This is a genomic window from Micromonospora sp. CNZ286 (assembly GCF_014207755.1).
The window spans coordinates 5,825,936-5,881,680 of record NZ_JACHIZ010000001.1; the positions used below are offsets into that span (position 1 = coordinate 5,825,936).

Below are 55,745 nucleotides of genomic sequence, written 5' to 3' on the forward strand. Positions count from 1 at the left end.
GTGCAGGTTCATCAGCTGGCCGCCGAGCCGCTCGTACCAGCGCTGCGCCTCGGCGCGGGCGTCGGCCAGCTCGTTCGCCCGGCGCGATCTGCTCCCCCTCCGCCAGAACACGAACGCACCTCCGAGCAGCAGGATCAGGACCAGCCACAACGCGAACTCCATGACTCGAACGTACCCACCGGGCGCTCGTCGTACCCGTTTGGCAAGCTCTTGGCCATGAGCTTTGCGACGCTGGCCGTGGTGGTGCTCTGCCTCGCCGCGGGCGGCGCGGTGGGCTGGCTGGCCGCGCGGGCGCGCGCGGCGGCCGACATCGCCCGCCTGGAGGCGACACTCGCCGCCACCCGGGCCGGCGAGGGCCGGCTGGAGCAGTCCATGCGGGCGCTCAGCTACGAGGCGACGGCGCAGTCCCAGGAGGCGGTGGCCCGCGCGGTCGCGCCGCTGCACGACACGCTGCGCCGCTACGAGCAGCGGGTGGCGGAGCTGGAGCGGGACCGCGTCGACGCGTACGCCGAACTGCGCGAGCAGGTGCGGTCCATGAGCGCCGTCTCCGGCGAGCTGCGCACCGAGACCAAGCAGCTGGTCGCCGCGCTGCGCGCGCCGCAGGTGCGGGGCCGCTGGGGCGAGCACCAGCTCCGCCGGATCGTCGAGGCCGCAGGCATGCTCGAACACTGCGACTTCAGCGAGCAGGTCACCGCCGCGACCGACCACCAGGGGGTACGCCCCGACCTGGTGGTGCGGCTGCACGGCGGCCGGACGGTGGTGGTGGACGCGAAGGCGCCGTTCGACGCGTACCTGACCGCGATGGAGGCGCGCGACGAGCGGGGGCGCGACACCCACCTGGACGCGCACGCCCGGCACCTGCGCGCGCACGTGGACGGCCTGGCGGCCAAGTCCTACTGGTCGGCGTTCGACCAGACGCCCGAGTTCGTGGTGCTGTTCGTGCCGGCGGACCCGTTCCTCGACGTGGCACTGCAACGCGACCCGTCCCTGCTGGAGCACGCGTTCGCCCGCAACGTGGTGCTCGCCACGCCGGCCACGCTGGTGGCGCTGCTGCGCACCGTGGCCTACTCGTGGCGGCAGGAGGCGCTGGCGCGTAACGCCGCCACCGTCCACTCGCTGGCCCGCGAGCTGTACGGGCGGCTGTCCACACTGGGCGACCACGTGGGCAAGCTCGGCAGTTCGCTGAGCGGTGCGGTGACGGCGTACAACCGGGCGGTGGGGTCGCTGGAGGCGCGGGTGCTCGTCAGCGCCCGCAAGCTGGCCGAGCTGGGCGTCTCCGACGACGAGCTGGCCGCGCCGGCGCAGGTCGAGCTGGCGCCGAGGCAGCCGCAGGCACCCGAGTTGCTGGGCACGCCGTCCACATCGGCCGAAAGGTCGACGGACGTCGACGCCTAACACGGCACGCGCGGTGACGTAGACCGATCCGTGTCACGGACTGATCACAAACCGAGGCCGGGTAGTGACACATGTCGTCGTGACACGCAGGATCACCGTCACACGTGCCCTGCCCCACGAGGGCCCTGTTCTCTGGAGGAAGAGAACGTTGAGTAAACCCCGCACGCGCAGCCGGCGACCGTCCGCCGCGCTTCTGGCCTCGGTCCTCGCGGCCGGCGCCCTGACCGTGGGAGGTGGCGCCGGTACCGCGAGCGCCGCCCCCGCCGCCGACCCCTCGCTGCCGGCCGCCGCGAAGGCACTGGGCGCACACGACGCCAAGCTGCTCGACGAGGCCGAGGCGAAGAACGCGCCGACCGTCACGATGATCATCGCGGCGAAGAAGGGCTCGGCCGAGAAGGTCGTCGACGGCCTGACCGGCCTCGGCGCCACCGTCAGCCAGCGGTACGACCAGATCGGCTACGTGCTGGCGAAGGTCCCCACCGCGAAGGCGCTCAAGGCCGCCACGCTGCCCGGTGTCGCCGCCGTCGACCTGGACGAGACCATCAAGCTCCCCGACCCGGCGCCCGAGGCGGCACCGAAGGGCGCCAAGTCCGCCACCCAGGCTCAGGCGCTGGCCGGGCCGGGCGGTGACACCGGTGCGGTGAACCCGTACATGCCGACCAACGAGACCGGCGCGGAGGCCTTCAAGGCCGCGAACCCGCAGTGGGACGGCCGCGGTGTCACCATCGGCATCATGGACTCCGGTGTGGACCTCGACCAGCCGGCGCTCCAGACGACCACCACCGGCGAGCGCAAGATCGTCGACTGGGTCACCGCCACCGACCCGCTGGAGGACGCATCCTGGCGGCCGATGCTGACCGAGGTCAGCGGCCCGGAGTTCACCACCTCGCTGGGCACCTGGACGGCACCGGCCGGCAACTACCGGTTCAACGTCTTCCGCGAGAACATCACCGCGAACAGCGACGCGCGGGGTGACCTCAACCGCGACGGCGACACCACCGATTTCTGGGGCGTGCTCTACAACCCCACCACCGGTGACGTGCGCGTCGACGCGAACCAGAACAACGACTTCACCGACGACGAGGTGATGCGGCCGTACAAGGAGAAGTTCCAGGTCGGTCACTTCGGCACGGACAACCCGGCCACCGCGGTACGCGAGCAGATCCCGTTCGTGGTCGAGTACCGGCGCAACGTGAACACCGCCCCGGTCGGCGGCCCCGGCCTGGTCGACTACGTCAACATCGGCATCATCGAGAGCACCCACGGCACCCACGTCGCCGGCATCACCGCCGCCAACGACATGCTGGGTAACAGCGCCTTCGACGGCGCCGCCCCGGGTGCCAAGCTGGTCTCCGCCCGCGCCTGCTCGTGGGGCGGCGGCTGCACCGCGGCGGCGCTCACCACCGGCATGGCCGACCTGGTGATCAACCGCAAGGTCGACGTGGTGAACATGTCGATCGGCGGTCTGCCCGCGCTCAACGACGGCTCGAACGCCCGCGCGGTCCTCTACAACGACCTGATCAACACCTACGGTGTGCAGCTGTTCATCTCGGCCGGCAACTCCGGTCCGGGCGTGAACACGGTCGGTGACCCGTCGGTCGCCACCGACGTGGTGAGCGTCGCGGCGAGCGTCAGCAAGGACACCTGGCTGGCCAACTACGGTTCGGTGGTCCGCAAGGACAACGCGCTGTTCAACTTCTCCTCGCGCGGCCCGCGTGAGGACGGCGGCTTCAAGCCGAACATCACCGCCCCCGGCTCGGCCATCTCCACCGCGCCGACCTGGCAGGCGGGCAGCCCGGTGCCGGAGGCGGGCTACCCGCTGCCCCCGGGCTACCAGATGCTCAACGGCACCTCGATGGCCGCTCCGCAGGCCACCGGCGCCGCCGCGCTGCTGCTGTCGGCCGCCAAGGCGACCGGCAAGGGCGTCACCCCGGCCGCGCTGCGCCGGGCCGTCTACACCTCGGGCCAGCCGATCACCGGCGTCCCGACGTACGCGCAGGGCTACGGCATGTTCAACGTGCCGGGCGCGTGGAGCCTGCTCGCCAAGGGCGTGCAGACCCGCACCTACACCTCCGAGGCGCCGGTCTGCACCGAGCTGTCGCCGAACCTGACCCGCTACGACCGGGCCTCCGGCACGTTCGTGCCGAACCCGAACGTCGGCACCGGCCTCTACAACCGCTGCGCCGCCGACCGTGGTGGCCAGAAGGTCAAGGAGAGCCGCCACTACGAGGTGAAGCTGACCCGTACCAGCGGCCCGAACAAGGGCGTCAAGCACGAGGTCGCCTTCCGCGGCAACGACGGCACCTACAGCGCCCCCAAGGTGGTCTGGCTGCCGCTGAACAAGACCGTCACGGTCAAGGTGAAGGCCAAGCCGATGACGGCCGGCGCGCACGGCGCCATCATGACCGTCGACGACCCGGCCACCTCCGTCGTCGACTTCGAGGTCGCCACCGTCGTGATCGCCTCGAACCCGGTCGCCGCTCCGGCGTTCTCGTTCTCGGCCGACGGCTCGGTCGAGCGCAACGGCTTCCGGTCGTACTTCGTGACCGTCCCGCCGGGTGCGGGCGCGCTCCAGGTCAACCTGTCCGGCATCGCGACCGGCTCGCAGACCCGGTTCATCGCCATCAACCCGTACGGCGTGCCGGTCGAGAGCACCGCCAGCACCGCCTGCTACACCAACTTCTCCGACGCCGCGGTCTGCAAGCCGCAGGAGCGGGACTACCAGAACCCGCTGCCGGGCGTGTGGGAGATCGAGGTGGAGGCGCGTCGCACCTCGCCGGCGCTGGACAACCCGTTCCGGCTCCAGGCCCGCGTGCAGGGCGTCAAGGTGGAGCCGGCCGTCGTCCAGCTCCCGTCGGTCACCGCCGGCACCCCGTCCCCGGTGAGCTGGAGCCTGACCAACACCTTCGGCCCGGTCCAGGTGACCGGCGTCGGCGGCCCGCTGGCCAGCGTCCGGACCGAGCGGCCGAGCATCACCGAGGGCGCCAGCCAGGAGTACGTGGTGGAGGTGCCCGCGGGCGCCACCTCGTTCACCGCCCGGATCGGCAACCCGTCCGACCTGAGCGCCGACCTGGACCTGACGGTGTTCCGCGGCACCACCCAGGTGGGGCAGGCAGCCGACGGTGACTCGGAGGAGGCCGTCACGCTGACCAACCCGGCGCCCGGCACCTACCGGGTCGTGGTCGACGGTTACTCGATGAGCGACCCGAGCACCGCGTACGACTACCGGGACTCGTTCGCGTCCCCGGCGCTGGGCACGCTCTCCGCCCCGTCCACGCCGCTGTCCCTGGCCAACGGCGCCACCGCCACCCTCACCGGTGCGGTGACCGCCCTGTCCACCCCGGCCGCCGGCCGGGAGCTGTACGGCGACATGGCCGTCACCACCACCGAGGGCGCGGTCGTCGGCCGCGGTTCGGTGGAGGTCGTCTCGGTCGACTGATCCGCTGACACGAAGGAGCCCCGTCCCCTCTCGTAGGGGGCGGGGCTCCTTCGTGTCGTCAGGCGGGGCGGGCGGACTCGACCACGAACGGGGTGCCCTGCTGGCAGGTGGTCATCATGCCCGGCTCGGGGCGGCCGGTGACCTCGACCTTGGCGCCGGCCTTGAGCACGTCGCGCGGGCCACCGACGAGCAGGTGGCCGTCGAGCAGCAGACAGTTCGGCTCGACGCCGGCCTGCACCGTGCCGCTGATGACGGTGCCGCCGACACCCGGCGGGGTCGACGGCCCGCCCTTCCAGGAGGGGTCCGGACGGCTCGGGCTGGTGCCGGGGTCGGGCTGGCTGGTCACCGGGGCGGCTCCCGTCGTACTCGGGCTCGGGTTGGAATCGGCGGACCCGTCGCCGGGTGCGGCGCAGGCGGTCAGCGCGAGACCGGCGAGCAGTGCGACGAGCACCGTACGAGGAGTCTTCATGGTTTGTTGGACGCGGCCGACGGCCGATCCGTTCCCGGTCAGCCGCGGGCCGCGGCGGCGGCCTTCATGTCGCGCTTGAGCTCCTGCGGCAGCGAGAACGTCAGCCGCTCGTCGGCGGTGGTGATCTCCTCGACGTCGCCGAAGCCGCGCTCGGCGAGGTGCGCGAGCACCTGCTGGACCAGTTCGTCCGGCACGCTCGCGCCGGAGGTCACACCCACGGTCCGGGCGCCGGTCAGCCAGGCGTCCTCGATCTCGTGCGCGAAGTCGACCAGGTAGCCGGCGCGGGCCCCGGCGTCGAGCGCCACCTCGACCAGCCGGACCGAGTTCGAGGAGTTGCGCGAACCGACCACGATCACCACGTCGCACTCGGGGGCGATCTCCTTGACCACGTGCTGGCGGTTGGAGGTCGCGTAGCAGATGTCGTCGCTGGGCGGCGACTGGAGCAGCGGCAGCCGCTTCTTGAGCCGGGCCACGGTCTCCAGCGTCTCGTCCACCGACAGCGTGGTCTGGGAGAGCCAGACCACCTTCTCCGGGTCGCGCACGGTGACCTTGTCGACCCCGTCCGGGCCGTCGACGAGCTGGATGTGGGCGGGGGCCTCACCGGCGGTGCCGATGACCTCCTCGTGCCCCTCGTGGCCGATGAGCAGGATGTCGTAGTCCTGCGCGGCGAACCGGCGGGCCTCGTGGTGGACCTTCGTGACCAGCGGGCAGGTGGCGTCGATCGCCCGCAGCGAGCGCTGCTTGGCCTGCTCGTAGACCTCGGGGGCCACGCCGTGGGCGGAGAAGATGACTGTGGCGCCCTCCGGCACCTCCTCGTTCTCCTCCACGAAGATCGCGCCCTGGGCCTCCAGCGTGCGCACCACGTGCTTGTTGTGCACGATCTGCTTGCGCACGTAGATCGGCGCGCCGTAGAGCTTCAGCGCCTCCTCGACGGTCTGCACCGCCCGGTCCACGCCCGCGCAGTAGCCGCGGGGGTTGGCCAGGAGCACGCGCTTGCCGGTCCGGGGAGTCGTCTCAGCGTCAGTCACCCGCCCATCGTACGTGCCGCCCTCCCGCGCGGCAGCGGCCGCGAGGCGCACGCGGGTGCGGTCGGTCCCGGGCCGTAGGGTGGGCGGGTGAGCGCGGGCGAGGAGGGGCGGAGCACGTCTGACGGGCAGAGCAGGTCGGACGGGCAGAGCAGGTCGGACGGGCGCAGCACGGCCGAGGAGCCGTGGCCGGTCCGGGTGGTCAGCCAGAAGGTGGGCGCCTGGATCGCCCGCCTGGGCTGGGTCTGGGTCGACGGCCAGGTGGCGCAGATCAGCCGCCGCCCCGGCGCGAGCACCGTCTTCCTCACGCTGCGCGACCCGTCGGCCGATCTCAGCCTGACCGTCACCACCAACCGCGACGTGCTGGACGCGGGCGCGCCGGAGCTGCGCGAGGGCGCCCGGGTGGTGCTGCACGCCAAACCCGAGTTCTACGCCGCGCGGGGCACGCTCAGCCTGCGGGCCGACGAGATCCGCCAGGTCGGCCTCGGTGAGCTGCTGGCCCGGCTGGAGAAGCTCAAGAAGCTGCTCGCCGCCGAGGGCCTGTTCGACCGGTCCCGCAAGCGGCGGCTGCCGTTCCTGCCCGGCCGGGTGGGCCTGATCACCGGCCGAGCCTCGGCGGCCGAGCGGGACGTGCTGACCAACGCCCGCCGCCGCTGGCCCGCCGTCGACTTCCGCACGATCAACGTGGCGGTGCAGGGGCCGAGCGCGGTGCCGGACATCGTCGGGGCGCTCAAGGTGCTCGACGCCGACCCGGCCGTCGACGTGATCGTCATCGCCCGGGGCGGCGGGGGCATCGAGGATCTGCTTCCCTTCTCCGACGAGGCGCTGTGCCGGGCGGTCTTCGCCTGCCGCACGCCGGTGGTCAGCGCGATCGGCCACGAGACGGACGCGCCGCTGCTCGACTACGTGGCCGACGTCCGCGCCTCCACCCCGACCGACGCGGCGAAGCGCATCGTGCCGGACCTGACCGAGGAGACCCGGCTGATCGGCCAGGCCCGGTCCCGGCTCGAACGGGCCGTTCGTCACCTGGTCGACCGGGAGCAGCACCGGATCGACCTGCTGCGCTCCCGCCCGGTGCTGGCCCGGCCGCAGGTGATGGTCGAGCAGCGGGCGGTGGACGTGTCCGCGCTGCGCGACCGCGCCGGCCGGTCCCTGGAGCATCGGCTGCGGGGCGCCACCGACGACCTGCGGCACACGCTGGCCCGGCTGCGCGCGCTGTCCCCGGCGGCCACGCTGGAGCGCGGCTACGCGATCGTGCAGCGCGCCGACGGCCACGTCGTCCGCGCGGCCTCCGAGGTGGCCAAGGGCGATCCACTGCGGGTACGCCTCGCCGAGGGCGAGCTGACCGCCACCGTCGACGGCTGAGGGAAGAGAGACGATGACCGGGACGAAGCAGGACGAACAGCTCAGCTACGAGCAGGCCCGCGCCGAGCTGGCCTCGGTGGTGGAGAAGCTGGAGGCGGGCGGCACCTCGCTGGAGGAGTCGCTGGCCCTCTGGGAGCGCGGCGAGCAGCTCGCCGGGGTGTGCCAGCGCTGGCTGGACGGCGCCCGCGCCCGCATCGACGCCGCTCGCCAGCGCGCCGAGGAGTGACGGTGGGATTCGGCGCGATCGCCGAACCCCACCGCAGACCTCAGTTGAACAGGTTGTACAGCTCGGCGGGGGCCTCGACGACCTGGTCGGCCGAGGGCTTCTGGGCCGGCGACGCGTTGCCGTAGTCGGTGTAGGTGATCTTCAGGTCCTGCGCGGCGCTCTGCCCGGCGGCCGGGATCTTGAGCACCATCTCGCTGAGCCGGCCCTGGGTGTCGACCTTGGCGGTGAACGGCACCGACTGGGCCTGCGCCCCGAGCGCGGTGATCACGGCCGGGTCGAGCGAGCCCGCCTCGGCGGCCTTCGACACGTCGACGGTGCCCTCGTACGCGCCCTCGCCGGTCTGCCGTACCTCGGTGATGCCCTGGGTGAGCACGGCGCTGCCGGCCGGGTCGAGCTTCTCGAAGTCGAAGCCCAGCGCCCGGTTGCCCTTGACCCGGTTCTGGTCGAGGTGGTGGTACTTGCCGGTGTTGAGGTTCTTCACGCCGGGGATCTGCGCCGCAGCGGTGCCGCCGAGTTCCAGCTTGACCCAGCTGTCCGGCTTGGCGTGGATCAGGTCCAGCTTCATCATCAGGTCCGACGACGGGTCGCCGATGGTCATCCGCATGTCGGCGCTCTGGCTCGGCTCGTGCACCTGCCCTTCGGCGGTGGAGCCCGCGCCGGTCATGGAGAACTTGAAGTTCCCCTCACGGATCGCGTTCGTGGAGTCGAGCAGAGCCTGCTTGGCCGCGCTGCTGGACGCCGTGGCGCTCGGTGCGACGCTGCCGGAGGCGCTCGGGGTCGCGGAGGCGTCGGACGTCGTCCCGTTGCCGTTGCAGGCCGCCAGGCCGGGAATGAGCAGCGCCGCGGCGAACGCGGTGGCGCTGAAGCGTCGAATCTTCACGTCAACCTCTCCAGGTGGGTCGTCCGGGCTCGATGTCCCTTCTGTTCCCGGAAGCGGGGTTCCGCAATCCCGCGTCACCCGGAGGGAGGACGTCAGCGCAGCGACGTGGCGAGCTTGCGCAGCTCCGTCTCCCCCGCGTCACCGACAACGATCACCGTACGGTTCGGCTCCAGCAGGACGAGCGCCTGCTCGTTGCCGCGTGCCGTGTAGCGCTGCCAGCTCAGCCCGCCGGGCAGGTCGGCCGCGCCCTGCGGCTGCCCCTCGGTCAGCTCGGCCGGCAGCAGCCTCTCCGCCGGGACGTTGCTCTCCACGAGCTGCGCGCCCCGGCCCTCCGGGGTCACGTACCCGATCCGCAGCGTCGAGCCGTCCGCCTCGGTCCGGAAGCGGGCGTTGACCGTACGCCAGTCGTCGCCCAGCCCGGTCGGCTCGCTGACCGGGAAGGCGTTCGCGGAGCGGGCCTGCTCCAGCGCGGGCGCCGGGTCGACTGTGACCGGCGAGTCGCCGCCGAGGAAGCCCCGGTAGAAGGCGAGCAGCAGCGCGATCGGGACCAGCAGGATCAGCAGGGACAGCGCCATGTCCTTCGGCGACCGCTCGGAGCGGGCTTTCTCCTTGCCCGCCGGCGGCGCGGGGGTGTCCACCGCGGGGGCCGGCTCGCCCCGCTCCGCGACGAGCGCGGGCTGACCCTCGGACGGGGCCGGGGCGCCGTCCGGTCGGACCGGCGGCTGGCCCTCCGGCGGTGTGGCGTCGGTCGGTGTGCGGTCGGCAGGCTGTGCGGCTTCCACCCGGCCATTGTCGCAGCCCACCGGGTGACGTGATCCTGGCCTCCTCCGCCCCGCCGGGACGGCGAACCTGAGATCGTGTGAGGATCAGCGACAAAACCGGCGGCGGTGGCCGCCGGTCCCACCCCGCAACGTCGCGAGGAGGCCGCCATGACAACCACCAGGACGCGGACGCCCCAGGATCTCGACCGCAACCTCGCCCTCGATCTGGTCCGGGTCACCGAGGCCGCGGCGATGGCCGCCGGCCGCTGGGTCGGCCGGGGCGACAAGGAAGGCGGCGACGGCGCAGCAGTCGACGCCATGCGAAAGCTGATCAACTCGATCCCGATGCGCGGCGTCGTGGTGATCGGCGAGGGCGAGAAGGACAACGCCCCCATGCTGTTCAACGGCGAGGAGGTCGGCGACGGGACCGGCCCCGAGGTGGACGTGGCGGTCGACCCGATCGACGGCACCACGCTGATGAGCAAGGGCATGCCGAACGCGCTGGCGGTGCTCGCGGTCGCCGAGCGCGGCGCGATGTTCGACCCGAGCGCCGTCTTCTACATGGAGAAGCTGGCGGTCGGCCCGATGTACGCCGACGTGGTGGACATCAACGCCGGGGTGGCCGAGAACATCAACCGGATCGCCAAGGTCAAGGGCACTGACGCCGCCGAGGTGACCGTGTGCGTGCTGGACCGGTCGCGCCACGACGACCTGATCAAGCAGATCCGGCGTACCGGTGCCGGGATCCGGCTCATCTCCGACGGGGACATCGCGGGCGCCATCGCGGCGGCCCGCGGCGAGTCGGACGTGGACGTGCTGATGGGCATCGGCGGCACCCCGGAGGGCATCACCGCCGCGTGCGCGCTCAAGTGCATGGGCGGCATGATGCAGGCCAAGCTCTGGCCGAAGGACTCCGACGAGCGTCGCAAGGCGCTGGACGCCGGGCACGACCTGGACCGGGTGCTGTTCACCGACGACCTGGTCACCGGCGACAACTGCTTCTTCGTGGCCACCGGTGTCACCTCCGGCGACCTGCTGCGCGGTGTGCGCTACCGCTCCGGCGGCGCGTACACCCAGTCGATCGTGATGCGCTCCAAGAGCGGCACCATCCGGGTGATCGACTCGTACCACCGCCTGGAGAAGCTCGCCCTCTACTCGGCTGTCGACTTCGACGGACGCCCGCTGGCCGAGCAGGAGTGAGCCGGGCCGGGACGGCGGCACCACCGGCACCGCAGACGCTGTCGACCGGGCGACGTGTCGCCGGTGTCGGGTTGGCCACCGCCTCGGGCGTGATGGTCGCCGTGCAGTCCCGGATCAACGGTGAGCTGGGCGTACGCCTGGCCGACGGGATCGCCGCCGCGGTGGTCTCGTTCGGTGTGGGCCTGCTGATCCTGCTGGTGCTGGTCCCCGCCACCCCCGGTGGCCGGCGGGGACTGGCCGCCCTGCGCGGCGCGCTGCGCTCCGGCGCGCTGCGGCCCTGGCAGTGCCTGGGCGGCGTCTGCGGCGCGTTCCTGGTGGCGACGCAGGGGCTGACCATCGGCGCGCTCGGCGTCGCGGTCTTCACCGTCGCGGTGGTGGCCGGGCAGTCCGGCAGCAGCCTGCTCGTCGACCGGGCCGGCATCGGCCCGGCCGGCCGGCAGCCGGTCACCCCGAACCGGCTGATCGGCGCGGTGCTCACAGTGCTCGCCGTCCTGCTGGCGGTGGGCGACCGGCTCGGCGACCCGCACGCGCTGGCGCTGGCGCTGCTGCCGCTGGCGGCGGGGGTGGGCATCGCCTGGCAGCAGGCGGTCAACGGTCGGGTCCGGGCGGCGGCGGGCAGTGCCATGACCGCCACGCTCGTGAACTTCACAGTCGGTACGGCGGCGCTGCTCGTCACCTTCGCGGTGGACCTGGCGGTACGCGGACGGCCGGCGGGCGCGTTCCCGGACGAGCCGTGGCTCTATCTCGGCGGCCCGCTCGGGATCGTGTTCATCGCGCTGGCCGCCGCCCTCGTCCGGTTCACCGGTGTCCTGCTGCTCGGCCTGGCCACGATCGCCGGGCAGATCGTCGGCGCGGTGCTGCTGGATCTGGTCCTGCCGACCGCCGCCTCGCACCCCGGGCTGGACACGCTGCTCGGCGCGGCGCTGACCATGGTCGCCGTGCTCGTCGCCGCCTTCGGCCCGACCCGCCGCCCTTAGCGGGCGGCGGCGGGCGCGGCGGCGCGCAGGCCGGTCACCATCTCGTCGACGACCCGGTCCAGCGGCGTCCCCTCGATCCCGAACGTCTCGCTGGCCGCGGTGGAGTCCATCACGAACGGCCCGGCGAACTGGTGCGCGGTCTCCCGCATCTCCCGGGCGAACGGGTCAGCCAGACCACCGAGCCAGAGCACCGGGTAGGGCATCCGGGTCAGCCGGGGCGCCGGCACCCCGGCCCGCTTCGCCGCCCGGTCGGCGAGCGCCCGCATGGACATCGGGGGCGCGCTGGGCACGTGCCAGGCCCGTCCCCAGGCGCGCGGGTCGGTGGCGGCGGCGACGAGGGTACGGGCCACGTCCCCCACGTACGTCCAGGTGTGCGGCGCGTCCCAGGCGACCGGCAGGAACACCCGCTGCCCGGCGAGCACCTTGGGCAGCACCATCATGGGCAGCGAGGTGCCGCCGAGGCCGATGTAGTCGGAGCCGCGTACCTCGGTGACCCGGGCCCGGCCGGCGCGGTGGGCGGCCAGCGCGTCGGCCCACATCCGGTTGCGGACGCGGCCCTTGACGCCGGTGGCGGCGAGCGGGGTCGCCTCGGTCATCGGGGCGTCGACCGGGCCGTACCCGTAGAGGTTGCCGACTGTGGCGAGCACGGCGCCGCTGCGCTCGGCGGCGGTGAGCAGGGCGGCGGCCAGCGGCGGCCAGTCCGTCGGCCACGTGTGGTACTGCGGGTTGGCGCAGTTGTAGAGCGCGTCCGCGCCCTCGGTCAGCGCGGCGAGCCGGTCCGCGTCGGCGGCGTCGGCGGCCACCCGCTCGATCGCCGGGTGCTCGGGGCCGGTGCCGCGCCGGGTGACCACCCGCACCCGCTCGCCGCGCTCGGCGAGGAGGCGGGCGGTGGCGGTGCCGACGGGGCCGGCGCCGACGATCACGTGCAGTGCCATGACAGGTCCACCTTCACTGAAGCAGTAATTCGAATCGAGAGCACCGCTCTCGGAACAGAGCATGACTCACGGAAGCGGCGCAAGTCAAGAGCAGTGCTCTCTCTTTTGATTGCTGCTCTCGTCGTGGCAGAGTGGGGACATGGTCGCTCCCTCGCTCCGCGCCCGGGTCCGCGCCGGGATGATCGAAGAGATCAAGACGGTCGCCCGCCGCCACCTGGACACCGACGGCGCGAACCTCTCCCTGCGCGCGGTCGCCCGCGACCTCGGCATGGTCTCCTCGGCGATCTACCGCTACTTCCCCAGCCGCGACGACCTGCTCACCGCGCTGATCCTGGAGGCGTACGACGCGCTCGGCGACGCGGTGGAGGCGGCCGACGCCGCCGCCGACCAGGCCGACCTGCGCGGACGCTGGCTCGCCGCCTGCCGGGCCGCCCGCGCGTGGGCGCTCGACCACCCCGCCGAGTACGCGCTGCTCTACGGCAGCCCGGTGCCCGGGTACGCGGCCCCGGACGACACCGTCGTGCCGGCCCAGCGCCCTCCGGTGACCCTGGTCGGCATCCTGCGCGACGGCCTGGCCTCCGGCCGGCTCGCCCCGCCCGACGAGGATCTGCCCGAGCCGCTGCGCGGCGACGTGGCCGAACTGGTCGAGCTGATCGGGATGGACGTGCCGCCCGCGCTGCTGGCCCGCGGCATGGCCGGCTGGACCCAGTTGTTCGGGCTGATCAGCTTCGAGCTGTTCGGCCGGATCAACCGGGCGCTGCCGCACCGCGACGAGTACTTCGACCACCAGATCGGCCTGATGGCCGACCTGGTCGGCCTGCCCTGACGCCGGTCGGCGTCAGGTGCCGTCGGAGGAGTGACCCGGGAACAGGTGCGCGGTCGGGTCGATGACGACAGCCGCGTTGTTGACGGCGGTGGCGGCCTCACCGAAGCCGGTGGCGATCAGGCGGACCTTGCCCGGGTACTCGGTGATGTCCCCGGCCGCGAACACCCGGGGCAGGTTGGTGGCCATCGCGCTGTCCACCACGATGTGCCGACGGTCGAGGTTCAGCCCCCACTCGGCGAGCGGGCCGAGGTCGGCGGTGAAGCCGAGCGCGGCCACCACGGTGTCCACCGGCAGCGTCTCCACCTCGCCGCCGCGTACGGTCAGCTCGGCGCCGGTGACGGTCTCCTCGCCGTAGAGCCGGCTCACCTCGGCGTTCACCACGATCCGCACCGGCAGCGCGCGGACACGCTCGATGGTGGCCGCGTGCGCCCGGAAGCGGTCCCGCCGGTGCACAAGCGTCACCGACCGGGCCAGCGGCGCGAGCGTGGCCGCCCAGTCGAACGCCGAGTCGCCGCCGCCGACGATGAGCACGTGCCGGTCGGTCAACTCGGTGGGCTGCGGCACGAAGTAGACGATCCCACCGCCGGTGAAGCTCTCCGCGACCGGCAGCGGCCGGGGCGTGAAGCTGCCGAGCCCACCGGTGACCAGCACCGCGCCGCAGCTGAGCTGCTCGCCGCCGGCCAGGCCGAGCACCGGCCGGCCGTCCAGGTAGGACAGCTTCTCCGCGCGTACGCCGAGCCGGTAGTCGGGACGGAACGGCGCGGCCTGGGCGACCAGGTTCGTGACCAGCTCGCGGCCCTTGATCGCGGGGAAGCCGGCGACGTCGAGGATCAGCTTCTCCGGGTACATCGCGGTGACCTGACCGCCCGGCTCGGGCAGCGCGTCGATCACCGACACGGAGAGTCCACGGAAACCGGCGTAGTAGGCGGCGAAGAGCCCGGCGGGACCGGCCCCGATCACGGCGACATCGACCTCGCGCATGGCGTACCGTCACTTTCCGCTTCGGGATCACCCCGTGCTGATGCGGAAACGGTAGGCGGGCAGGTGGCCGCGGGCAAGGACGTCCCGCGGTTCGATCAACGCGCCGTCAGGGCAGCGTCATCCTCGGTGAGCCGAGGCGGTCGGACTCGCCGGTGTCGTTGCGGCGGCGGAACAGGATCGCCGCGACCACGCCGCCGAGCAGCCCGAACAGGTGGCCCTGCCAGGAGATGCGCTCGTCGGTCGGCAGGATGCCGAGCAGTTGCCAGCCGTAGAGCAACCCGACCAGCAGGCCGACGGCGAAGTTCCACCAGCTCCGCTCCACCACGCCCCGGGTGAGCAGGATGCCGAGGTAGCCGAAGATCACGCCGCTGGCACCGACCACCACCGAGTTGGGTGAGCCGGTGAACCAGACGCCCAGACCGCTGACCAGGATGATGACGGCGGTGGACCAGAGGAACCGGCGGGTGCCGGCGGCGAGCACGAACGTGCCGAGCAGGATCAGCGGGATGCTGTTGCTGTAGAGGTGGTTCCAGCCGGCGTGCAGGAACGGCGAGAAGAAGACACCGTCCAGGCCCTGGAGCCGCTGCGGGATGATGCCGGCGGTGTAGTCCAGGCCGAGTCGCAGGCCGACGTCGAGCGCCTCGATGAGGAACAGCACCGGGACGACCGCGCACATGGCGACGAAGGCCCGGCCGAGCGCCGCATAGAACGCGTCGGTGCCGAACCGGTAGGGGTCGCCACTGGGGCCGCCGTGCCAGGTCACCTACCAAGAGCTATCAGCAAATGCGGCAGGCCGCCAGTCGGACGGCGGTACGACGACGGCGGGACACCCGGGTCTGTCCGCGTGTCCCGCCGTCGTGGTGATGTCAGTACCAGCCCGAACTCTGCGACTTCTGCCAGGCGCCGCAGGGAGTGTCGTACCGGCCCTTGATGTAGCCGAGACCCCAGGTGATCTGGGTCGCCGGGTTGGTCTTCCAGTCGTCGGCGACCGAGGCCATCTTGCTGCCCGGCACCGCCTGCGGGATCCCGTACGCCCCGGAGGAGCTGTTGGAGGCCTTCGGGTTCCAGCCGCTCTCCTTGGTCCAGAGCTTGTCCAGACAGGGGAACTGGTCGATGCCGAAGCCCTTGTCGAGCATGATGGCGCAACCGATCTTCCGGTTGCCGCTGTACTCAGCGCACGAGGACGGGATCGGGCCGTCGTACGGCTTGGCCTTCGCCTCCGCCTCCTCCTCGGCCGCGGCCCGCTCCTTCTTGCGGGTGGCGGCGGCCGCCTCGGCCTTCCTGGCCCGCTCGGCGGCCTCCTTCGCCGCCGCGGCGGCACGCAGCTTCGCCTGGTACTCGGCGGCACGCTGCCGGGACGAGTCCACGCGGTGGTCGGACAGCCGGTCGCGCTGGTACGCGTACTCCGTCTGGTCGACCTTCAGGCCGACCTGCGCGGTCAGGCCCTGCTGCTGGGTCTGTCGATCCTCGCCCAGATAGAAGCCGCCGGCGACGCCCACGGAGAGCAGCGCGACAGCGGCCGTACGGGCGCCGAACCGGCTCCACAGCCGACTCACGAAGTTTCCCTTCGTCGGGGGCAGGGACACGGCACGCGCATGGCCGGGTCGGGTCACGCCGGGTGCCGTGAGCGCACCGGTATCGGTGTGACTCCGGGGCCGTGTCCGGCTCCCGAGTGGTAGGTGACGCTCGATGGACACCATTGCGCACAGTGAGGCCAGTGGGAAATGGCCGGGCTCAAAAGTGATCTGCGTCACCCCAAAAATGCTGGCAAAGTAGGGCAAAAGCGGCGCTCAGCCAGGGATGTCCTCCAGCAGGTCGGTGACCATGGCGGCGATCGGAGAACGCTCCGATCGGCTGAGCGTGACGTGCGCGAAGAGGGGATGCCCCTTCAGCGCCTCGATCACCGCCGTCACCCCGTCGTGCCGGCCGACCCGCAGATTGTCCCGCTGGGCCACGTCGTGGGTGAGCACCACCCGCGACCCCTGGCCGATGCGCGACAGCACGGTGAGCAGTACGCCCCGCTCCAGCGACTGCGCCTCGTCCACGATGACGAACGCGTCGTGCAGGCTCCGGCCGCGGATGTGGGTCAGCGGCAGCACCTCCAGCAGCCCGCGCGAGGTGACCTCCTCCAGCACGTTCTCGTGCACCACCGAGCCGAGCGTGTCGAAGACCGCCTGCGCCCAGGGCGACATCTTCTCCGACTCCGACCCGGGCAGGTAACCGAGTTCCTGGCCGCCGACCGCGTACAGGGGGCGGAACACGATCACCTTCTTGTGCCGGCGCCGCTCCATCACCGCCTCCAGGCCGGCGCAGAGCGCCAGCGCGGACTTGCCGGTGCCGGCCCGCCCACCGAGCGACACGATGCCGATGGACTCGTCCAGCAGCAGGTCGAGTGCGACCCGCTGCTCCGCCGAGCGCCCGTGCACACCGAACGCCTCCCGGTCGCCCCGGACCAGCCGGATCGTCTTGTCGGGCAGCACCCGGCCCAGCGCCGAGCCCCGCCCGGAGTGCAGCACCAGGCCGGTGTGGCAGGGCAGGCCCGCCGCGGCGTCGACGTCGAGCGTCTCGCCCGCGTACAGCCGGCCGATCTCCTCCTCGGCCAGGTCCAGCTCGGCCATCCCGGTCCAGGTCGGGTCGCTGGCCTGACCGTGCCGGTACTCGTCGGCGCGCAGGCCCACCGAGGCCGCCTTCACCCGCAGCGGCATGTCCTTGCTGACGAGCGTGACCTCACGCCCCTCGGCGGCCAGGTTGAGCGCCACGGACAGGATGCGCGCGTCGTTCGACTCGTTGCGGAAGCCGGGCGGCAGCACCCCGTCGTCGGTGTGGTTCAGCTCCACCCGCAGCGTGCCGCCCTGGTCGTTGGCGGGCACCGGGCGGTCCAGCCGGCCGTGCCGCACCCGCAGCTCGTCCAGCATGCGCAGCGACTGGCGGGCGAACCAGCCCAGCTCGGGGTGGTGTCGCTTGCCCTCCAGCTCGGAGATCACCACCAGCGGCAGCACCACCTCGTGCTCGGCGAAGCGGTGGAAGGCCGCCGGGTCGGACAGCAGGACCGAGGTGTCCAGGACGAAGGCCGGGCCGGCTGGTCGGGGCTCCTCGGCCTCCGCGGCGGCGGCGCCGCGGCGGCTGCGGGTGGTCCGGCGGGTCGGGGCGGTCGAGGCCGGGGTCTGCTCGGCTCCGGCGGGGGTACGGCGAGTGGTCACAGGCCTGCTCCGCGGATGGGCACCCGGCCACCCGAGTTCCGCCTCTTCCGGTGCCCGGAGGACACGGGGTCGGATGCGGGCCCCGTGCGCGAGGACGCAGGTCCGGGCTGTCCGGCTGGCCCGGGAAAACCCCGTGCCATGCCTAGACGCTAATCGCACCGGGGCCGCGGGGCTAGAGGTGCGCGTGGATCATCGTTCGGTCTTCGCCGGACGTACACCCGTTCGAGTGACCGGCGGACCGGAACCGGCCGGGATGCATGCCCCCTGCGCGCACCCCGGCCGGTCGTCCACTGCGGCGCCGCGACGCGGCGCGGGCCTCAGCCCTGGCGGCGCACCAGCGTGCCGGCCCGCGGTCCGGCGCCGGCCGCGCCGAACGACGATCCGGTGTACGTGGTGCCCACCCGGCCGACGGCGCCGAGCTGGGCCGTGGCGGTGACGCGGACGGCCGGGGCCGAGCCGGGCCGGGCGGCGACCGCTGCGGGTACGGAGGTGCCGGCGAACGGCACGGCCGAGCGCCCGGCCGAGGTCACCACGGTCGGGCCGGGACCGGACAGCGCCGAGGCGATCGCCGCCTGGGCATCTCGCCGACGGCGGTTCCAGGCGCCCCGGTCACCGTCGAAGTAGCCCTGGCGGTAACCGAACCGGTAGCCGATGCGGTAGCTGAGCTGACCGTGCAGGCGCCCGGCCGCGTAGCAGGTGGAGCCGAGCAGGAGAACGAGCACCACGGCGAGAAAGGGGGTCATCGCTCGTCCGCCCCGGGCAGCGGGTCGACCACCAGCAGGCGCTCCAGATCGTCGGTGCTGACCTCCTCGACCAGCTCCACGCTGATCCGGCAGCCGTCGAGGATCACCTCGGCCACCGACGCCCGGCGGATCTCCCCGCCGGAGTCGTAGACCCGCACGCTCAGCTCCGGGCAGCCGAGGTGGGTCCGCCAGGCGTCCCACTCCCCCCGGTCGCCGACGCTGAGTGAGAGATACCGGCACCCGCGGGCGAGATAGAGACGCCAGGGGGCGCTCAGCCCGGCGGACACTCCGTCCGCGATCAGCCCGAAAGCCTGGGCACGTGTCGCGAGCTCGGTCACGAAACCCCCTCGGCACCCGCGGAGTGACGCATGTGAGCACTCGTCGTCTCAAGCACGTGACACACCGTAAGTTGTCTCATGAGCGTGACAGTATCAGCTTTTCAGGCCTTTGCCGCCGTACTCGTGTCCATCTATTCTGCCCGGGTGACACCCCTCAGGAGCAGCACTGAATCGTTTACCGGGAATCCCGGATCATCGTCACGTCGGCGTGACAGCAGCGCGCCGAGCCGTCCTCTAGGGACCGACTGGCCGTACCGTCACGGGGTGACCGAGACGACCAACGCACGGAAGATCGCGTTCGCCACCTTCGTCCGGCGCGCGCTCGACGACGCCCGCGCACTGCGGGCCTGGAGCGGCACCGAGGTCTCCCGGCGCACCGGCGTCTCCCGGCAGACCATCAACCGATGGGTACGCGGCGACTGGGCCAGCGACCCGGAGGCGGAACGGGTCGTCGCCTTCTGCGAAGGGCTGGGGCTCGACCCCGCCGCCGCGTTCACCGCGCTCGGCTGGGACCGCGCCGCCGGACCGCGTACCGCGCCGACCCCGCCCCCGATGGACCCGGACGTGGAGGCGCTGCTGCGCCGGCTGGTCGATCCGAACGTCTCCGACGCGGAGAAGTTCCACATTCGAGAAACCATTCGTTACCTCGCATATCGCCCGACTCTGCCGGGCGGTGTCCGAAATAGGGGTAAACAAGCCGGGTAGTTCCTCAGATGGCGAAAGAACGGAAGGTCGGACCCGATCGTTTCGCCTCGGGGACGGATCGGACCCGCTAGCGTCCACGTTTGTACTGCTAGGGGCTCGTCATCGGCGGGGGGACGGGACACAGCCGAACCCAGCCCTGCGGGACAGAAGGAGGGGTCTGTCCATGACCCTGAAATGGTTGGCAGTCGTGGTCGCGGTGGTGTCGCTGACATCGTGCGTGACCGGCAACGTGGTGGTCGGCGTACTGGACGGCGGGCAGCTTCCCCTGGTCGTCAACCTCTTCGCGCTCACCACGGCCGGCACCGCGGTGATCCTCGCCGTCGTCGCCGAGCTGCACGATCGGCTCAACGACCGGGTCAGCGCGCTCACCGAGTTCCTGGTGGCGCGGCTCAACGAGATCGAGGCACACACCGGCGACCGCAACACCGGCTTCGTGGAGGGCTACCTGCTCAGCCACGGGCAGGAGGCGGCCGTGGTGCCGTTCGGTCGCCGGGGACGAGGAGCCGCCGAACGCTGATCCCCACGTCGTTCCGACGTCACATCTCGGCCACGAATACGCCGCCCGGCGCGGGGTACGCTGACGCGCGTGCCGCCGTTGAATCTGGGCAACCAGCAGCCGAAGACCCCGTTGAACGCGGAGCACGCCTGGCGTGCGACCGCTGACCGCGCGGGTGACGTCGTCCTCTTCTTCGACTTCGACGGCACACTGGCGCCCGTCGACGACGACCCCACGGCCGTACGGCCCGCGCCCAACGTGCTCACCGCGCTGGAGGCGCTCGCCCCGCACGTCCGCCGGATCGCCATCGTCTCCGCCCGCCCGGTGGACTTCCTGCGTGACCACCTCGGCGGCCTCGCCGGCATCGACCTGTACGGGCTATACGGCCTGGAGCACAGCCACTCCGGCGGCGAGACGGTCACCGAGCCGGCCGCCCTGCCGTGGGTGCCGACCATGTCGGAGCTGGCCGAGCAGGCCCGCGCCGAACTGCCGCCCGGCGCGCTCGTCGAGTTCAAGCGGCTCTCCGTGGCGCTGCACTGGCGTACCGCCCCGCAGCTCGGCGACCTGGTGCAGGAGTGGGGCCGGGCCCAGGCCGAGCGGCTGGGCCTGCGCGCCCAGCCGGGCCGGATGGTGCTGGAACTGAAGCCCCCTGTCGACCGGGACAAGGGCATGGTGATCGGCGAGACGGTCCGGGACGCCGGTGGCGCCTGGTACTTCGGCGACGACGTCTCCGACATCAAGGCGTTCGCCGCGCTGCGCGCCCGCGCCGCCGCCGATCCCGACTTCCTCGGTGTCTGCGTCGCCGTCGCCAACCCGGAGACCGGTCACGAGGTGGCCGATGCCGCCGACCTGACCCTGGACTCCCCGGCCGCCCTGGCCGACTTCCTCACCGCCGCCCTGCCCCACCTCCGCTGACGCCCCCGCCCCCGCCCCCGCGGTTTCTCCCCCGCGATCTTGCACTTGCCGCCCCGGCAAAGCAGGGCAAAAGCCCCGCCCTCGGGGCCGAAAGTGCAAGATCGCCGGGGCGAGGGCGGGGCGGGGCGAGAGGGCGGCGGGTGGGGGCGCCCGGGGGTCAGGTGCCGAAGCGGCGCTGGCGGGTGGCGTAGGAGCGCAGGGCCCGCAGGAAGTCGACCTTGCGGAAGTCGGGCCAGTTCAGCTCGCAGAAGTAGAACTCCGAGTGCGCGCTCTGCCAGAGCATGAAGCCGGAGAGCCGCTGCTCGCCACTGGTCCGGATGATCAGATCCGGGTCCGGCAGCCCCTTCGTGTAGAGGTGCTCGGAGATGTGGTCGACGTTGATCGAGGTGGCCAGCTCCTCGATCGTGCCGCCGTTCGCCGCGTGCTCCACCAGCAGCGAGCGGACCGCGTCGGCGATCTCGCGCCGCCCGCCGTACCCGACTGCGATGTTGACCTGAGCCCCGCCGTCGCGGTCGCGGGTGCGTTCCTCGGCGGCCTTGAGCGCGGCGGCGTGCTGCGCCGGCAGCACGTCGAGCGCGCCGACCATCCGCAGCCGCCAGGGGTTGCCCTCCTCCGCCAGCTCGGTGGTGAGGTCCTCGATGATCTGGAGCAGCGGGTCCAGCTCGGCGGCCGGGCGGGACAGGTTGTCGGTGGAGAGCAGCCAGAGTGTGACGTGCCCGACGCCTGCCGCGTCGCACCAGCGGAGCAGCTCCTTGATCCGCTCGGCGCCCATCCGGTGGCCGTCGTTCGGGTCGACGAAGCCCATCTCCCGGGCCCATCTGCGGTTGCCGTCGCACATCACGCCGACGTGTGCGGGTACGGGCTTGCCCGCGAGCTTCGCCGTCAGCCGGCGCTCGTACACGGAGTAGAGGAGTTTCCGCAGAGTCATCACCTTGCAGGGTAGCGACCCGCGGGAGAGATCAGTGTCTCGGTGGCATATCACCTGACTGTGCGCCGGTCCGGCGTGGTCGCGGCAGGTCCGCCCCGATCGCCATCAGGGTGCGCGCGTCCAGCCGGCCGTCGCCGAGTCCCAGCTCCACCACGGTGCGGTAGACGCGTTCGTCCCGCCGGGCCGCGCCGACCACCGCGTCGACCACCCGGCGCCGCCGGGCCAGCCACGCCGCCACCGAGCTGTGCCGCAGGTGGGTGCCGAGCCGGGCGCGCAGCGCGGCGGCGTACGCCCGGGCGGCCTCGGCCGGGGAGCCGGCCGCCGCCGCGCCGGCGAGCGCTCCGGAGCGCAGCGCGTAGAAGATGCCCTCGCCGGTGAACGGGTTGATCAGCGACAGCGCGTCCCCGGCCAGCACCACCCGTCCGCGGCCGGGCGCGGGCCGGTGGGTGGACAGCGGCAGGTGGTGGGCCCGCAGGCCGGTCACCGTGGCCGGGTCGACGTCCGGGAGCAGCGCGGCCATCCGGTCCAGCAGGTGCGCGCGGGTCAGCGGTTCGCCGCGCAGCACCTCCCCGTACCCGACGTTCGCGCGACCGTCGCCGATCGGAAAGGCCCAGGCGTACGCGGGCCAGCGCGCCGCCGAGGTGACGATGAGCTGTTCGGGCGGCCCGGCCGGTGTGGGCGCGTAGCCCCGGATGGCGAGCGCCAGGTGCCGGTCCGGGTTGACCGGGTGGCCGAGCGCGCGCCGTACCACCGATCCGGCGCCGTCAGCGCCGACCACCGCCCGCGCGGACAGCTCTCCGTCGAGCAGCACCCGGTCGGCGGCGATGTCCACCCGGCGTACGGTGTGTCGCCGCAACTCCGCGCCCGCCGCCACCGCCGCTGCGACCAGGCGTGCGTCGAACACCTCGCGGGGCACCGTGTACGCGGGCCGGGGCAGCGTCCGGGCGACGGTGCCGCCACCGGGGCCGACCAGGCGCAGCGCGGGCAGTGGCGCGTAGCCGTCGACCGCCCCGGTCACGCCCAGCTCGGCGAGGACGTCCAGCGCGTGCGCGGCGATGCCGTCTCCGCACGCCTTGTCGCGGGGGAAGTCGGACCGGTCGAGCAGCAGCACCCGCGCCGCCCCGGCCCGCCGCGCGCCGAGCGCTGCGGCCGCTCCGGCCGGCCCCGCCCCCACCACCACGACGTCCCACACCCTCTCATCCTGCCCCGCCGCACCCCGCCCTGGGCGACGATCATGAGGTTGACGGCAGCGAAGGAGATCGAATCCGCCGCCAACTTCATGGTCAACCGAGTGAGGGTGGGGTGCGGGTGGCGCGGTGCAGGGAGTAGAAGGTGAGGGCCGCCGCCGTGACCAGGGGGGCGCCGTCGCGGATCAGGCCGTCGGTGCCGAGCAGCCACCAGCACAGCGGCAGGTCGATCGCCAGGACGCCGAGTGTGACCACTACCAGCGCTCGGCGCGCCCATGCCCGGTCGCGCAGCAGGAAGGCGGTGCAGAACAGCACGGCGTAGCTGACCGCGATGCCGGCGCCGAACCAGAAGATCAATGCCGGTACGGCGGCCAGCCGCCCGTCCAGTACGGCGCCGGTCGCGACGAGCGCCGGCACCAGCATCAGCGGGCTGTAGGTGAACGCCGCGACCCGGGCGGTGAGCAGCCAGCCGTTCGCCTGCGGGCGCTTCGGCGCCATCTCCCGCCAGGCGATCGTCCCGCCCTCGACGACCAGGCCCTTGCGGTGCCGGACCAGGTGCGCGCGGATCGCCTCGGAGCGGTAGAGCAGCACCACCACGGCGACGCAGAGCGCGGTGAGCACGGCGAACCCGACCAGGCCCGGCAGCGCGGGCACCCCCTGCCGGGGCACGATCAGCCGCCCGACCGCGAAGATCGTGGTCACGGCCAGGATCAGCCCGAACGGCCGCGCACCCACCCGGCCCTTGTTCACCTGCCCGATCAGCAGCAGGAAGCCGAGCGACCGGAGCATCGCCCAGCCGGTGCGTACGGCCAGACCGAACTCCTGCTCCGGGGCGTACCAGTAGTTGAGCAGCTCGACCACGACGGTGGCCGCCGCGGTCACGGCGAGCAGCGTGGTGAGCGCCCGGACGGCGGACGGCCGCCGGACCTCGACAGGTTCAGCGGCCGTCCTCATGGCATCCGATGTTGCCCGGCGGGGGCAACAGGCACACCTGTTACTTCTGCGGCTCCGCGTCCAGCCGGGCGCGCAGCGCGTCCAGCTCGGCCCAGAGCACGCCGGGGAGCTTGTCCCCGAACTTCTCGAACCACTCGGTGACCAGCGGCAGCTCGTTGCGCCACTCGTCCGCGTCGACCTTCAGCGCGATCCGGACGTCCTCCGGGGTCATGTCCAGACCCTCGACGTCGAGCGCGTCCTGCGCCGGGACCATGCCGATCGGCGTCTCCACGGCCTCGGCCCGGCCCTCCAGCCGCTCGATGACCCACTTGAGCACGCGGGAGTTCTCGCCGAAGCCCGGCCAGAGGAAGTTGCCCTCGGCGTCCTTGCGGAACCAGTTCACGTAGTAGATCTTGGGCAGCTTGGCCTCGTCGCCGTCCGCGCCCTTGCCCATCTCGATCCAGTGACGGAAGTAGTCGCCGGCGTTGTAACCGATGAACGGCAGCATGGCCATCGGGTCGCGGCGGACCACGCCGACCGCGCCGGAGGCCGCGGCGGTCGTCTCCGAGGAGAGCGTGGCGCCCATGTAGACGCCGTGCACCCAGTCGCGGGCCTCGGTGACCAGCGGGATGGTGTCCCGGCGGCGGCCACCGAACAGGATCGCGTCGATCGGCACGCCGTTCGGGTCGTAGTAGTCGTCGGCCAGAATCGGGCACTGCGTGATCGGCGTGCAGAAACGGCTGTTCGCGTGCGAGGAGAGGCTCTCGCTCTCCGGCGTCCAGTCGTTGCCCTTCCAGTCGATCAGGTGCGCCGGCGGCTCACCCATGCCCTCCCACCAGATGTCGCCGTCGTCGGTGAGCGCCACGTTGGTGAAGATGGAGTTGCCCCGGTCCAGCGTCCGCATGGCGTTGGCGTTGGTCTTCCAGTCGGTGCCGGGTGCGACGCCGAACAGGCCGTACTCGGGGTTGATCGCGTAGAGGCGGCCGTCCGCGCCGAACCGCATCCAGGCGATGTCGTCGCCGATGGTCTCGACCTTCCAGCCCGGGATGGTCGGCTCCAGCATGGCGAGGTTGGTCTTGCCGCAGGCCGACGGGAAGGCGCCGGCGATGTGGTAGACCTTGCCCTCGGGCGAGGTGATCTTGAGGATCAGCATGTGCTCGGCGAGCCAGCCCTCGTCGCGCCCCATCACGCTGGCGATACGCAGCGAGTAGCACTTCTTGCCGAGCAGCGAGTTGCCGCCGTAGCCGGAGCCGTACGACCAGATCTCCCGGGTCTCCGGGAAGTGCGAGATGTACTTGGTCTCGTTGCACGGCCACGCCACGTCCTGCGCACCCGGCGCGAGCGGCGCGCCGATGGAGTGCAGCGCGTGCACGAAGTCGGCGTCGTCGCCCATCGCCTCCAGGATCGACGACCCCATCCGGGTCATGATCCGCATCGAGGCGACGACGTACGGGCTGTCGGTGATCTCCACGCCGAACATGGGGTTCTCGGCCTCGACCGGGCCCATGCAGAACGGGATGACGTACATGGTGCGCCCGCGCATGCTGCCGCGGTACAGCTCCGTCATCGTCCGCTTCATCTCGGCCGGCGCCATCCAGTTGTTGGTGGGGCCGGCGTCCGCCTCGTCGACGGAGCAGATGAAGGTGCGCTCCTCCACCCGGGCGACGTCCGTGGGGTCGGTACGCGCGTAGAACGAGTTGGGCTTCTTCTCGGGATTGAGGCGGATCAGGGTGCCGTTCTCGACGAGTTCGTCGGTGAGGCGGCGCCACTCCTCATCAGACCCGTCCACCCAGACCACACGGTCCGGGGTGGTCAGTTCCGCGACCTCACGTACCCAGGCGAGCAGCTTGGGGTTGGACGTCGGGGCCTGATCGATACCCCGAACAGCAGCCGGAGCAACCATGTCACTTCTCCTTGTGGTCGACGCTGACCGATCTATGGGGTGCACGAGTTCCGGCGGGCTGGTACGCCGCCTCGTGGAAACCTGGGATTGGGCTCAGCGTAAACCGGACTGCCTCGTCAGTCAGTGGGACTGGTTGTGAAGAACTGCACAAGGTACGGCCACGCTGCGGCATCACGATCTGATACCCGCTTTCGCGCGCAGTTTCACGCAAATCCTGCGGTGAACCTTCGACGGCCGGGTCCGGCACCGAGTGACCGCGACGCCCGATCGCGTTGAAGCGTACGAACATGTCGCGAAAGACGATTCCGTGATGCGCTCCACAGATTCGCACAGCGCGTTACGCTCTGCTCACGGACATCGAGAACGGGCGACGCCTCTCCGACCCCGGCAGCCCGAGCGCGACGGCCGCGGCGAAGCCGTCGTGGCCGACTCGCCGTTGCAGTCCGCCCGGTTACCGCGCAACCGGTACTCTCGGCGGGTGGCCGCGACGATGACCGGAGACCAACCGGGGGCTCCGCAGACCCGCCGGGGTCCGATCGGAGCACTGCTCGACCGTTTCGGTCACCTCATCCACGAGCTGAGCAAGTTCGCCACCGTCGGCGGCCTGGCCTTCGTCGTGGACTTCATCCTCTTCAACTACCTGTCCAGCGGCCGGGACATGGCACCGCTGGCCGCGAAGACCATCTCCACGGTGATCGCCGCGACCGTCGCCTTCCTCGGCAACCGGTTCTGGACGTGGCGGCACCGGCAGCGGTCGAACCCGGCCCGCGAGTACGCGCTGTTCTTCTTCTTCAACGCGGTCGGCCTCGGCATCGCGGTGGCCTGCCTGGCGATCAGCCACTACGGGCTGGGCGCGATCTGGCCCGCGGTGTTCCAGACGCCCCTGGCCGACAACATCGCCAGCTTCGTCGTCGGCACCGGCCTGGGGACACTCTTCCGGTTCTGGTCGTACCGACGGTTCGTCTTCGTCGAGGCGGGAACACCTCCCGTTCCGGCAACGAGCCACGACCGAGAGTCCGGGGCGTGACGAACCGCCCATCCCGACCCGCCGGGCCCAGCCGGCCCAGCCAACTGCCTAAGGTGTTCCGCATGCCTGGAGTCCGTCTGCTGCCCGAGCGCTGGCAGAAGTTCATCCACGAGGCGCTCAAATTCGGCATCGTCGGCGGCATCAACACCGTCATCAATTACGCGGTGTTCAATGCGCTGGCACTCACGGTTTTCCGTGACGGTCAGCTGAAGGCAACAGTGATCGCGACGATTGTCGCCACGATCACGTCGTATCTGATGAATCGTCACTGGACGTACCGTGATCGACCGAAATCGGCACTCCGGCGCGAATACGTCCTGTTCTTCCTCTTCAACGGCGCGGGTCTGCTCATCGAACTCGGCGTCCTGGCCCTGGCCAAGTACGGCCTCGGCGTACACGGCCTGCTCGCGCTGAACGTCGCCAAGACCATCGGTGTCCTGCTGGCCACGCTGTTCCGCTTCTGGTCGTACCGCACGTTCGTCTTCCAGCCGGTACCCAAGCACGCCGAGGAGACCTGGCACTCGGTGCCGCGTGACGAGTGGGACAACGTCGCCGAGATGGACCCGGTGGCCGAGCTGGCCGAGTCGGTCAGCGAGCTGGAGGAGGAGGAACCAGCTCCGGGCGCCGGCCGGGTGGCCGACTTCCCGCCACCGCGTGGCCGCCCCGCACCGGCGGACGCCGGACTGGGTGGCGCGCTCGGCGCCGACCTGGACGCCGAACTCGCCGCGGAACTCCAGCCCCGCCGCGCCCGCCGCTGAACGACGAGAGGCCGGCACCCCTGACACGGGGTGCCGGCCTTTTCCGTCGGTCAACGTCAGGGCTGGTCGCGCAGGGCCTTGCCCTCGGTCATGTCGGCCAGGATCTCGCGCATCTCGCCGTCACCCAGGCTGTGCTTGTCGTGGTGCGCCTCGACCAGCTCGTAGAGCTTCGTCTGAACCTTGTCCACGCCCGGCACGTCGTGCAGCACCGACTGGCCGCGCTCACCCGCCGACTCGATGGTCAGCGTGCCGCAGCCGAGCAGCCGCTCCACGAAACGCTGGTGCATGGCGTGGTCGTTGATCCGGGTCAGCGGCAGGTCCCGCCGGTTACGCGACAGCACCCCCTGCTGGAGCAGCACCCGCTCGTTGGTGAACAGGTAGTGCGTGGTGCGCCAGACCAGGAACGGCCACAGACCCAGCCACAGCACCAGTGCCAGGCCGACCACCGCGATCGCGTAGAGCGCGATCGTGCCGCCGCTGCCGTCGGGCAGCAGGAGCCACCCGGCGACGACCGCCGCGACGGCGAGCACGAGCACCAGGACCGGCCGGATCAGGGCCTTCCAGTGCGGGTGCAGGTGCAACACGACGTGCTCGTCCTCGGTGAGCACGTCTTCGGGGAACGCCACGGCTGAACCTCCTCGCAGAACCGGACGCGCTGACCGTAACCGGTCGGCGCATCCGGCCGGCATCGGCCGCGCGGACGGCTACCCGTGGTTGTTAACAGGGGGCCCTTCCTCTACCGGAGGCGTTAAGAGGGTGCCCTTCCTTTCACCGCAGGTGCAGCACGTCGCCTGCGGCCAGCCGCAGCGTCTCGGCGCCCGTCTCGACCAGGAGCTGCCCGTCGGTGTCCACGCCGGTGGCGGTGCCGTGCGCCTCGCTGCCGTCGGGCAGCAGCACCCGCACCTGGCGGCCGACTGTGGCGCACCCCGCCAGGTACGCCTCACGCAGCCCGCTGGCCTCCGCGTCGCCTCCGGCGTCACGCCAGCGCTCGTACCAGTCGGCGAGCGAGCGCAGCAGCGCCCGCAGCAGCGGATCGCGGTCGGTGGCGGTGGCGCCGGCGAGCTGGAGCGACGTGGCGGGCAGCCCGGTCGGGTTCTCCGGCAGCTCGTCGGCGCGCAGCGTCACGTTCAGCCCGACACCGACCACGATCGCGGGGGGCCTGTCGTTCTCCCCCGGCACCGCCTCGGCCAGCACCCCGGCGCACTTCGCACCGTCCACCAGCAGGTCGTTGGGCCACTTCAGCCGCGCGTCCAGCTCGGCCAGCAGCCGTACCGCCTCGGCCAGCGCGACTCCGGCCAGCAGCGGCAGCCAGCCGTACCCGGTGGTGGGCACGGGCGACCAGCCGCGCTCCGCGACCGCCTCGCCGGGCCGCAGCAGCACGCTCGTCGCGAGACCGGCGCGCGGCGGCGACTGCCAGACGCGGCCCCGGCGGCCGCGGCCGGCGGTCTGCCGCTCGGCGACCACCACCAGGCCCTCCGGCTCGCCGGCCCGCGCCGCGGCCACCACGTCCGCGTTCGTCGAGCCGGTCTCGGCCAGCAACTCCAACCGGCGCCAGGGCCCGTGCGGCGCGACGAGCGCGCGCCGCAGCCGGGCCGCCGACAGCGGCGGTCGGTCCAGATCGGTGTACGGCGAACCGGGCATCCCGCCAGCCTACGGCCACCGGGTCCGCCGGTCGCCGCGAAGCGGTGAGGCGCACTGCACAGCCTCAGACACCTGAACCATCGTTATATTCCACGGGTGACTACCGAGACCGGGTTCAACATCCACACGACCGCCGGCAAGCTGGCGGACCTGGAGCGACGGCTCGACGAGGCGGTGCACGCCGGGTCGGCACGCGCGGTCGAGAAGCAGCACGCGCGGGGCAAGAAGACCGCCCGCGAGCGGATCGAGATGCTCCTCGACGAGGGCTCGTTCGTCGAGCTGGACGAGTTCGCCCGGCATCGCTCGACCAACTTCGGGCTGGAGAAGACCCGCCCGTACGGGGACGGCGTGGTGACCGGCTACGGCACCGTGGACGGCCGGCAGGTCTGCGTCTTCTCGCAGGACTTCACCGTCTTCGGCGGCTCCCTCGGCGAGGTCTTCGGCGAGAAGATCGTCAAGCTGATGGACCTCGCCATGAAGATCGGCTGCCCGGTCGTCGGCATCAACGACTCCGGCGGCGCGCGGATCCAGGAGGGCGTCACCTCCCTCGGCCTCTACGGCGAGATCTTCTTCCGCAACGTCCGGGCCAGCGGCGTCATCCCGCAGATCTCGCTCATCATGGGCCCGTGCGCGGGCGGCGCCGTCTACTCCCCGGCGGTCACCGACTTCACCGTCATGGTCGACCAGACCTCGCACATGTTCATCACCGGCCCCGACGTGATCAAGACGGTCACCGGCGAGGACGTCGGCATGGAGGAGCTGGGCGGCGCCCGCACCCACAACACCCGCAGCGGCAACGCGCACTACCTCGGCACCGACGAGGAGGACGCGATCGAGTACGTCAAGGCGCTGCTGTCGTACCTGCCGTCGAACAACCTGGACGAGCCGCCGGTCTTCGACGCGCCCGCGATCCTCGACGTCACCGATGAGGACCGGGAGCTGGACACGCTGATCCCGGACTCGGCGAACCAGCCGTACGACATGCACCGGGTCATCGAGCACGTGCTCGACGACGGCGAGTTCCTCGAGGTGCAGCCGCTGTACGCGCAGAACATGGTGGTCGGTTTCGGCCGCGTCGAGGGGCGCCCGGTGGGCGTGGTGGCGAACCAGCCGATGCAGTTCGCCGGCACGCTCGACATCGCCGCGTCGGAGAAGGCGGCCCGGTTCGTGCGCACCTGCGACGCGTTCAACGTCCCGGTGCTCACCTTCGTCGACGTGCCCGGCTTCCTGCCCGGCACCGGCCAGGAGTGGGACGGCATCATCCGCCGCGGCGCGAAGCTCATCTACGCGTACGCCGAGGCCACCGTCCCGAAGGTCACAGTCATCACCCGCAAGGCCTACGGCGGCGCGTACGACGTGATGGGCTCCAAGCACCTCGGCGCGGACCTGAACTTCGCCTGGCCGACCGCGCAGATCGCGGTGATGGGCGCGCAGGGCGCGGTGAACATCCTCTACCGCTCGGAGCTGACGAACGCCGAGGACCCGGCCGCCGTCCGCGCCGAGAAGATCGCCGAGTACGAGGACACGCTCGCCAACCCGTACATCGCCGCCGAGCGCGGCTACGTCGACGGGGTGATCCCGCCGCACGAGACGCGTACCCAGATCGTGCGGGCGCTGCGGGTGCTGCGCACCAAGCGCGAGACGCTGCCGCCGAAGAAGCACGGCAACATCCCGCTGTAGCGCGTCGGGTGCCCCCGCCGGGAGATCGGCGGGGGCACCGGCGTCAGCAACCCGGGTTCGCGGCCACGCACATCCGCTCGGCGGCGACCCGGGCCATCTGCCGTACCTGTTCCTCGGTCACCCTGGCCTCGGGCACCTGGCCCTGGGGCAGGTCGGTCCGCAGCCGGCCGGACGGGATCAGCACCGTCACCAGGTCACCCACCCTTACGACCAGCCGGTCCTCGTACAACGGCGCATAGCCGGGCGGCCGGCCGGTCGCCTGGTCCGGCGGCACGCTCGCCTCGTGGCGCAGCAGCAGCGCCTGATCTCCGGCGAAGCCGCTCGCCGCGACGTACCAGCGGTGCACGACCTCGGCGCTGACCATCCCCCGATCGGTGTAGGCCTGGCCCGTCGTCCGCCACGCGCCGCAGGCCGCGACAGTGCCCTCCAGGTCGGTGACGAACCGGCCCGCCGCCCCGGGTTCCATCCGGTAGACCTCTTGGGTGAGGACCGATCCGACGGTGGTCGCGGGCTCGGTCGGCGGTTCCATCAGGGTCTGCGACCGCGAGTAGCGCGAGCGCGGTTCCTCGGCCGGCCGCCCCTGTTCCCCGGCGCAGACCTGGAGGAGGTCGTCGACCCGGACCGGCTCGTCGAGGCCGGTCTCGCTGAGCCGCTCGCCTGTGGGAACGGGGATGTCGGCCGGTTCCAGCATCGCCTCGGCCACGATCTCCCCCGGCCCGTCGACGGCGCCGGCGGGCGGTGGCGGCGCACCGGCCCGGTCCACGAGGGTCGCGGTGAGCGCCGCGACGACCACCACCGAGACCGCGGCGAGCGCGGCGGAGCGCCGGCTGCGCCGCCGGGCCGTGGCCCGGATCGCCTCCGGCTCCGGCCAGGTGACGTTGCGCAGGTCCCGGTGCAGCAACTCCACGAGTGCGACGTCGTCAGGCATCTGCCGCCTCCTCTTCCAGGTCCACCACGGCGAGCAGCCCGGCGAGCGCGGTCCGCCCCCGGGACAGCCGGGCCTTGACGGTGCCGATCGGGGCCTCGGTCTCCCGCGCCACCTCGGCGACCGGCATGCCGAGCAGGTAGTGCATGGCGATCGCGGTGCGTTGGGCCTCGGGCAGCCGGCGCAGCGCGGCGACCACGTCCAGCGTCTCGGTGCTCGGCGCCGGCACGTCCGCCACCGCGCCATGGCGCAGGTAGGCACGGGCCCGGCTGCGCAGGCTGCGCCAGCGGCTCACCGCGATCCGGCTCGCCACCACACGTACCCATGCCTCCGGGTCGTCGTACGCACGCACTGTGGACCACCGCTGCCAGGCCCGGATGTACGCCTCCTGCACGGCGTCCTGCGCCTCGGCGAGGTCGCCGGTGAGCACGTAGACGAAGCCGAGCAGCCGCTGCCGGCTGCCCCGGTAGAACTCGTCGAAGCCGTCGCTGTCGGGCACCTGCCACCTCCCCGTGTTCGTGAGGGGACACGCCTGGCGGCGCGGCGCGGGTTGCCCGCTCAGCCGAGCAATTTCTCCAACTCGCCGAGCGGGAAGCCGCCGGCCGGGATCCGGTCGCGGACGGCCCGGCGTACCGCGGTCTGCACCGCCGCGTTGGCCGGGGTGGGTACGCCGTGCAGTCGCCCGAGCAGCACGATCTCGCCGTTGAGGTGGTCGGTCTCGACCGAGCCCGCACCACGGGCCAGGCTCTGCCAGGTGGAGCCGCCGGAGCGCTCCGCGCCGCCCACCGGCCGGTGCGACACCAGGTCACCGCGTTCGGCGGCCTCCTCCTCGACCGAGGTGTGGGCGATGCCGGCGGCCGCGAGCGCCGCCTCGCCCTCGGCGCGTACCCGTTTCGACAGGGCTTCGGGCACGTCCCGGCCGAGCAGCGCCTGGAGGCCGTTGCCGAGGTTGGCGAGCAGCTTGCCGTACTTCCAGCGCATCACGTCGTCGCGCACCGGCGCGACGAACCCGGCGGCGGTCAGGTCGGCGGCGACCGCGCGGCTGGTGTCGTCGGCGCCGCTCGGGTAGCGGCCGATGTGCAGCATGCCCGGATGCGGATGGCCGTTGGCGACCACCACGCCCGGCTCCAGGTGGGTGGCGGGCAGCCACACGCACACCGGGTGTACGCGGGCGAAGCGCCGCAGCGCGGCCGGCTCGTTCGCGACGCCGTTCTGGGCCAGCACGACCGGCAGCCGTTCGCCCGCCGTCCCGCCACCCTCGACCGGGGCGTCCGCCCAGACGTCGAGCGCCGACACGGTGTCCTGCGACTTCACGGTGAGGACCAGCACTGTGTCCGCCGGCAGCGGCGGCCCGTCCGGCCCGGCCACCGCCGGGAGCCGGCCGGTCACGTCACGGTCCGGCGTGCGCAGCGTCAGACCCCGCTCCCGCAGCGCGTCCAGGTGCGCGCCGCGGGCCACGAGCGTCACGTCGTGGCCGGCGTCGGCCAGGAGTACGCCGATGGTGCCGCCGACCGCGCCCGCTCCGATGATCACGTATCGCACGGTCCGATTCTGCCCTGCCACGTAGCGGCCCGCTCCGCGGCGCGATACGGCGTGCAGCGGGCCGGCTCGGCGCGGCTCGGCGCGTTCGTGCGGCTCGGCGCGGTCAGCCGGTGAGCCCCGCGTCGGCCAGGATCGGGCCGGCCAGCAGCAGCGCGCCGGCGGCCAGCGCGCCCACGCTCACCAGCAGGAACACGCCCACCCAGAACAGCGCCGGGAACGGCGTGATCCGGGCGAGCTGGTCGGCGTCGGACTGCGGCATCCGGCCCCGGGCGCGTTGCCGGTGCAGCTCGAACACCGGCCGTACGCCGCCGATCAGCAGGAACCAGACCGACGTCCAGGCGAACGCGGCCTGCACCTCGGGCGAGGTGTACCAGGAGACGGCGAGCACCACCCCACCGGTGACAAGTAGCGACAGCACGCCGAACAGGTTGCGGATCATCACCAGCATGGCCAGCAGCAGCGCCACCGCGAGCCAGAGCAGCAGCGTGATCCGGTTCCCGGCCAGCAGCCACGCGCCGCCGAGGCCGAGCAGCGACGGCGCGACGTATCCGGCGAGCAGCGTGAGGATCATGCCGGGCCCGGTGGGACGGCCGGCGGAGAGCGTGAGCCCGGAGGTGTCCGAGTGCAGCCGGATGCCGTGCAGCCGCCGGCCGGTGAGCAACGCGACGAGCGCGTGGCCGCCCTCGTGCGCGATGGTCACCGCGTTACGGGCGATCCGCCAGGGCAGCCGGGCCACGACCACCGCGAGCGCGACCACGGCGGTGACCACCACGAGCAGCGGCGGCGGGTCCGGCTGGGCGCTGGTCAGCGTGTCCCAGAGCGTGGTGAGACCGTCGATCAGGGGCATGGGCGGGGAGCCTACCGCCCCGAGCCGTGTCGTTCGACCGGCGTGCTCCCGCAGCCGGTCAGACTTGGCCGGGCAGTTACTGGAACGGAGATGATGTCGGGTGGATTCGGTAACTGGTGCGTCCGTGACCCCGCTGACCGAGGCCGATTATCTCGCGATGGGCGACGGTCGCCACCGCGTCGAACTGTTCGACCGAGGACTGGTCGTCAGCCCCGCCCCGGACCTGCGGCATCAGCGGGTGGTGCGCCGGTTGGCGAACGCCGTCGAGTCGGTGGCCGCGCCGGTCGGGTTCTGCGTCCATCACGGCGTCAACGTTCGGCTCGGCGTCGACCGGATCATGATCCCCGACCTCGTCGTCACAGATGCCGACGATGAGGGCGCGATCCTGGACGCGGAACGTGTGGCGCTGGTCGGCGAGGTCGTCTCGCCCCGGAACTCCAGAGTCGACCGGGTGTTGAAGATGCAGCTCTACGCGATCGCCCGAATTCCGTGGTACCTGCTCGTCGAGCAGGACGGCGACAGCCACTCGCTGCGACTGCACCGGCTCGACGGCGCGCACTACGTCGAGGACGCGGTGGCCAAGGCGGGCGAGACGCTGAGTGTCACCGAGCCGTTCCGCTGGGCGATGGACCCGAGCGACCTGCGCTGATCCGCAACTGTCGCGCCACCTGGGCGAACGACGACCGTCGATGAAAATTTCCTTTCCCCCTATTGCGATCTAGGGCACTAAGCTCCAAAGATGGGCGTCAATAGACGGACGTCCCTCTGGAGGCAACCATGGCCCGTACCAGACTCTCCGTACGCCGGCTTCTCGCCGCCGGCCTGGCCGCCGCCGCCACCGCGGCCGCGGCCCTCGTGGCGACCGCCGGACCGGCCGCCGCCGCGACCACGCCCGGGATCGACGTCTCCCGGTACCAGGGCAGCATCAACTGGACCAGCGTGCGCAACTCGGGCATCCAATTCGCCTTCATCAAGGCCACCGAGGGTACGAGCTACAAGGACCCGAACTTCAACGCGAACTACGTCAACGCGTACAACGCCGGGGTGATCCGCGGGGCGTACCACTTCGCCCGGCCGAACATCTCCGCCGGTTCCACCCAGGCCAACTACCTGGCCAGCAACGGTGGCGCCTGGTCGGCCGACAGCCGTACGCTTCCCGCCGCGCTGGACATCGAGGGCAACCCGTACAGCGGCGGCTACTGCTACGGCCTGAGCACCACCGGCATGCGCAACTGGATCCAGGACTTCCTGAACACCTACCGCTCCCGCACCGGCCGGTACGCGGTCATCTACACCACCACGAGCTGGTGGAACCAGTGCACCGGCAGCTGGACCGGCCCGTGGGCCAACCACCCGCTGTGGCTCGCCCGCTGGGCCAGCGCGCCGGGCACCCTGCCGGCCGGCGCCCCGTTCTGGAGCTTCTGGCAGTACACCAGCACCGGCTCCGTCTCCGGGATCAGCGGCAACGTCGACCGCAACTACTGGAACGGTGACCGCAGCCGGCTGATCGCGCTTGCCAACAACACCTGACCGGCGCGCGAAAGCAATGGGACCGCCTCGTCTCGGGGCGGTCCCGCTGTCGTCGTACCCGAGGTCAGGCTCTGCGGCGCGCGGTGGCCGGGACGGGCACCGGCGTCCGGCGCATCAGGCGCCACGCCGCCACACCGGCGACAGTGAGCGTCAGCACGCCGAGGACCGCGACCGGCGCGGACAGGCCGGCGCTGATCAGGAGCAGTACGACGTCGCCGAGCGCCACGAGCATCCACAGCGCCAGCCGCGGGCCGGTGTACCTCCGTCGGTAACCCATGTCGCGCCTCCTTCCGTCGTCGGAGGATTCATACCCCCGACGACGGGAAGCCATGCGAGCGAGTTTCGTAACCGCGGGATTCCCGGTCAGTTCCTGCGGTCCGGCACGAAGCCCTTGGTGATGATCTCCCAGTTGGCCAGGTTGGCGTCCCAGTCCTTCGCGGGCACCTCCCAGCGCAACGCGAAGCCCCGGTTGCTGGCGGTCGCCACACCCCGGTTGCGGACGTGGAAGCGGGTGTCGCCGTTGCGCGTCTCCAGCCAGTCCCAGTCGGCGCAGGTGCGGAAGTAGGGATCGCACTTGGTGATGCCGACCAGCTTGTAGCCCCGCACACGCGATGCGCGGTACGGCTCCTGGCCCTTCCAGTCGGCGTACGCGTCGGGCTTCGGCGACGGCGTCCACTGGACGAACAGCACCCGCCGGCTGCCGCCGACCTCGTAGAGCACGACGTTGTCCCGACCGACCCGCGCCTGGAAGTTCTCCGGGATCGGCACCTTGAAGCCGTTCGGGCCGGTGTAGAGACGCCACCCGGCCGGCAGCGTGAGCCCCGAGGCCGACGGGCTGGCCGACGGCGTGGGGCTGGCCGACGCGCTCGCCGCCGGGGCACTCGGCGACGTGCTCTCGCTCGGCGCGGGCGGCGCCGCCGCCGACGCCGAGGTGCCGGCCGTCGGCTCACCGCCGTCGCCGTCGTCACCGTTGTTCAGCAGCGGCACGGCCACCACCAGGCCGACGAGCAGCAGCAGGACCAGCGCGCCGATCAGCAGGTTGCGGCGGTTGGGCGCGGACTTCTCAACCGGCAGCACCGTCGCCCGGCCGGTCGACGGCGCGGGATCGGCTGAAGCCGGAGCCGGGCTGACCGGCGCGGAGCCGGACGCGGCCGGGCTCACCGGCGCCGGGGTGTCGGTGACCGGCTCGCCGTCGAGCCGCGTCTCGTCCAGCGCCGGGTCGACGCCGTCCACCCGGGCCTCGTCGTCCACAAGCGTCTCGTCGGCCGAGGGCGCCGGGTCGAGCTTCGCCGTCGGATCGGCGGGCGGCAGGGTCACCTTCGCGGTGGGCCCGGCGTCCGAGGTGGGCGCCGGCACCTTCGCCGTCGGGTCGGCGGCTGCCGCCGTACCCCCGGTTGCGGCGAGCCCGGACGCGGCGCGTTCGGCCTGGTCGGCCGGGCGCGGCGCGGGCACCAGCGGCGGGCGCGGCACGCGCGGACCGTTCGGCCCCGGCCGGCGTACGCCGTCCAGCAGCGAGATGCTCTTGGCCCGCCGGCCGGCGGCCTTGCGCAGCATGCGCTCGGCCACCTCGGCGGTGATCCGCTCGTCCGGGTCCTTGCGCAGCAGGCCCTGGAGCACCGGCTTGAGCGGCCCGGCGTTGCGCGGCGGCGGCATCGGCTCGGTGGCGAGCGCGGCGAGCGTGGCGATCGCCGACGGACGCGCGTACGGCGACTTGCCCTCGACCGCCGCGTAGAGCGTGGCGCCGAGCGACCAGAGGTCCGCCTCCGGGCCGGCAGTGCCGTCGCGGGCGCGCTCCGGCGAGATGTACGCGGGCGAGCCCAGCACCATGCCGGTGCGCGTCACGTTCGGGTCGCCGGGGATGGTGGCCAGGCCGAAGTCGGTGAGCACCACGCGGCCGTCCTCGCCGAGCAGCACGTTGCCCGGCTTGACGTCGCGGTGCATGATCCCGGCCTTGTGCGCGGCCTTCAACGCGTTCAGCACGCCGAGGCCGATCTCGACCGCCTTCGCCACCGAGACCGGGCCGTCCTCGGCGATGGTGTCCTGCAACGACTTCGACGCCACGTACTCCATGACGATCCACGGATCGCCGTCGGTGCGCAGCACGTCGAAGATGCGGACCACGTTGACGTTGTTGAGCCGGGCGATCGCCCGCGCCTCACGCAGCGAGCGCTCACGCATCTCGCGGCGCTCCTCCGGGGTGAGGCCGGGGGGCGGGACCAGTTCCTTGATGGCCACGTCCCGGTGCAGCACCTCGTCCCGCGCCTTCCAGACGCGGCCCATGCCGCCTTGACCGAGCGGCGTGAGAAGCCGGTATCGGTCGGCGACGAGTTGGGGGAGCGCGTTCGACATCGCAGAAACCGTACCCGGCCGCTGCGACGCCCACACCGTCGGCACGCCACTGTACGGCGAAGGTCGAATTCGCGACGCGTACCCTTGGGTCATGTCTGCCGAGGAGCCGCTGTTCCGGATCGTCCGTGGCGTGCCCACCGCCGAGGAGCTGGCCGCTCTGGTCGGCGCGATCGTGGTGCGCACCCGCCCGGCCCAGGCCGCAGCGCCGGCCCTCGTGTCGCAGTGGGCGCGCAGCGCACGCCCCGCCCTGGCCGGGCCCGTCGCGGGGCCCGGCGCGTGGCGGGCCTCCGGCCTCCCCCGCTGACCTCACCTCCCGCCCACGGCGACGGGGCGGGGCTGCCGGGATCAGCGTCGAGCCATTAACCTCACTCAGGGAAACCGTGTGGTGACGGGCAGGAGGCTCCGATGATCCCGGAGGACAACCAGCCAGCCGGCTGGCTGCGCGGCTACGGCGGCATCGAGGCCGACATCCGGCAGATGCGGGAGTTCGCCGACCGCCTCCAGGACGAGGTGACGCGCAACTACTCGCCGCACCTGTCCTACATCGCCGACGACATGAAGGCGCCGGTGCCCAACCCGGCCGACGCCTTCATCGAGCTGGTCCAGTTCCTCCAGGCCCACCACGACACCCAGACCGCCGCGGTGAGCGCCGTGTGGGATCTCGCACCGGCGACCGGCCGCCTCGCCGACGCCGCCGGGCGGATCGCCGCCCACTACGGCGACGCCGACGCGTTCTCCTCCGCCCGAGTGGCCGACGTCGAACGAGCGCTCGCCGGGCCGTCGAGCACCGTCGCCCGCCCGATGCCGCCACTGGCCGACCCCACCGCCCCCGAACAGAGCCGGGTGATCCTGCCGTGATCGAACGGGGCAGCGGACGCACCTCCGGGCTGACCGACTGGCGGCTGATGGACGTCCTCAGCATGTGGGCGTGCGTGCAGGACCAGGACACCGCCGGCCAGTGGAAGCAGGTGGCCGGCTGGCGCAAGGTCTGCGACCTCGCCCTGGCCCACCTGAGCCGCCTTCGGGAATACCGGCGCGGCCTGGCCGAGGCGTGGCCGCCGGAGACCAACACCGCCGCGCGGGCGTACATCGCCGAACTCGACCAGCTCATCGACCGCGTGCAGCGCACCCACGACGCCGCCGCCGCGAACTACGACGCGTTGGCGGCCGCCGCCCGCGCCATCGGCAGCGCGCGGGCCGAGCTGCAGCCGCTGCACGAGGAGTACGCGAAGAAGCTGCGGCAGAAGCAGGCGTACGAGGCGACGATCGCTGACCCGAAGGCGGTGGCGGGCAGCCGGTTGCCGGAACGTCCCCCGGTGACGGACGACGACTTGGAGCAGTTGAACGTACGGGCTCGCGGACTGATGACGGGGTTGAGCGGCGAACTCCAGCACGCCCAGGTCATGCTCCAGCGCCCACCAACTGTTCCTCGACCTGGCATCGAGACGAATAACCCAGATGTCTACGGGGCCAGCGGCGCCGCACCTGTTATTCCACCAATCGTTCCGGTTGCTGTCACAAGTCCAAGTCCAAGGCCAAGGCCGAAGCCAGTGCCACTCAGCAGCGCTTCTAGCCAAGGGCCACAAACTCCCCCCGCCGTGGGCGTCGGACCGATCCTTGGCGGCGCCGGTCCCACCCCGACCCCCTCTCCAAGTGCTGCCACACCAAACGCCCCATTGACTCCCCCATCGTCACCAAACTCGGTTCCCCTTCCGCCGACCACTCCTGGCTCTCTAGGCGCTAACCCGTCTTCGCGAGATACTCGACCTCACCCCTCGACGGGCAGACCGGTTTCAGGCGAGGCACCAAAGAACGTCTTCCCTCGCACACAGCCGAACGGATTGATCGGTCAACCATTCGGCCCGGGTCTCGTCCAGCCATCCTCTCCAAATGCCACGCCCCGCAGGGTGAATCCCGTGGGCGGCGTCATCGGAGGCGGCGGCGCGGGCACTGCCCCCACTGGCAATGCTGGGTCTCGCCCGGGAATTGGGAAGAACTCAGCGATGGGCTCGGTGGGCGGACCACCTCTTGGTGGTTTTCCTTCTACGAGCAGCCGATCCGGCCGCCAAAACGAGACGGGTGGACCATCTCGACCATGGGATCCAGACCACCCGTGGGAGACCGATAAGGGGGTTAGTCCAGTCGTGCTACCTCCGACCGACGACGGTCCCATCGATCCAGGACCAGCCATCGGTCGAGATCGTTGACTGATCCAGTATGCGCATAGCCCTATCGATCTTCGCCGCCGTCAGCCTCATCTCCATTCACGCAGGGCAGCCAGCCGCGCCGGCGGATGCTTCGCGAGTCCGACAAGATCAGTGGCATCTGGCCTTCCTCAAGGTAGACGAGGCTCATAAGATCTCTCGCGGAGCCGGAGTCCTAGTGGCCGTCCCTGATACTGGCGTAGATCCTCATCCTGACCTCTCCCGAAATCTGCTTGAGGGAAAGAATGTTCTGACGGGTACCGGAGATGGCTTGCATGACACAAACAGCCACGGAACCGCCATGGCAGGGCTCATCGCCGCCCATGGATCTGACGGGGAAATCGGCGCACTCGGCCTAGCGCCGGAAGCCAAAGTCCTTCCAATCATATCGTCCAGATCAGACAACTACGGCGAAGCCGACACGCTTGCCGAGGCGATAGACTTTGCAGTCACGCAACATGCCGGAGTTATAAGCATCTCAAGCGCAGGCGTCACGAGCGAGAAACTGACCCGCTCAGTGAAGAATGCACTAGCCGCCGACATAGTCGTTATCGCAGGCGTTGGTAACCTACCTGAAGCCACCACGATCGGTTATCCAGCCGCAGAGGAGGGCGTCATCGCCGTAAGCGGGACCGATCAGGTCGGGAACCATGCCTCAATTGCAGTCACAGGATCTAAGATCGATGTCGCTGCTCCTGCTGTCGATATCTACAGCACCAGCTACGACGGCAAGTACTCGAAGGGCACAGGGACTTCCAGCGCCACTGCGATCGTTGCCGGGGCTGCTGCTCTCATCCGCTCCAAGTACCCCAACCTCCCTGCCCAGGAAGTCGCCCACCGGCTGACCGCTACCGCCGTCGACAAGGGACCACCCGGCCGCGACGACCAGTACGGCTACGGCGTCATCGACCTGGTCGCCGCGCTCACCGCCGACGTACCGCCGCTCGGCTTCGAGTCCTCCAACGTCACGCCACCGGCGTCAGCGGAGGCAGCACCCGACAAGGGCGACGACGGCAGCGCGACCGTACGCGGGCTCGCCACCCTCGGTGTGCTGGTGGCGGCGGGCGGCGGGTACCTGTTCTGGCGGCGCCGCCGACGTGCCGACGACCCGCCGCCGAGGGTCAGCCGGTAGCGTCGGCGGGGTGTCGACCTCCGTACCGGTGCGCCTCGTGCTCGCCTCGCAGTCTCCCGCCCGCCGCAAGTTGCTCCAGGCCGCCGGGATCGAGCCGGACGTGCTGGTCAGCGGCGTGGACGAGTCGCAGGTGGTGAGCGATCGGGCCGAGGATCTGTGCCTGGAGCTGGCCCGGCTGAAGACGCAGGCGGTACGTGATCGGCTGCGGCCCTCGCCGGACGAGCGCACGCTGGTGCTCGGCTGTGACTCGGTACTCGACTTCGACGGCGAGATCCTCGGCAAGCCCGATGACGCGGCGGACGCCACCCGGCGGTGGCAGCGGATGCGCGGGCACAGCGGTGTCCTGCACACCGGGCACTGCCTGATCGACGTGACCCACGAGTCCCGCGCCGAGGCCGTCGCCTCGACCACCGTGCACTTCGCGGATATCAGCGACGACGAGATCGCCGCGTACGTGGCGACGGGCGAGCCGCTGGCCGTGGCGGGCGCGTTCACCATCGACGGGCTGGGCGGGGCGTTCCTGACCGGGATCGAGGGTGACCCGGGCACGGTGGTGGGGTTGTCCCTGCCGTTGCTGCGCCGGCTGCTCGCCGAGGTGGAGCTGAGCATCGTCGACCTGTGGACGAAGATCGCGCCCGGGGGCCAGGAGATCGAACATCTCGGCTAACGTCCGGACATGACCACGAAGCCGCTGCCGCTCACCCCGGAACTGCACGCCTACCTGGTGGCCCACGGGTCCGCCCCGGACGAGATCGTCCAGGAGCTGGCCGAGGAGACCCGGGCGGCCCTGCCCGCCGAGGCGGTCATGCAGGTCGCGCCCGAACAGGCCGCGTTCCTGACGTTCCTGACCCGGCTGCTCGGCGTACGGCAGGCGGTCGAGGTCGGCACGTTCACCGGCCTCTCCTCGCTGGCCATCGCCCGAGGGCTGGCCGAGGGCGGCCGGTTGACCTGCTTCGACATCTCCGAGGAGTACACGGGCGTGGCCCGGCGCTACTGGCAGCGCGCCGGTGTTCAGGACCGCATCGAGCTGCGCATCGGCCCGGCCGCAGAGACGCTGCGCGAACTGCCCCGCGAGCGTTACCTGGACTTCGCTTTCATCGACGCGGACAAGGTCGGCTACCCGATCTACTGGGACGAGCTGGTGCCCCGCATGCGTCCCGGCGCGGTGATCGCCGTCGACAACACGCTGCGCGACGGCCGGGTGCTCGCCCCACGCAACGCCGACGACCGGGCGATCACCGCGTTCAACGACGCGGTGATCGCGGACGTACGCGTCGAGGCGGTCATGCTGCCGATCGCCGACGGGGTCACGCTCGCCCGGATGCTCTGAGCCGACTGAACACAACCTCCCCGAAATGGCGGCATCCCTGAGCACCGGATACCGCCACCTCGCCGACATGGAGTCGATCAAGCCACCCGTACCAAACAGGCAGCGCACGGCGGTCATGACACCCACCGCCGACGACCTCACACTCGCCCGGACGCGCTGAGCCGACCGAACACAACCTCCCCGAAGTGGCGGCATCCCGGCTCTTCGAACTTGAGCGGGGTTCGCGGGTGAGTCGACCCGAGCGTGAAGGGCTCGCAGCCCGTCAGTGATCATCTGAGTGTCTAGTTCGGATGGTCACAAGTGAAGAGCTGCGAGCATGGTCAACGATACGACCCGGCTGCTGGGCCTGGACGGCCTGGTCACTGAGCGGGTCGAGGTGGACGTCACCGGCGTCCCGGTGGTGGACCTGTCCACCGGCTGTGAGCAGGCACGATGCTGCCCGCAATGCGGGCAGCGGGCGCTGAAGGTGAAGCAGTGGACCACAACCCGGCCACGGGACCTGCCAGTCGGAGGCCGGACGGTACGGCTGCGCTGGCGCAAACGTCGCTGGTACTGCCCGACGCCAGGCTGTCCGCGTAAGTCGTTCACCGAGCAGGTCGCGCAGGTCCCGGCCCGTGCCCGGCTGACCAGCCGGCTGCGGCAGGCAGCCGGGGCGGCGGTCGCCGACGCGGGTCGCACGATCGTGCAGGCCGCCCGGGACCACGGCATCTCCTGGCCGGTCGTCGCTGCCGCGTTCACCGCCCACGCGAGCGCGGTGTTGCCAGCCGAGCCGGAGCCGGTCGCGGTGCTGGGCATCGACGAGGTGCGCCGCGGCAAGCCGCACTGGATCTGGGATGAGCAGGCCGGTTCGTGGACCGTGACGGCGGACCGCTGGCACGTCGGCTTCTGCGATCTGTCCGGTGGTCAGGGCCTGCTGGCGCAGGTCGAAGGCCGTACCACAGCGGCGGTGACCGGCTGGCTGACCGCCCGCCCTCAGGCCTGGCGTGAGCAGGTGAAGGCGGTGGCGATCGACATGTGCACCGTGTTCAAGTCCGCGATCCGGCAGGTGTTACCGCACGCGGTGCTGGTAGTCGACCACTTCCACATCGTGCAACTGGCCAACCGGGCGGTCACCGAGGTCCGTCGCCGCATGACCCTGACCCAGCGGGGGCGCCGCGGTCGCGGCAGCGACCCGGAATGGCGGATGCGTAACCGGCTGACCCGCTCGGCCGCCCGCATGCCCGGCAAGCACGTCGACCGCCTCGTCGACACCCTCGATGCCCTCCCGGCGGCGATCGGTGCTCCGATCCTGGCCGCGTGGAACGCGAAAGAAGACCTGCTCGACCTGCTCGCGGTCGCCCGCACCCAGCCGAACAGGGAACACGTCCACCGGCTGCTGCACCGCTTCTACGCCCGCTGCTCCGCCTCTGACCTGCCCGAACTCCACCGGCTCGCCACCACGATCGAGACCTGGTGGCCACAAATCCTGGCATTCCTGACGACCGGCATCACCAACGCCGGCTCGGAAGGAACCAACCGGGTTATCAAGACCATCGCCCGCGACGCCTACGGCTTCCGGAACCCCGAAAACCAACGCCTACGCACCCGCACCGCCACCACCCGACGCCACCGCGGACACCTCAACCCCGCTTAAATTCGAAGAGCCGGCATCCCTGATCGCCGAAGCCGCCACCTCGCCGAGGTGGAGTCGATCAAGCCGCGCGGACCGGCGCGGGCAGGGCACGGCCCAGCCGTACGGTCAGCAGCACCGCCACCGCGATGAACGCGGGCAGCAGCAGGAACGCCGGGTGCGGTCCGACGCCGTCGGCCACCCATCCGAGCGCCACCGGCGCGATCCCGAAACCCACACCCATCGAGTACGCGGACCAGCCCGCCGCCTTGTCCGCGGCCGGACCGGCGACGGCCAGCGCGATCGAGATCGCCAACGGGTAGTGCAGCGCGTTGCCGAGCCCGAGCACGACCAGCCCGGTGACCGCGAGCCAACCGACGGTGCTGCCCCAGAACAGCGCGAACCCGGCCATCGAGACGGTGAGCGCGCCGAGCAGCAGCGGCACCGGCGCCCAGCGCAACGCGGCCCGGCCACCGGCGAGCCGGCCGGCGAACATGCCGCAGACGATCGCAGCGACCGCCGCCGACGCCCCGCCCGCGCTCAGCCCGGCATGGGTCCGCAGCACGTCGGCGGTCCACAAGGACAGGCAGACCTCGATCGACCCGGTGACGGACATCAGAACCCAGGCGATCCAGTACGCACGCGGCAGCCGCCCCGCCGCACCGGAGCCGAAGGAGGAAACGGGCTCCCCGGAGGCGGGAACGGCCGAGGCCCGGACGGAGGAATCGGTGGCGACGGCCTCGACGGCACCGGAGGCGGGAACGACCGAAGCGGGCACGGCAGGAGCGGGAACGACCGAAGCCGGGACGGCAGGAGCGGGGACGACCGAAGCAGGCACCACGGGACCGGGGACGACGGGAGCGGGGACGACGGGAGCAGGCACGACGGCCTCGGAAACCCCGAGGGCGGGGACGGCGGACACCCGGGTGGAGGCGGCCACGGGGACGGGTGTGCCGGCAGCCGCGTCAGCGGGGGCGGTTTTCGGCCCGCGTACCCGGAAGGTCAGGGCGGCGAGCGCGACGAGCGTGATCAGCCCGACCTCGACGGCCATCAGGGGTCGCCAGCCGAGACCGGCGTCGACGGTGGCGCCGATGGTCAGCGGCGCCAGGATGCCCATGCCGGCGCAGGCCGCGTTGGCCTCGGTGAGCGCGGCGGGGGCGGCGGGTCCGTGCCGGGCGGTGAGCACCACGCTGACGCCGCTGACGACCATCATGCCGAAGGTGGCGATGACCGCGACGGAGGCGAGCGTGGCCGACAGCGGGCGTAGCAGGCCGAGCGCGGTGACTCCGGCGGCGACACCGGCGAGGCCGAGCCAGATGGCGGGGCCGCGGCCGAGGCGGCGGGCGACCGGGGCGAACAGCGCGCCGCCGGCGAGCGCGCCCACGGCGATGCCGGTGCTGTGCAGGCCGGCGACGGCGGCGCTGGTGCCCTGTTCGTCGCGGAGCAGGGGTACGACCGGGCCGAACCCGTAGAGGAAGAAGCCCCACAGACCGAGCTGGGCGTAGGTCAGCCAGGTGATCCGGTCACGGGTGAGGCGGGGCACCGGCCTTACGCTACGCGCGCCCGGCCGGTGCCCCGCCCCTGCTGAGAGGTAGGTCTCCCCTGCTCAGCGGACGCTGCGGGCGAACTGGCGGGCGGCCCAGAACACGCCTGCGGCGGCGAGCACCGCGATGATGCCGAGGCCCTGCCAGACGCGGTCGTTGCCGAGGTCGCCGTTGAACAGCGCACGGGTGCCCTCGACCGCCCAGGAGAACGGGTTCCACTTGGCCACGCCCTGGAGCCAGCCGGGGGCGAAGGTGAGCGGCAGCAGGATGCCGGAGAGCAGCAGCACCGGCTGCGCGACGGTGTTCATCAGTGGGGCGAGCGCGTCCTCGCTCTTGACCTTGAGCGCGATGCCGTAGGAGACGGCCGAGGTCATCAGCGCGATGAGGGCGAGCATCAGGTACGCCAGGAGCAGGTTGCCGATGAACACGCGCAGGTCGAACGCGAGCGCCAGCAGCGTGATGATGATCGCCTGAGCGATCAGCGAGACGACGTCGCGCAGCGAGCGGCCGAGCAGCAGGGCGAGCCGGCTGACCGGGGTGACCCGGGAGCGCTCGATCACGCCGGCGCGCAGCTCGGCGATCAGGCCGAACCCCTGGAACAGGCCGCCGAAGATGGCCAGCAGCACGAGCAGGCCGGGCACGAAGATCTTGTACGCGGCGGCCTGGGTGGGCGCGTTCAGCGCCGGCTTGAGCAGCGGGGCGAACAGGAGCAGGTACATCACCGGCTGGAAGACGCCGACGAAGATCCATACCGGGTTGCGCAGCAGCAGTTGCGTCTGGCGCTGGAAGATCAGCCAGGTGTCGCGGGCGAGTTTCATGACAGCTTCTCCGGGGGTCAGGACTCGCGCAGCGAGCGGCCGGTCTTGGTGAGGAAGACGTCGTCGAGGCTGGGGCGGTGCAGCTCGATCGAGCGCAGGTCCAGCCCGGCGTGGTCGAGGCGGCGCAGCACCTGCGGGATGGCGGTGGCGCCCTCGTCGACGTAGAGGCGCAGGCCGCCCTCGTCGACGGTCTCCAGCTTGCTCACGTACGCCTCGGTGTCGAGCAGTTCGGCGGCGCGCGGGGTGCTGGGCGCGTCCAGGCCGACGATCACCACCTCGCCGGAGATCTCCCGCTTCAGCTCGGCCGGTGTGCCCTCGGCGACCACCTCGCCGTGGTCCATGATCGCGATGCGGTCGCAGAGCGCGTCCGCCTCGTCCAGGTAGTGCGTGGTGATGAAGACGGTCATCCCCTCGGTGCGCAGCCGGCGGATCTCGTCCCACATGTGCGCGCGGCTCTGCGGGTCGAGGCCGGTGGTCGGCTCGTCCAGGAAGACGATCTTCGGCTCGTGGATGATGCCGAGCGCGATCTCGACGCGCCGGCGCTGACCGCCGGAGTAGGTCTTGCACTTGCGGTCGGCGTACTCGGTGAGCTGGAAGGCTTCGAGCGCGTGCTCGGCGCGGCGGTGCGCCTCGGCCTTGCCGATGCCGTAGAGGCGGGCCTGGAGGACCAGCTCCTCACGGGCGCTCGACTCGTCCCAGGTGCTGCCGCCCTGTGCGACGTAACCGATCCGGCGGCGCACCTCGGCCGGGTCCTTGCGCAGGTCGGCGCCGGCCACAGTGGCCTCGCCGCCGTCCGGCTCGATGAGGGTGGCGAGCATCCGCAGCGTGGTGGTCTTGCCGGCGCCGTTGGGCCCGAGGAAGCCGAAGATCTCCCCCGCCGCCACGTCGAGGTTGACGCCGCGGACCGCGTCCACGGTCTTCGTCTCGCGACCCGCGCGGGAGCGGTACGACTTCCGCAACCCCCTGGTCTCGATCATTTCTGCTCCTGGTCGTCCGGGCGGACCTGAGCGGCCGCCGATCGTCCGCGAGGACGCACGAATCCCCCGCGATTCCCGCTGAGGCTAACGCGATATAGCTCTTTTGGTCAACGTTGATTATGTCGTGTCACCGTGATCCGTCGGACCAGCCCGACCAGCCCTCGGCCTGCTCCATCCCATCGGGCAGGTACGACACTCCCGACTCGATCCGCTCCGCGATCCGCTCGCACCAGGCCGTCTCCGCCTCGGCGCGGGCCAGCCACAGCTCGAACATCCACCCGACGTGCACCGGCTTGCGGGTGCGCACCCAGTCCGAGTCGAGCGAGGCCCGCATCGACTCCACCCCGGCCCGCAGCAGGTTCGCCCGGTTGCGCAGCGCCGCCGCGGCCTCGTCGCGGGGCATCGCCGGCAGGAAGGAGAACGCCGCGACGAACGGATCGGGCGGCTCCTGGACCTGCCACCACTGCGCCCGCAGCAGCGTCTCGAACTCGTCCTCCCCCTTCGCCGTCACCTCGTACGTGGTGCGCGCCGGACGGGCGCCCACCTGCTCGACCGAGACGGTCCGCAGCAGGCCCTCGTCGGTGAGCTTGCGCAGCGCGTGGTAGATCGAGCCGGGCTGCACGTTCGCCCACTTGTCCGCGCTCCAACTGAGCAGTTCGCGGCGCACGTCGTAGCCGTGCACCGGCTGCATCCACCTGACCAGGCCGAGAATCATCATCCGCGTCGCCGACACGGGACAAGCGTAATAACCAAGTTTGACTACAGTGCCGCATCCCACACTGAGCGATCGTTAGGCTCCGCAGCTCGGCCGCTAAACTCCCGGCAACGACCTCCCGGGAGGAGCCACAAGGTGCGCAAGGTTCTCATCGCCAACCGCGGCGAGATCGCCGTCCGCGTCATCCGCGCCTGCCGCGACGCCGGGCTGGCCAGCGTCGCCGTCTACGCGGACTCCGACCGGGACGCCCTGCACGCCACGCTCGCCGACGAGGCGTACGCCCTCGGCGGCGACACCGCCGCGGACAGCTACCTGCGCATCGACAAGCTGATCGACGTGGCGGCCCGCTCCGGCGCGGACGCGGTGCACCCCGGCTACGGCTTCCTCTCCGAGAACGCCGACTTCGCCCAGGCCGTCATCGACGCCGGGCTGACCTGGATCGGCCCCACCCCGCAGGCGATCCGCGACCTGGGCGACAAGGTGACCGCCCGGCACATCGCGCAGCGCGCCGGCGCGCCGCTGGTGCCCGGCACCCCGGACCCGGTGGGCAACGCCGACGAGGTGATGGCGTTCGCCGTCGACCACGGCCTGCCGGTCGCCATCAAGGCCGCCTTCGGCGGTGGCGGGCGCGGCCTCAAGGTCGCCCGCACCATGGAGGAGATCCCGCACCTGTTCGAGTCGGCCACCCGCGAGGCGGTCGCCGCGTTCGGCCGCGGCGAGTGCTTCGTCGAGCGCTACCTGGACAAGCCGCGCCACGTCGAGGCGCAGGTACTGGCCGACCAGCACGGCAACGTGATCGTGGTGGGCACCCGGGACTGCTCGCTTCAGCGCCGGCACCAGAAGCTGGTCGAGGAGGCGCCCGCGCCGTTCCTCACCGACGCCCAGCGGGCCCAGATCCACGACAGCGCCAAGGCCATCTGCCGGGAGGCCGGCTACCACGGTGCCGGCACCGTGGAATACCTGGTCGGCGTGGACGGCACGATCTCGTTCCTGGAGGTCAACACGCGGCTCCAGGTCGAGCACCCGGTGACCGAGGAGACCGCCGGCATCGACCTGGTCCGCGAGCAGTTCCGCATCGCCGACGGGGAGAAGCTGCGCTTCACCGAGGACCCGACGCCGCGCGGGCACGCCATCGAGTTCCGCATCAACGGCGAGGACCCGGGCCGCAACTTCCTGCCCGCACCGGGCACCGTCACCGCCCTGCGCCTGCCCTCCGGGCCGGGCGTGCGGGTGGACACCGGCATCTCGGCCGGCGACGTGATCGGCGGCAACTTCGACTCGCTGCTGGCCAAGGTGATCATCGTCGGCGAGACGCGTACCGAGGCGCTGGAGCGGGCCCGCCGGGCGCTCGACGAGATGGTGGTCGACGGCATGGCCACGGCGCTGCCCTTCCACCGCCTGGTGATCCGCGACGAGGCGTTCACCGCCGAGCCGTTCACCGTGCACACCCGGTGGATCGAGACCGAGTGGGACAACACCGTACCGGCCTTCACCGCCACCGCCGGCGCCGCCGACGAGCCGGCCGAGCGCGAGACCGTCGTGGTCGAGGTGGGCGGCAAGCGGCTGGAGGTCGTCCTCCCCGCCGGGCTCGGCGCGGGTACGGCGGCAGCCGCGCCCGCCGCGAAGAAGCCGGCCCGCCGGGGTGGCGGAGGCAAGGCGGGTGCCGCGGTCAGCGGTGACACGCTCACCTCCCCGATGCAGGGCACGATCGTGAAGATCGCCGTCGCCGACGGCGACGAGGTGGCCGAGGGCGAGCTGGTCGTGGTGCTGGAGGCGATGAAGATGGAGCAGCCGCTGCACGCGCACAAGGCCGGCACTGTCAGCGGGCTCGCCGCCGAGGTCGGCGCGGTGATCACCGCCGGCGCGGCGATCTGCACCATCGCCTGAGGTGTAAGGAAGGGCCCCTTCTTAACGCCTGAGGTAGAGAAGGGGCCCCTTCTTAACAGCGCGGGGCCGGGTGGTCTGAGCCACCACCGGGGGCGGGACCGTGCTCGGGCGGGAATGATGGCCGGGTGCGGTTCCTTCACGGCGCGGTCCCCGCGCACGACCTGACCTACAACGACGTCTTCATGGCGCCCAACCGTTCCGAGGTGGGCTCCCGGCTCGACGTCGACCTGGCCACCACCGACGGGACCGGCACCACGATCCCGCTCGTGGTGGCGAACATGACAGCCGTCGCGGGCCGGCGGATGGCCGAGACCGTGGCCCGGCGCGGCGCGGTGGCGGTGATCCCGCAGGACATCCCGATCGAGGTCGTCGCCAACGTGGTCGGCTGGGTCAAGCAGCGGCACCTGGTGCACGACACGGCGATCACGCTCGGCCCGACCGACACCGTCGGCGACGCCATCCACCTGCTGCCCAAGCGTTCGCACGGCGCGGTGGTCGTGGTCGACGCGGACGGCCGGCCGATGGGAGTGGTGACCGAGGCGGACACCGTCGGGGTGGACCGCTTCGCCCAGCTCCGGCACGTGATGTCGACCGAGCTGCACACCGTTCCGGCGGACGCGGACCCGCGTACCGGATTCGACCGGCTGTCGGCGGGCCGGCGGCGGCTCGCGCCGGTGGTGGACGGCGACGGACGCCTGATCGGGGTGCTGACCCGGCAGGGCGCTCTGCGCGCCACGCTCTACAAGCCCGCAGTGGACGACCGGGGGCGGCTGCGGATCGCCGCCGCAGTGGGCATCAACGGCGACGTCACCGGCAAGGCCGCCGCGCTGCTGGAGGCCGGGGTGGACACGCTCGTGGTGGACACCGCGCACGGGCACCAGGAGCGGATGCTCCAGGCGCTGCGGGCGGTCCGCCGGCTGGACCCGCCGGTGCCGGTGGCGGCCGGGAACGTGGTGACCGCCGACGGCGTACGCGACCTGGTCGACGCGGGCGCGGACATCGTGAAGGTCGGCGTCGGACCGGGTGCGATGTGCACCACCCGGATGATGACCGGCGTGGGCCGCCCGCAGTTCTCCGCCGTGCTCGACTGCGCGGCGGCGGCCCGCTCGCTGGGGCGGCACGTCTGGGCCGACGGCGGCGTACGCCACCCGCGGGACGTGGCGCTGGCGCTCGCGGCGGGCGCCTCGAACGTGATGATCGGCTCCTGGTTCGCCGGCACCTACGAGTCCCCCGGCGACCTTTACACCGACGCCGACGGGCGGCGCTACAAGGAGAGCTTCGGCATGGCGTCGTCGCGTGCGGTGAGCGCCCGTACGGCCGAGGACAGCGCGTTCGACAGGGCCCGCAAGGCGATCTTCGAGGAGGGCATCTCCTCGGCCCGGATGTACCTGGACCCGAACCGGCCCGGCGTCGAGGACCTGATCGACGAGATCATCTCCGGCGTACGCAGCGCGTTCACGTACGCGGGGGCGCGCAGCCTGGAGGAGTTCCACGAGCGGGCGCTCGTCGGCGTGCAGAGCGCCGCCGGGTACACCGAGGGGATGCCGCTGCCCACCAGCTGGTGACGCCCCACCGGCCCGCCGGCTCAGTCGAACAACCGCCTGATCACGGTGCGGGCGGCGGCCTCCGGGTCGTCGCCCACCCGTGGCGGCAGCGCGCCGGAGAGCCAGAGCGTGGCGAAGCCGTGCACGATCGACCAGGCCGCGAGCGCGTCCGCGTCCGGCTCCCGCCCGGTGTGCCGGGCCACCCCCTCGCGCAGCACGTCGCCGGAGCGGGCGCGGGCGGCGACCAGCTCCGGGTCGTCGGCCCGGTACAGCTCGGGCCGGAACATGACGTCGAAGTGCGCGCGGTGCCGCACCGCGAACCCGACGTAGGCCACGCCGGTGTCGAGCAGGTCGTCCCCGGCCTGCCGCAACGCGTCGGCGAGCAGGTCGAAGCCCTGCGTGGCGAGCGCGGTGAGCAGCCCGGCCTTGTCGCCGAAGTGGTGCGCGGGCGCGGCGTGCGAGACGCCGGCGCGCCGGGCCAGCTCGCGCAGGCTCAGCGCGGCCGGCCCGGACTCGGCGATCGCCTCGGCCGCGGTGCTCAGCAGGACGCGGCGGAGGTCGCCGTGGTGATACGAGGCCATGCCGTCACCCTAACTTGTCATTGACAAGATGGCACCCGTCGACGCAATCTTGTCAGCGACAAGATTTTCGTCGGAGGGATCGACAATGGCACCCCTGATCGCACTCCTCGCCGGCACCGCGCTGGCCCGGATCGCCGGCCTGCTCGGTGTGGACGCCCTGGACGGGTGGCACCCCGCGCTGCGGGTCGGGCTGGCGCTGATGTTCGTGCTGACCGGCGTGGCCCACTTCGCGTCCCGCCGGGCCGACCTGATCGCGATGGTCCCGCCGTCGCTGCCCCGGCCCGGCCTGCTGGTCACAGTCACCGGCGTGCTGGAACTCGCCGGCGCGCTCGCCCTGCTGTTCCCGGCCACCGCGCGCCCGGCTGCGGCCGGTCTGGTGCTGCTGATGCTCGCCATGTTCCCGGCGAACGTGTCCGCAGCTCGGCGTCACCTCACGCTCGCCGGCCGCCCGGTGACGCCGCTCGGCGTCCGTACGGTGCTCCAGGTCGTCTTCGTGGCCGCGGCGCTGGCGGTCGCCCTCGGCGGATGAGCCGACGGCAGGCCCGGCCGGGACGGCCCCGGCGGGGACGCGGCTCAGGCCCGGGACGGCTCCGCCTCGGCGGGCGGGGACTCCCCGGTCTCCTCGTGGCGCACCGTCGGCAGGCGCAGGCAGGCGACCAGGCCGATCAGGAGGAACCCGGCGCCCGCGAAGGCCGCGTACCTGGTGGCGTCGGAGAACGCCTGCTTCGCCTCCTCGGCGATCGGGGCGGTACGCGGGTCCGCCGCCAACCCGGTGATCGCCGCACCGGCGCTCTCCTTGACCGCGCTCACCACCTGGTCCCGCTGGACCGGGGTGAGTCCGGGCTGGTCGGCCAGGCGGTCGCCGAGGATCCCGCCGAGACCGGCGAAGAGCACGGTGCCGAGCACCGCGATGCCGAGCGCGGAGCCGACCTGCCGGGCGGTGCTCTGCAGGCCCGAGCCCTGGCCGCTGAGGCGTACCGGCACCTGCGACAGCGAGACGCCGGTGAGCTGGGCGGTGGCCAGGCCGACGCCGACGCCGTACACGAACAGGAAGCCCAGCGGCGCCCACCAACTGGTGTCCGGCGCGACCACGAACCCGAGCCCGGCCACGCCGACCAGTTCGGCGGCCACGCCGAGCTGGACCACCCGGGCCGCGCCCCAGCGCTGGGTCAGCGGCGCGCCGATGCCGCTGGCCAGGAAGCTGCCGACGGCGAGCGGCAGCAGCGCCAGGCCGGTTCGGAAGGCGCTGTAGCCGAGCACGTTCTGAAACCACAGCGGCAGCGCGAACAGCAGGCCGAACTCGCCCAGGCTGACGATCGCGGCGGCCAGGATGCCATTGCGGAACGAACCGATGCCGAACAACGACAGGTCGAGCAGCGCCGGGCGGCCGGCCCGGTTGCGGCGTACCTGCTGGGCCAGGAAGATGCCGAGCGCAACGAGACCCACCAGCGCGGCCACCGGCACCGGCGAGATCGACGCGGTCCAGTCCAGCCCGAACAGGCGCAACGGCCGCTCCCGTTCCCACCAGCCGTAGGTGCGGCCCTCGATCAACGCGAAGACCACGCCGGTCATGCCGACCACCGAGAGCAGCGCGCCGAGCAGGTCCAGCCCGCGCTCGGCCCGCTCGTCGCGGGACTCGGCCACGAGCACGAGCGTCGCGACGATCACGGCCAGGCCGACCGGCACGTTGATGCCGAAGGCCCACCGCCAGGAGTACGTGGTGGTGAGCCAGCCGCCGAGCAGCGGCCCGAGCGCCGCCGCGCCACCGATCGTGGAGCCCCAGACGGCGAACGCGATGCCCTTCTCCCGGCCGGTGAAGTTGGCGTTGAGCAGGGAGAGCGAGGTGGGCAGCATCATCGCCCCGCCGACGCCCTGGAGCACCCGGGAGGCGATGAGCGTCTCGCCGGAACCGGCGAGCGCCGCGAGCACGCTCGCGACCACGAACACGGTGACGCCGACGAGGAACATCCGCCGCCGCCCGGACCGGTCGGCGAAGCGACCGGCGACCAGCAGCAGCGCCGCGAAGACCAGGGTGTACGCCTCCTGCACCCACTGCGCGTCGGTGGAGGTGATGTCGAGGTCCCGGATGATCTGCGGCACCGCGACGTTCACGATCGTGGCGTCCACGATGATCATCGCTACGCCGAGGCTGATGGCCAGCAGCCCGAACCAGCGTCCGCGCCCGTCGCCGCGCATCTCGCCCTCCTTTTAGCTAGATTTTCTAGCTACCCGAGATGCTAGCTTTATCCTGTGGAAGGGGTGCCGTCAACCGGAGAGCCCGCGCCGGGTCCGCCGCCGAGCAGCGAGGCCTCCCGCGCGCTGCGCGACGTGCTGCGGATCGCGGGTGACACCCGGGCCGCGCTGGCCCGCCGCCTGGGCCTCAACGCCACCGACGCCGCGGCGATCGACCACCTGGTCTCCAGCCCGGAGCCACTGGGCCCGGTGGAACTGGGCAACCGGCTCGGCATCCGGTCCGCCTCGGCGACCACGCTCGTCGACCGGCTCGTGCAGGCCGGTCACGTCGCCCGGACCCCGCACCCGCACGACAGGCGGCGACTCAGCCTCCAGGTGACCGAGAGCGCTGTGAGCGAGGTGCTGGAGGCGCTGCGCCCGATGCTCGTCGGCGTCGACCGGGCGGTCGCCCGGCTCACGCCCGAGCAGGCCGAGGCCACCACCGCGTTCCTGCGCGAGGTCACCGAGGTGATGCGGGAGTACGTCGCCACCGCCCCCGACGAGCCGTCCCGGGCACGCGCCGACCGCGGCTGAGGAGATTCTCAGAAATAGTTTGGGGCCTGATGGTTCGGGAGCTAATCTGACGCTCGTGAACATGGGCCCGCTCGTCCGCTTCCCCGACGCGTTGCACCACGCGCCACTCGGCCGGCTGATCTCGATCGCCGGTCACGTCGTCGAGCAGCACTGGGGGCGTTACCTGGCCGAACACCACGGGCTCACGTCCGCCGGCATGCGGGTCCTGATGATCCTCCTCCGTTCCGGCGACGTGAGCCACCGAGAAATGGCCGAGCTGTGCTTCGTCCGGCCCGCCACGCTCACCGGCATCGTGGACACGCTGGAACGCGACGGCTTCGTCAGCCGCCGTCGCGACCCGGAGGACCGCCGCACGGTCCGGCTCACGCTGACCGACAAGGGCGGCGAGCACGCCCGCGCCATCATCGACATGATCCACAGCGACCGGCCGTTGACGTCGGTCGACGCCGACCCGGCCAACCGGGCGGTGATCCGCCAGTTCCTGATCGAAATCATCACCGGCATGTCCGACG

Annotated in this window: 58 protein-coding genes (2 of these 58 running past the window's edge); 27 read left to right on the forward strand and 31 right to left on the reverse strand. The window is 71.9% G+C overall.

What is annotated here, in order from left to right:
• Positions 1-162, reverse strand: partial view of a hypothetical protein gene (locus FHX31_RS25780; protein ID WP_013474030.1) — the beginning only. 651 nt of this gene lie to the left of the window's left edge; 162 of the gene's 813 nt are visible here — the first part of the coding sequence; the start codon lies at positions 160-162; its stop codon lies off the left edge, out of view.
• Between the two features lie 54 nt (positions 163-216).
• Here FHX31_RS25780 and FHX31_RS25785 point away from each other — a divergent pair, with 54 nt between their 5' ends.
• Both FHX31_RS25785 and FHX31_RS25790 read left to right on the forward strand, forming a co-directional pair.
• Positions 217-1,395: a DNA recombination protein RmuC gene (locus FHX31_RS25785; protein WP_151013422.1), complete on the forward strand. Its 1,179-nt coding sequence runs from the start codon at positions 217-219 to the stop codon at positions 1,393-1,395.
• 148 nt (positions 1,396-1,543) lie between these two features.
• Positions 1,544-4,834: a S8 family serine peptidase gene (locus FHX31_RS25790; RefSeq protein WP_184977344.1), complete on the forward strand. Its 3,291-nt coding sequence runs from the start codon at positions 1,544-1,546 to the stop codon at positions 4,832-4,834.
• A 58-nt stretch (positions 4,835-4,892) separates the two neighbouring features.
• Here the strand turns inward: FHX31_RS25790 and FHX31_RS25795 are convergent, their stop codons facing one another.
• Together FHX31_RS25795 and FHX31_RS25800 are read right to left on the reverse strand one after the other, a co-directional pair.
• On the reverse strand, positions 4,893-5,303 hold the full coding sequence (locus FHX31_RS25795; protein WP_047893788.1) for a hypothetical protein: 411 nt from the start codon (positions 5,301-5,303) through the stop codon (positions 4,893-4,895).
• 38 nt (positions 5,304-5,341) lie between these two features.
• Positions 5,342-6,331, reverse strand: a complete 990-nt coding sequence (locus FHX31_RS25800; protein WP_030270742.1) for a 4-hydroxy-3-methylbut-2-enyl diphosphate reductase — start codon at positions 6,329-6,331, stop codon at positions 5,342-5,344.
• A gap of 195 nt (positions 6,332-6,526) precedes the next feature.
• Between FHX31_RS25800 and xseA the strand changes: the two genes are divergently transcribed.
• Entirely contained in the window at positions 6,527-7,693 is a 1,167-nt protein-coding gene (gene xseA / locus FHX31_RS25805; RefSeq protein WP_041784137.1) for an exodeoxyribonuclease VII large subunit, read from the forward strand.
• 13 nt (positions 7,694-7,706) lie between these two features.
• Positions 7,707-7,919 carry an exodeoxyribonuclease VII small subunit gene (locus tag FHX31_RS25810; protein WP_013284076.1) on the forward strand — a complete coding sequence of 71 codons (213 nt, stop codon included), beginning with the start codon at positions 7,707-7,709 and terminating at the stop codon, positions 7,917-7,919.
• 40 nt (positions 7,920-7,959) lie between these two features.
• Here the strand turns inward: FHX31_RS25810 and FHX31_RS25815 are convergent, their stop codons facing one another.
• Both FHX31_RS25815 and FHX31_RS25820 read right to left on the reverse strand, forming a co-directional pair.
• The gene (locus tag FHX31_RS25815; protein WP_184977345.1) at positions 7,960-8,799 is read right to left on the reverse strand and encodes a hypothetical protein; all 840 of its coding nucleotides are present in this window, start codon (positions 8,797-8,799) and stop codon (positions 7,960-7,962) included.
• A gap of 92 nt (positions 8,800-8,891) precedes the next feature.
• Positions 8,892-9,581 carry a DUF4245 domain-containing protein gene (locus FHX31_RS25820; protein ID WP_184977346.1) on the reverse strand — a complete coding sequence of 230 codons (690 nt, stop codon included), beginning with the start codon at positions 9,579-9,581 and terminating at the stop codon, positions 8,892-8,894.
• A 147-nt stretch (positions 9,582-9,728) separates the two neighbouring features.
• On the opposite strand from FHX31_RS25820, the gene glpX reads away from it, so the two are divergent.
• Positions 9,729-10,760: a class II fructose-bisphosphatase gene (gene glpX, locus FHX31_RS25825; RefSeq protein ID WP_013284073.1), complete on the forward strand. Its 1,032-nt coding sequence runs from the start codon at positions 9,729-9,731 to the stop codon at positions 10,758-10,760.
• Complete coding sequence (locus FHX31_RS25830) at positions 10,757-11,737, forward strand: DMT family transporter (protein WP_486481704.1); 981 nt, start codon at positions 10,757-10,759, stop codon at positions 11,735-11,737. Before glpX ends, FHX31_RS25830 begins: the two co-directional genes overlap by 4 nt.
• On the opposite strand, the gene FHX31_RS25835 is transcribed toward FHX31_RS25830, so the two are convergent.
• Positions 11,734-12,672 carry an NAD-dependent epimerase/dehydratase family protein gene (locus FHX31_RS25835; protein ID WP_123109746.1) on the reverse strand — a complete coding sequence of 313 codons (939 nt, stop codon included), beginning with the start codon at positions 12,670-12,672 and terminating at the stop codon, positions 11,734-11,736. The two genes, FHX31_RS25830 and FHX31_RS25835, sit on opposite strands and share 4 nt — an antisense overlap.
• 139 nt (positions 12,673-12,811) lie before the next feature.
• Between FHX31_RS25835 and FHX31_RS25840 the strand changes: the two genes are divergently transcribed.
• Entirely contained in the window at positions 12,812-13,498 is a 687-nt protein-coding gene (locus tag FHX31_RS25840; RefSeq protein ID WP_013474022.1) for a TetR/AcrR family transcriptional regulator, read from the forward strand.
• 12 nt (positions 13,499-13,510) lie between these two features.
• Here the strand turns inward: FHX31_RS25840 and FHX31_RS25845 are convergent, their stop codons facing one another.
• The 6 genes from FHX31_RS25845 to FHX31_RS25870 form a co-directional block, all read right to left on the reverse strand.
• Positions 13,511-14,479: an NAD(P)/FAD-dependent oxidoreductase gene (locus tag FHX31_RS25845; protein ID WP_013284069.1), complete on the reverse strand. Its 969-nt coding sequence runs from the start codon at positions 14,477-14,479 to the stop codon at positions 13,511-13,513.
• A gap of 106 nt (positions 14,480-14,585) precedes the next feature.
• Positions 14,586-15,242 carry a rhomboid family intramembrane serine protease gene (locus tag FHX31_RS25850; RefSeq protein ID WP_013284068.1) on the reverse strand — a complete coding sequence of 219 codons (657 nt, stop codon included), beginning with the start codon at positions 15,240-15,242 and terminating at the stop codon, positions 14,586-14,588.
• Positions 15,243-15,345: 103 nt separating this feature from the next.
• Positions 15,346-16,035: an aggregation-promoting factor C-terminal-like domain-containing protein gene (locus FHX31_RS25855; RefSeq protein ID WP_030270729.1), complete on the reverse strand. Its 690-nt coding sequence runs from the start codon at positions 16,033-16,035 to the stop codon at positions 15,346-15,348.
• 234 nt (positions 16,036-16,269) lie between these two features.
• Positions 16,270-17,679, reverse strand: coding sequence for an RNA 5'-3' helicase PhoH2 (gene phoH2 / locus FHX31_RS25860; protein ID WP_013284066.1), 1,410 nt, complete (start codon positions 17,677-17,679; stop codon positions 16,270-16,272).
• A 317-nt stretch (positions 17,680-17,996) separates the two neighbouring features.
• Positions 17,997-18,422: a hypothetical protein gene (locus tag FHX31_RS25865; protein WP_013474019.1), complete on the reverse strand. Its 426-nt coding sequence runs from the start codon at positions 18,420-18,422 to the stop codon at positions 17,997-17,999.
• Positions 18,419-18,760, reverse strand: a complete 342-nt coding sequence (locus FHX31_RS25870) for a hypothetical protein (RefSeq protein ID WP_013284064.1) — start codon at positions 18,758-18,760, stop codon at positions 18,419-18,421. Before FHX31_RS25870 ends, FHX31_RS25865 begins: the two co-directional genes overlap by 4 nt.
• Positions 18,761-19,024: 264 nt before the next feature.
• Here FHX31_RS25870 and FHX31_RS25875 point away from each other — a divergent pair, with 264 nt between their 5' ends.
• The 3 genes from FHX31_RS25875 (at position 19,025) to otsB (ending at position 20,876) form a co-directional block, all read left to right on the forward strand.
• Entirely contained in the window at positions 19,025-19,465 is a 441-nt protein-coding gene (locus tag FHX31_RS25875; RefSeq protein WP_013474018.1) for an XRE family transcriptional regulator, read from the forward strand.
• Between the two features lie 163 nt (positions 19,466-19,628).
• Positions 19,629-19,982 carry a hypothetical protein gene (locus FHX31_RS25880; protein ID WP_013284062.1) on the forward strand — a complete coding sequence of 118 codons (354 nt, stop codon included), beginning with the start codon at positions 19,629-19,631 and terminating at the stop codon, positions 19,980-19,982.
• 69 nt (positions 19,983-20,051) lie between these two features.
• On the forward strand, positions 20,052-20,876 hold the full coding sequence (gene otsB, locus FHX31_RS25885) for a trehalose-phosphatase (protein WP_013284061.1): 825 nt from the start codon (positions 20,052-20,054) through the stop codon (positions 20,874-20,876).
• Positions 20,877-21,033: 157 nt separating this feature from the next.
• On the opposite strand, the gene FHX31_RS25890 is transcribed toward otsB, so the two are convergent.
• The 4 genes from FHX31_RS25890 to FHX31_RS25905 all read right to left on the reverse strand — a co-directional run bounded on the left by FHX31_RS25890 (position 21,034) and on the right by FHX31_RS25905 (position 25,827).
• A complete protein-coding gene (locus FHX31_RS25890) occupies positions 21,034-21,804 on the reverse strand; it encodes an isoprenyl transferase (RefSeq protein WP_013284060.1) in 771 nt (256 codons plus the stop codon).
• A 31-nt stretch (positions 21,805-21,835) separates the two neighbouring features.
• On the reverse strand, positions 21,836-22,996 hold the full coding sequence (locus FHX31_RS25895) for a geranylgeranyl reductase family protein (protein WP_184977347.1): 1,161 nt from the start codon (positions 22,994-22,996) through the stop codon (positions 21,836-21,838).
• A 91-nt stretch (positions 22,997-23,087) separates the two neighbouring features.
• On the reverse strand, positions 23,088-23,945 hold the full coding sequence (locus tag FHX31_RS25900; RefSeq protein ID WP_013474016.1) for a hypothetical protein: 858 nt from the start codon (positions 23,943-23,945) through the stop codon (positions 23,088-23,090).
• Positions 23,946-23,985: 40 nt separating this feature from the next.
• The gene (locus FHX31_RS25905; protein ID WP_013284057.1) at positions 23,986-25,827 is read right to left on the reverse strand and encodes a phosphoenolpyruvate carboxykinase (GTP); all 1,842 of its coding nucleotides are present in this window, start codon (positions 25,825-25,827) and stop codon (positions 23,986-23,988) included.
• 490 nt (positions 25,828-26,317) lie between these two features.
• Here FHX31_RS25905 and FHX31_RS25910 point away from each other — a divergent pair, with 490 nt between their 5' ends.
• A complete protein-coding gene (locus FHX31_RS25910) occupies positions 26,318-26,854 on the forward strand; it encodes a GtrA family protein (protein WP_013284056.1) in 537 nt (178 codons plus the stop codon).
• Between the two features lie 62 nt (positions 26,855-26,916).
• Positions 26,917-27,612, forward strand: coding sequence for a GtrA family protein (locus tag FHX31_RS25915; protein WP_013474015.1), 696 nt, complete (start codon positions 26,917-26,919; stop codon positions 27,610-27,612).
• Between the two features lie 56 nt (positions 27,613-27,668).
• Here the strand turns inward: FHX31_RS25915 and FHX31_RS25920 are convergent, their stop codons facing one another.
• Both FHX31_RS25920 and FHX31_RS25925 read right to left on the reverse strand, forming a co-directional pair.
• Positions 27,669-28,238, reverse strand: a complete 570-nt coding sequence (locus FHX31_RS25920; RefSeq protein ID WP_013284054.1) for a PH domain-containing protein — start codon at positions 28,236-28,238, stop codon at positions 27,669-27,671.
• A gap of 142 nt (positions 28,239-28,380) precedes the next feature.
• Complete coding sequence (locus FHX31_RS25925; protein WP_184977348.1) at positions 28,381-29,253, reverse strand: biotin--[acetyl-CoA-carboxylase] ligase; 873 nt, start codon at positions 29,251-29,253, stop codon at positions 28,381-28,383.
• A 96-nt stretch (positions 29,254-29,349) separates the two neighbouring features.
• Here FHX31_RS25925 and FHX31_RS25930 point away from each other — a divergent pair, with 96 nt between their 5' ends.
• Positions 29,350-30,933: an acyl-CoA carboxylase subunit beta gene (locus FHX31_RS25930; protein WP_184977349.1), complete on the forward strand. Its 1,584-nt coding sequence runs from the start codon at positions 29,350-29,352 to the stop codon at positions 30,931-30,933.
• Between the two features lie 43 nt (positions 30,934-30,976).
• Here FHX31_RS25930 and FHX31_RS25935 read toward each other — a convergent pair whose 3' ends face one another.
• The 4 genes from FHX31_RS25935 to FHX31_RS25950 all read right to left on the reverse strand — a co-directional run bounded on the left by FHX31_RS25935 (position 30,977) and on the right by FHX31_RS25950 (position 34,247).
• Entirely contained in the window at positions 30,977-31,861 is an 885-nt protein-coding gene (locus tag FHX31_RS25935) for a hypothetical protein (protein ID WP_184977350.1), read from the reverse strand.
• Complete coding sequence (locus FHX31_RS25940; protein WP_013284050.1) at positions 31,854-32,357, reverse strand: SigE family RNA polymerase sigma factor; 504 nt, start codon at positions 32,355-32,357, stop codon at positions 31,854-31,856. Before FHX31_RS25940 ends, FHX31_RS25935 begins: the two co-directional genes overlap by 8 nt.
• A 59-nt stretch (positions 32,358-32,416) precedes the next feature.
• Positions 32,417-33,400, reverse strand: a complete 984-nt coding sequence (locus tag FHX31_RS25945) for a ketopantoate reductase family protein (RefSeq protein ID WP_402882048.1) — start codon at positions 33,398-33,400, stop codon at positions 32,417-32,419.
• Between the two features lie 103 nt (positions 33,401-33,503).
• Positions 33,504-34,247: a M50 family metallopeptidase gene (locus FHX31_RS25950; RefSeq protein WP_184977352.1), complete on the reverse strand. Its 744-nt coding sequence runs from the start codon at positions 34,245-34,247 to the stop codon at positions 33,504-33,506.
• 100 nt (positions 34,248-34,347) lie between these two features.
• Between FHX31_RS25950 and FHX31_RS25955 the strand changes: the two genes are divergently transcribed.
• On the forward strand, positions 34,348-34,896 hold the full coding sequence (locus tag FHX31_RS25955) for a Uma2 family endonuclease (RefSeq protein WP_184977353.1): 549 nt from the start codon (positions 34,348-34,350) through the stop codon (positions 34,894-34,896).
• A 128-nt stretch (positions 34,897-35,024) separates the two neighbouring features.
• Positions 35,025-35,777, forward strand: a complete 753-nt coding sequence (locus FHX31_RS25960) for a GH25 family lysozyme (protein WP_013284046.1) — start codon at positions 35,025-35,027, stop codon at positions 35,775-35,777.
• Positions 35,778-35,841: 64 nt separating this feature from the next.
• Here the strand turns inward: FHX31_RS25960 and FHX31_RS25965 are convergent, their stop codons facing one another.
• Positions 35,842-36,054 (reverse strand): hypothetical protein, encoded by a 213-nt coding sequence (locus FHX31_RS25965; RefSeq protein WP_013284045.1) that lies wholly within the window; start codon positions 36,052-36,054, stop codon positions 35,842-35,844.
• Between the two features lie 86 nt (positions 36,055-36,140).
• Positions 36,141-38,126, reverse strand: coding sequence for a serine/threonine-protein kinase (locus FHX31_RS25970; RefSeq protein WP_184977354.1), 1,986 nt, complete (start codon positions 38,124-38,126; stop codon positions 36,141-36,143).
• 91 nt (positions 38,127-38,217) lie between these two features.
• Here FHX31_RS25970 and FHX31_RS25975 point away from each other — a divergent pair, with 91 nt between their 5' ends.
• Both FHX31_RS25975 and FHX31_RS25980 read left to right on the forward strand, forming a co-directional pair.
• The gene (locus FHX31_RS25975) at positions 38,218-38,430 is read left to right on the forward strand and encodes an acyl-CoA carboxylase subunit epsilon (RefSeq protein ID WP_071096820.1); all 213 of its coding nucleotides are present in this window, start codon (positions 38,218-38,220) and stop codon (positions 38,428-38,430) included.
• Positions 38,431-38,531: 101 nt separating this feature from the next.
• Complete coding sequence (locus FHX31_RS25980) at positions 38,532-38,984, forward strand: hypothetical protein (RefSeq protein ID WP_013284042.1); 453 nt, start codon at positions 38,532-38,534, stop codon at positions 38,982-38,984.
• A gap of 292 nt (positions 38,985-39,276) precedes the next feature.
• On the opposite strand, the gene FHX31_RS25985 is transcribed toward FHX31_RS25980, so the two are convergent.
• On the reverse strand, positions 39,277-39,531 hold the full coding sequence (locus FHX31_RS25985; RefSeq protein ID WP_041784133.1) for a hypothetical protein: 255 nt from the start codon (positions 39,529-39,531) through the stop codon (positions 39,277-39,279).
• 812 nt (positions 39,532-40,343) lie between these two features.
• Between FHX31_RS25985 and FHX31_RS25990 the strand changes: the two genes are divergently transcribed.
• From FHX31_RS25990 to FHX31_RS26005, 5 genes are all read left to right on the forward strand, one after another.
• Positions 40,344-41,462 carry a S8 family serine peptidase gene (locus tag FHX31_RS25990; RefSeq protein ID WP_184977355.1) on the forward strand — a complete coding sequence of 373 codons (1,119 nt, stop codon included), beginning with the start codon at positions 40,344-40,346 and terminating at the stop codon, positions 41,460-41,462.
• A 10-nt stretch (positions 41,463-41,472) separates the two neighbouring features.
• The gene (locus tag FHX31_RS25995) at positions 41,473-42,129 is read left to right on the forward strand and encodes a Maf family protein (RefSeq protein ID WP_184977356.1); all 657 of its coding nucleotides are present in this window, start codon (positions 41,473-41,475) and stop codon (positions 42,127-42,129) included.
• Positions 42,130-42,138: 9 nt separating this feature from the next.
• Positions 42,139-42,792 (forward strand): O-methyltransferase, encoded by a 654-nt coding sequence (locus FHX31_RS26000; RefSeq protein WP_184977357.1) that lies wholly within the window; start codon positions 42,139-42,141, stop codon positions 42,790-42,792.
• A 25-nt stretch (positions 42,793-42,817) separates the two neighbouring features.
• Positions 42,818-42,952: a hypothetical protein gene (locus FHX31_RS32865; RefSeq protein ID WP_486481705.1), complete on the forward strand. Its 135-nt coding sequence runs from the start codon at positions 42,818-42,820 to the stop codon at positions 42,950-42,952.
• A gap of 156 nt (positions 42,953-43,108) precedes the next feature.
• Entirely contained in the window at positions 43,109-44,425 is a 1,317-nt protein-coding gene (locus FHX31_RS26005) for an ISL3 family transposase (RefSeq protein ID WP_184976866.1), read from the forward strand.
• 58 nt (positions 44,426-44,483) lie between these two features.
• Here FHX31_RS26005 and FHX31_RS26010 read toward each other — a convergent pair whose 3' ends face one another.
• The 4 genes from FHX31_RS26010 to FHX31_RS26025 form a co-directional block, all read right to left on the reverse strand.
• Positions 44,484-45,944, reverse strand: a complete 1,461-nt coding sequence (locus FHX31_RS26010; RefSeq protein ID WP_184977358.1) for an MFS transporter — start codon at positions 45,942-45,944, stop codon at positions 44,484-44,486.
• A 63-nt stretch (positions 45,945-46,007) separates the two neighbouring features.
• The gene (locus tag FHX31_RS26015; protein ID WP_013284036.1) at positions 46,008-46,763 is read right to left on the reverse strand and encodes an ABC transporter permease; all 756 of its coding nucleotides are present in this window, start codon (positions 46,761-46,763) and stop codon (positions 46,008-46,010) included.
• 17 nt (positions 46,764-46,780) lie between these two features.
• Positions 46,781-47,740, reverse strand: coding sequence for an ATP-binding cassette domain-containing protein (locus tag FHX31_RS26020; protein ID WP_047892422.1), 960 nt, complete (start codon positions 47,738-47,740; stop codon positions 46,781-46,783).
• A 127-nt stretch (positions 47,741-47,867) separates the two neighbouring features.
• The gene (locus tag FHX31_RS26025) at positions 47,868-48,458 is read right to left on the reverse strand and encodes a PadR family transcriptional regulator (RefSeq protein WP_013284034.1); all 591 of its coding nucleotides are present in this window, start codon (positions 48,456-48,458) and stop codon (positions 47,868-47,870) included.
• 132 nt (positions 48,459-48,590) lie between these two features.
• Between FHX31_RS26025 and FHX31_RS26030 the strand changes: the two genes are divergently transcribed.
• Both FHX31_RS26030 and FHX31_RS26035 read left to right on the forward strand, forming a co-directional pair.
• The gene (locus FHX31_RS26030) at positions 48,591-50,342 is read left to right on the forward strand and encodes an acetyl/propionyl/methylcrotonyl-CoA carboxylase subunit alpha (RefSeq protein ID WP_013473998.1); all 1,752 of its coding nucleotides are present in this window, start codon (positions 48,591-48,593) and stop codon (positions 50,340-50,342) included.
• A gap of 125 nt (positions 50,343-50,467) precedes the next feature.
• Positions 50,468-51,907 (forward strand): GuaB1 family IMP dehydrogenase-related protein, encoded by a 1,440-nt coding sequence (locus FHX31_RS26035; RefSeq protein WP_013284032.1) that lies wholly within the window; start codon positions 50,468-50,470, stop codon positions 51,905-51,907.
• A gap of 20 nt (positions 51,908-51,927) precedes the next feature.
• On the opposite strand, the gene FHX31_RS26040 is transcribed toward FHX31_RS26035, so the two are convergent.
• A complete protein-coding gene (locus tag FHX31_RS26040; protein ID WP_114919445.1) occupies positions 51,928-52,467 on the reverse strand; it encodes a TetR/AcrR family transcriptional regulator in 540 nt (179 codons plus the stop codon).
• Positions 52,468-52,552: 85 nt separating this feature from the next.
• Between FHX31_RS26040 and FHX31_RS26045 the strand changes: the two genes are divergently transcribed.
• Positions 52,553-52,996, forward strand: coding sequence for a DoxX family protein (locus FHX31_RS26045; protein ID WP_013284030.1), 444 nt, complete (start codon positions 52,553-52,555; stop codon positions 52,994-52,996).
• 44 nt (positions 52,997-53,040) lie between these two features.
• Here the strand turns inward: FHX31_RS26045 and FHX31_RS26050 are convergent, their stop codons facing one another.
• Positions 53,041-54,663 carry a DHA2 family efflux MFS transporter permease subunit gene (locus tag FHX31_RS26050; RefSeq protein WP_145754380.1) on the reverse strand — a complete coding sequence of 541 codons (1,623 nt, stop codon included), beginning with the start codon at positions 54,661-54,663 and terminating at the stop codon, positions 53,041-53,043.
• Between the two features lie 54 nt (positions 54,664-54,717).
• Between FHX31_RS26050 and FHX31_RS26055 the strand changes: the two genes are divergently transcribed.
• Positions 54,718-55,233 (forward strand): MarR family winged helix-turn-helix transcriptional regulator, encoded by a 516-nt coding sequence (locus FHX31_RS26055; RefSeq protein ID WP_013284028.1) that lies wholly within the window; start codon positions 54,718-54,720, stop codon positions 55,231-55,233.
• A gap of 61 nt (positions 55,234-55,294) precedes the next feature.
• On the forward strand, positions 55,295-55,745 hold the 5' portion of the coding sequence (locus FHX31_RS26060) for a MarR family winged helix-turn-helix transcriptional regulator (protein ID WP_030270693.1). The gene runs 71 nt beyond the window's last position; only the first 451 of its 522 coding nucleotides appear in the window; it begins with the start codon at positions 55,295-55,297; the stop codon falls past the right edge of the window.

Bases quoted from the DNA above. Each gene is read 5' to 3' on its own strand.
- FHX31_RS25935 (WP_184977350.1), bottom strand. From the start codon at position 31,861: ATGCCTGACGACGTCGCACTCGTGGAGTTGCTGCACCGGGACCTGCGC.
- FHX31_RS25975 (WP_071096820.1), top strand. From the start codon at position 38,218: ATGTCTGCCGAGGAGCCGCTGTTCCGGATCGTCCGTGGCGTGCCCACC.
- FHX31_RS25840 (WP_013474022.1), top strand. From the start codon at position 12,812: ATGGTCGCTCCCTCGCTCCGCGCCCGGGTCCGCGCCGGGATGATCGAA.
- glpX (WP_013284073.1), top strand. From the start codon at position 9,729: ATGACAACCACCAGGACGCGGACGCCCCAGGATCTCGACCGCAACCTC.
- FHX31_RS25925 (WP_184977348.1), bottom strand. From the start codon at position 29,253: ATGCCCGGTTCGCCGTACACCGATCTGGACCGACCGCCGCTGTCGGCG.
- FHX31_RS26020 (WP_047892422.1), bottom strand. From the start codon at position 47,740: ATGATCGAGACCAGGGGGTTGCGGAAGTCGTACCGCTCCCGCGCGGGT.
- FHX31_RS26050 (WP_145754380.1), bottom strand. From the start codon at position 54,663: ATGCGCGGCGACGGGCGCGGACGCTGGTTCGGGCTGCTGGCCATCAGC.
- FHX31_RS26045 (WP_013284030.1), top strand. From the start codon at position 52,553: ATGGCACCCCTGATCGCACTCCTCGCCGGCACCGCGCTGGCCCGGATC.
- FHX31_RS25905 (WP_013284057.1), bottom strand. From the start codon at position 25,827: ATGGTTGCTCCGGCTGCTGTTCGGGGTATCGATCAGGCCCCGACGTCC.
- FHX31_RS25965 (WP_013284045.1), bottom strand. From the start codon at position 36,054: ATGGGTTACCGACGGAGGTACACCGGCCCGCGGCTGGCGCTGTGGATG.
- FHX31_RS25890 (WP_013284060.1), bottom strand. From the start codon at position 21,804: ATGACTCTGCGGAAACTCCTCTACTCCGTGTACGAGCGCCGGCTGACG.
- FHX31_RS25970 (WP_184977354.1), bottom strand. From the start codon at position 38,126: ATGTCGAACGCGCTCCCCCAACTCGTCGCCGACCGATACCGGCTTCTC.
- FHX31_RS25810 (WP_013284076.1), top strand. From the start codon at position 7,707: ATGACCGGGACGAAGCAGGACGAACAGCTCAGCTACGAGCAGGCCCGC.
- FHX31_RS25985 (WP_041784133.1), bottom strand. From the start codon at position 39,531: ATGACCTGGGCGTGCTGGAGTTCGCCGCTCAACCCCGTCATCAGTCCG.
- FHX31_RS26005 (WP_184976866.1), top strand. From the start codon at position 43,109: ATGGTCAACGATACGACCCGGCTGCTGGGCCTGGACGGCCTGGTCACT.
- FHX31_RS25785 (WP_151013422.1), top strand. From the start codon at position 217: ATGAGCTTTGCGACGCTGGCCGTGGTGGTGCTCTGCCTCGCCGCGGGC.
- FHX31_RS25910 (WP_013284056.1), top strand. From the start codon at position 26,318: ATGACCGGAGACCAACCGGGGGCTCCGCAGACCCGCCGGGGTCCGATC.
- FHX31_RS32865 (WP_486481705.1), top strand. From the start codon at position 42,818: ATGGCGGCATCCCTGAGCACCGGATACCGCCACCTCGCCGACATGGAG.
- FHX31_RS26040 (WP_114919445.1), bottom strand. From the start codon at position 52,467: ATGGCCTCGTATCACCACGGCGACCTCCGCCGCGTCCTGCTGAGCACC.
- FHX31_RS26000 (WP_184977357.1), top strand. From the start codon at position 42,139: ATGACCACGAAGCCGCTGCCGCTCACCCCGGAACTGCACGCCTACCTG.
- FHX31_RS26015 (WP_013284036.1), bottom strand. From the start codon at position 46,763: ATGAAACTCGCCCGCGACACCTGGCTGATCTTCCAGCGCCAGACGCAA.
- FHX31_RS25915 (WP_013474015.1), top strand. From the start codon at position 26,917: ATGCCTGGAGTCCGTCTGCTGCCCGAGCGCTGGCAGAAGTTCATCCAC.
- FHX31_RS25950 (WP_184977352.1), bottom strand. From the start codon at position 34,247: ATGCCCCTGATCGACGGTCTCACCACGCTCTGGGACACGCTGACCAGC.
- FHX31_RS25960 (WP_013284046.1), top strand. From the start codon at position 35,025: ATGGCCCGTACCAGACTCTCCGTACGCCGGCTTCTCGCCGCCGGCCTG.
- FHX31_RS26025 (WP_013284034.1), bottom strand. From the start codon at position 48,458: ATGATGATTCTCGGCCTGGTCAGGTGGATGCAGCCGGTGCACGGCTAC.
- FHX31_RS25865 (WP_013474019.1), bottom strand. From the start codon at position 18,422: ATGACCCCCTTTCTCGCCGTGGTGCTCGTTCTCCTGCTCGGCTCCACC.
- FHX31_RS25880 (WP_013284062.1), top strand. From the start codon at position 19,629: ATGACCCTGAAATGGTTGGCAGTCGTGGTCGCGGTGGTGTCGCTGACA.
- FHX31_RS25795 (WP_047893788.1), bottom strand. From the start codon at position 5,303: ATGAAGACTCCTCGTACGGTGCTCGTCGCACTGCTCGCCGGTCTCGCG.
- FHX31_RS25845 (WP_013284069.1), bottom strand. From the start codon at position 14,479: ATGCGCGAGGTCGATGTCGCCGTGATCGGGGCCGGTCCCGCCGGGCTC.
- FHX31_RS25900 (WP_013474016.1), bottom strand. From the start codon at position 23,945: ATGAGGACGGCCGCTGAACCTGTCGAGGTCCGGCGGCCGTCCGCCGTC.
- FHX31_RS25980 (WP_013284042.1), top strand. From the start codon at position 38,532: ATGATCCCGGAGGACAACCAGCCAGCCGGCTGGCTGCGCGGCTACGGC.
- FHX31_RS25835 (WP_123109746.1), bottom strand. From the start codon at position 12,672: ATGGCACTGCACGTGATCGTCGGCGCCGGCCCCGTCGGCACCGCCACC.
- FHX31_RS25990 (WP_184977355.1), top strand. From the start codon at position 40,344: ATGCGCATAGCCCTATCGATCTTCGCCGCCGTCAGCCTCATCTCCATT.